The 57,671-nt window shown below is 59.9% G+C and carries 45 protein-coding genes and 1 tRNA gene; 21 read left to right on the forward strand and 25 right to left on the reverse strand.

Translation table 11 applies throughout. The annotated features are described in order from the left end of the window. From PMI35_RS12285 to PMI35_RS12265, 6 genes are all read right to left on the reverse strand, one after another. On the reverse strand, nt 1-442 hold a 442-nt coding region (locus tag PMI35_RS12285), incomplete at its 3' end, for an MBL fold metallo-hydrolase (RefSeq protein ID WP_008061525.1). Nucleotides 443-524: 82 nt separating this feature from the next. Beyond that, the gene (gene pqqA / locus PMI35_RS34080) at nt 525-599 is read right to left on the reverse strand and encodes a pyrroloquinoline quinone precursor peptide PqqA (RefSeq protein WP_003444522.1); all 75 of its coding nucleotides are present in this window, start codon (nt 597-599) and stop codon (nt 525-527) included. Nucleotides 600-757: 158 nt separating this feature from the next. Further along, nucleotides 758-3,187, reverse strand: a complete 2,430-nt coding sequence (gene pqqF / locus PMI35_RS12280) for a pyrroloquinoline quinone biosynthesis protein PqqF (protein ID WP_008061526.1) — start codon at nt 3,185-3,187, stop codon at nt 758-760. A 48-nt stretch (nt 3,188-3,235) separates the two neighbouring features. Then, the gene (locus tag PMI35_RS12275; protein WP_008061527.1) at nt 3,236-4,030 is read right to left on the reverse strand and encodes a carbon-nitrogen hydrolase family protein; all 795 of its coding nucleotides are present in this window, start codon (nt 4,028-4,030) and stop codon (nt 3,236-3,238) included. Nucleotides 4,031-4,042: 12 nt separating this feature from the next. Beyond that, entirely contained in the window at nt 4,043-5,725 is a 1,683-nt protein-coding gene (locus tag PMI35_RS12270) for a flavin monoamine oxidase family protein (protein WP_008061528.1), read from the reverse strand. Nucleotides 5,726-5,893: 168 nt separating this feature from the next. Then, complete coding sequence (locus PMI35_RS12265) at nt 5,894-6,355, reverse strand: Lrp/AsnC family transcriptional regulator (RefSeq protein WP_008061529.1); 462 nt, start codon at nt 6,353-6,355, stop codon at nt 5,894-5,896. 184 nt (nt 6,356-6,539) lie between these two features. Here PMI35_RS12265 and PMI35_RS12260 point away from each other — a divergent pair, with 184 nt between their 5' ends. The 5 genes from PMI35_RS12260 (at nt 6,540) to PMI35_RS34695 (ending at nt 13,834) form a co-directional block, all read left to right on the forward strand. After that, nucleotides 6,540-8,897 carry a glucose/quinate/shikimate family membrane-bound PQQ-dependent dehydrogenase gene (locus PMI35_RS12260; protein WP_032831766.1) on the forward strand — a complete coding sequence of 786 codons (2,358 nt, stop codon included), beginning with the start codon at nt 6,540-6,542 and terminating at the stop codon, nt 8,895-8,897. Nucleotides 8,898-9,094: 197 nt separating this feature from the next. Continuing rightward, complete coding sequence (locus PMI35_RS12255) at nt 9,095-9,748, forward strand: hypothetical protein (protein WP_008061532.1); 654 nt, start codon at nt 9,095-9,097, stop codon at nt 9,746-9,748. 89 nt (nt 9,749-9,837) lie between these two features. Continuing rightward, on the forward strand, nt 9,838-10,491 hold the full coding sequence (locus PMI35_RS12250) for a peptidase M41 (protein WP_008061533.1): 654 nt from the start codon (nt 9,838-9,840) through the stop codon (nt 10,489-10,491). A gap of 324 nt (nt 10,492-10,815) precedes the next feature. Further along, nucleotides 10,816-12,729 carry a sulfate adenylyltransferase subunit CysN gene (cysN, locus tag PMI35_RS12245; RefSeq protein WP_008061534.1) on the forward strand — a complete coding sequence of 638 codons (1,914 nt, stop codon included), beginning with the start codon at nt 10,816-10,818 and terminating at the stop codon, nt 12,727-12,729. Nucleotides 12,730-13,084: 355 nt separating this feature from the next. Beyond that, nucleotides 13,085-13,834, forward strand: coding sequence for a sulfotransferase family 2 domain-containing protein (locus PMI35_RS34695; protein ID WP_008061535.1), 750 nt, complete (start codon nt 13,085-13,087; stop codon nt 13,832-13,834). A gap of 458 nt (nt 13,835-14,292) precedes the next feature. Here PMI35_RS34695 and PMI35_RS12240 read toward each other — a convergent pair. The 5 genes from PMI35_RS12240 to rpsU all read right to left on the reverse strand — a co-directional run bounded on the left by PMI35_RS12240 (nt 14,293) and on the right by rpsU (nt 22,831). Continuing rightward, a tRNA-Ile gene (locus PMI35_RS12240) sits at nt 14,293-14,369 on the reverse strand. A 13-nt stretch (nt 14,370-14,382) separates the two neighbouring features. Then, nucleotides 14,383-18,129 (reverse strand): bifunctional diguanylate cyclase/phosphodiesterase, encoded by a 3,747-nt coding sequence (locus PMI35_RS12235; protein WP_008061536.1) that lies wholly within the window; start codon nt 18,127-18,129, stop codon nt 14,383-14,385. Nucleotides 18,130-18,250: 121 nt separating this feature from the next. Then, nucleotides 18,251-20,098, reverse strand: a complete 1,848-nt coding sequence (gene rpoD, locus PMI35_RS12230; RefSeq protein WP_008061537.1) for an RNA polymerase sigma factor RpoD — start codon at nt 20,096-20,098, stop codon at nt 18,251-18,253. 67 nt (nt 20,099-20,165) lie between these two features. Beyond that, nucleotides 20,166-22,133, reverse strand: a complete 1,968-nt coding sequence (dnaG, locus tag PMI35_RS12225) for a DNA primase (RefSeq protein ID WP_008061538.1) — start codon at nt 22,131-22,133, stop codon at nt 20,166-20,168. Between the two features lie 482 nt (nt 22,134-22,615). Then, complete coding sequence (rpsU, locus tag PMI35_RS34090) at nt 22,616-22,831, reverse strand: 30S ribosomal protein S21 (RefSeq protein ID WP_002551877.1); 216 nt, start codon at nt 22,829-22,831, stop codon at nt 22,616-22,618. A 199-nt stretch (nt 22,832-23,030) separates the two neighbouring features. Here rpsU and tsaD point away from each other — a divergent pair, with 199 nt between their 5' ends. After that, the gene (tsaD, locus tag PMI35_RS12220) at nt 23,031-24,056 is read left to right on the forward strand and encodes a tRNA (adenosine(37)-N6)-threonylcarbamoyltransferase complex transferase subunit TsaD (protein WP_008061540.1); all 1,026 of its coding nucleotides are present in this window, start codon (nt 23,031-23,033) and stop codon (nt 24,054-24,056) included. 23 nt (nt 24,057-24,079) lie between these two features. Here tsaD and plsY read toward each other — a convergent pair whose 3' ends face one another. After that, complete coding sequence (plsY, locus tag PMI35_RS12215; protein ID WP_008061541.1) at nt 24,080-24,649, reverse strand: glycerol-3-phosphate 1-O-acyltransferase PlsY; 570 nt, start codon at nt 24,647-24,649, stop codon at nt 24,080-24,082. Nucleotides 24,650-24,723: 74 nt separating this feature from the next. On the opposite strand from plsY, the gene folB reads away from it, so the two are divergent. Together folB and folK are read left to right on the forward strand one after the other, a co-directional pair. Further along, the gene (folB, locus tag PMI35_RS12210; RefSeq protein ID WP_008061543.1) at nt 24,724-25,080 is read left to right on the forward strand and encodes a dihydroneopterin aldolase; all 357 of its coding nucleotides are present in this window, start codon (nt 24,724-24,726) and stop codon (nt 25,078-25,080) included. Continuing rightward, nucleotides 25,071-25,589, forward strand: a complete 519-nt coding sequence (folK, locus tag PMI35_RS12205) for a 2-amino-4-hydroxy-6-hydroxymethyldihydropteridine diphosphokinase (RefSeq protein ID WP_008061544.1) — start codon at nt 25,071-25,073, stop codon at nt 25,587-25,589. The genes folB and folK overlap by 10 nt, the downstream gene beginning before the upstream one ends. An 82-nt stretch (nt 25,590-25,671) precedes the next feature. Here the strand turns inward: folK and PMI35_RS12200 are convergent, their stop codons facing one another. The 11 genes from PMI35_RS12200 to PMI35_RS12150 form a co-directional block, all read right to left on the reverse strand. Then, nucleotides 25,672-26,901, reverse strand: a complete 1,230-nt coding sequence (locus PMI35_RS12200) for a multifunctional CCA addition/repair protein (RefSeq protein WP_008061549.1) — start codon at nt 26,899-26,901, stop codon at nt 25,672-25,674. 63 nt (nt 26,902-26,964) lie between these two features. After that, a complete protein-coding gene (locus PMI35_RS12195) occupies nt 26,965-28,527 on the reverse strand; it encodes a SpoVR family protein (RefSeq protein ID WP_008061551.1) in 1,563 nt (520 codons plus the stop codon). Beyond that, on the reverse strand, nt 28,524-29,795 hold the full coding sequence (locus PMI35_RS12190) for a YeaH/YhbH family protein (RefSeq protein WP_008061553.1): 1,272 nt from the start codon (nt 29,793-29,795) through the stop codon (nt 28,524-28,526). The genes PMI35_RS12195 and PMI35_RS12190 overlap by 4 nt, the downstream gene beginning before the upstream one ends. 137 nt (nt 29,796-29,932) lie before the next feature. Next, on the reverse strand, nt 29,933-31,855 hold the full coding sequence (locus PMI35_RS12185) for a PrkA family serine protein kinase (RefSeq protein WP_008061555.1): 1,923 nt from the start codon (nt 31,853-31,855) through the stop codon (nt 29,933-29,935). A gap of 296 nt (nt 31,856-32,151) precedes the next feature. Further along, entirely contained in the window at nt 32,152-32,481 is a 330-nt protein-coding gene (glpE, locus tag PMI35_RS12180; RefSeq protein WP_008061556.1) for a thiosulfate sulfurtransferase GlpE, read from the reverse strand. A gap of 33 nt (nt 32,482-32,514) precedes the next feature. Next, nucleotides 32,515-33,399: a symmetrical bis(5'-nucleosyl)-tetraphosphatase gene (locus tag PMI35_RS12175; RefSeq protein WP_008061558.1), complete on the reverse strand. Its 885-nt coding sequence runs from the start codon at nt 33,397-33,399 to the stop codon at nt 32,515-32,517. After that, nucleotides 33,399-33,779, reverse strand: coding sequence for a Co2+/Mg2+ efflux protein ApaG (apaG, locus tag PMI35_RS12170; protein ID WP_008061559.1), 381 nt, complete (start codon nt 33,777-33,779; stop codon nt 33,399-33,401). The genes PMI35_RS12175 and apaG overlap by 1 nt, the downstream gene beginning before the upstream one ends. 121 nt (nt 33,780-33,900) lie before the next feature. Continuing rightward, nucleotides 33,901-34,719: a 16S rRNA (adenine(1518)-N(6)/adenine(1519)-N(6))-dimethyltransferase RsmA gene (gene rsmA, locus PMI35_RS12165; protein WP_008061562.1), complete on the reverse strand. Its 819-nt coding sequence runs from the start codon at nt 34,717-34,719 to the stop codon at nt 33,901-33,903. Further along, nucleotides 34,716-35,705 (reverse strand): 4-hydroxythreonine-4-phosphate dehydrogenase PdxA, encoded by a 990-nt coding sequence (gene pdxA / locus PMI35_RS12160; protein ID WP_008061564.1) that lies wholly within the window; start codon nt 35,703-35,705, stop codon nt 34,716-34,718. The genes rsmA and pdxA overlap by 4 nt, the downstream gene beginning before the upstream one ends. Next, nucleotides 35,702-37,018: a peptidylprolyl isomerase SurA gene (surA, locus tag PMI35_RS12155; RefSeq protein ID WP_032831772.1), complete on the reverse strand. Its 1,317-nt coding sequence runs from the start codon at nt 37,016-37,018 to the stop codon at nt 35,702-35,704. Before surA ends, pdxA begins: the two co-directional genes overlap by 4 nt. Further along, nucleotides 36,999-39,797 carry an LPS-assembly protein LptD gene (locus PMI35_RS12150; RefSeq protein ID WP_008061566.1) on the reverse strand — a complete coding sequence of 933 codons (2,799 nt, stop codon included), beginning with the start codon at nt 39,795-39,797 and terminating at the stop codon, nt 36,999-37,001. Before PMI35_RS12150 ends, surA begins: the two co-directional genes overlap by 20 nt. A gap of 130 nt (nt 39,798-39,927) precedes the next feature. Here PMI35_RS12150 and PMI35_RS12145 point away from each other — a divergent pair, with 130 nt between their 5' ends. The 3 genes from PMI35_RS12145 to PMI35_RS12135 are packed head-to-tail and all read left to right on the forward strand — an operon-like array spanning nt 39,928 to nt 42,384. Next, on the forward strand, nt 39,928-40,947 hold the full coding sequence (locus tag PMI35_RS12145; RefSeq protein ID WP_008061567.1) for an aminoglycoside phosphotransferase family protein: 1,020 nt from the start codon (nt 39,928-39,930) through the stop codon (nt 40,945-40,947). Continuing rightward, nucleotides 40,944-41,615: an N-acetylmuramate alpha-1-phosphate uridylyltransferase MurU gene (murU, locus tag PMI35_RS12140; protein ID WP_008061568.1), complete on the forward strand. Its 672-nt coding sequence runs from the start codon at nt 40,944-40,946 to the stop codon at nt 41,613-41,615. The genes PMI35_RS12145 and murU overlap by 4 nt, the downstream gene beginning before the upstream one ends. A gap of 1 nt (nt 41,616) precedes the next feature. Then, entirely contained in the window at nt 41,617-42,384 is a 768-nt protein-coding gene (locus tag PMI35_RS12135) for a DnaJ domain-containing protein (protein ID WP_008061569.1), read from the forward strand. Nucleotides 42,385-42,428: 44 nt separating this feature from the next. On the opposite strand, the gene PMI35_RS12130 is transcribed toward PMI35_RS12135, so the two are convergent. Continuing rightward, nucleotides 42,429-43,421 (reverse strand): alpha/beta hydrolase family protein, encoded by a 993-nt coding sequence (locus tag PMI35_RS12130; RefSeq protein WP_008061570.1) that lies wholly within the window; start codon nt 43,419-43,421, stop codon nt 42,429-42,431. Nucleotides 43,422-43,494: 73 nt separating this feature from the next. On the opposite strand from PMI35_RS12130, the gene PMI35_RS12125 reads away from it, so the two are divergent. The 10 genes from PMI35_RS12125 to trpE all read left to right on the forward strand — a co-directional run bounded on the left by PMI35_RS12125 (nt 43,495) and on the right by trpE (nt 55,646). Then, nucleotides 43,495-45,894 carry a PAS domain-containing sensor histidine kinase gene (locus tag PMI35_RS12125; protein WP_008061574.1) on the forward strand — a complete coding sequence of 800 codons (2,400 nt, stop codon included), beginning with the start codon at nt 43,495-43,497 and terminating at the stop codon, nt 45,892-45,894. Continuing rightward, nucleotides 45,895-46,524 carry a response regulator gene (locus tag PMI35_RS12120; protein ID WP_008061576.1) on the forward strand — a complete coding sequence of 210 codons (630 nt, stop codon included), beginning with the start codon at nt 45,895-45,897 and terminating at the stop codon, nt 46,522-46,524. A gap of 268 nt (nt 46,525-46,792) precedes the next feature. After that, nucleotides 46,793-47,917, forward strand: coding sequence for an ABC transporter ATP-binding protein (locus PMI35_RS12115; RefSeq protein WP_008061578.1), 1,125 nt, complete (start codon nt 46,793-46,795; stop codon nt 47,915-47,917). Between the two features lie 48 nt (nt 47,918-47,965). Continuing rightward, nucleotides 47,966-49,009: an ABC transporter substrate-binding protein gene (locus PMI35_RS12110; RefSeq protein ID WP_008061579.1), complete on the forward strand. Its 1,044-nt coding sequence runs from the start codon at nt 47,966-47,968 to the stop codon at nt 49,007-49,009. A gap of 139 nt (nt 49,010-49,148) precedes the next feature. Beyond that, the gene (locus PMI35_RS12105) at nt 49,149-50,396 is read left to right on the forward strand and encodes an ABC transporter permease (RefSeq protein ID WP_008061580.1); all 1,248 of its coding nucleotides are present in this window, start codon (nt 49,149-49,151) and stop codon (nt 50,394-50,396) included. 12 nt (nt 50,397-50,408) lie between these two features. Continuing rightward, the gene (locus PMI35_RS12100) at nt 50,409-51,233 is read left to right on the forward strand and encodes an ABC transporter permease (RefSeq protein ID WP_008061581.1); all 825 of its coding nucleotides are present in this window, start codon (nt 50,409-50,411) and stop codon (nt 51,231-51,233) included. A 143-nt stretch (nt 51,234-51,376) separates the two neighbouring features. Further along, on the forward strand, nt 51,377-52,525 hold the full coding sequence (locus PMI35_RS12095) for an iron-containing alcohol dehydrogenase (protein ID WP_008061582.1): 1,149 nt from the start codon (nt 51,377-51,379) through the stop codon (nt 52,523-52,525). An 80-nt stretch (nt 52,526-52,605) separates the two neighbouring features. Then, the gene (gene rpe / locus PMI35_RS12090; protein ID WP_008061583.1) at nt 52,606-53,280 is read left to right on the forward strand and encodes a ribulose-phosphate 3-epimerase; all 675 of its coding nucleotides are present in this window, start codon (nt 52,606-52,608) and stop codon (nt 53,278-53,280) included. Further along, complete coding sequence (locus PMI35_RS12085) at nt 53,277-54,095, forward strand: phosphoglycolate phosphatase (RefSeq protein WP_008061586.1); 819 nt, start codon at nt 53,277-53,279, stop codon at nt 54,093-54,095. Before rpe ends, PMI35_RS12085 begins: the two co-directional genes overlap by 4 nt. A gap of 69 nt (nt 54,096-54,164) precedes the next feature. Further along, entirely contained in the window at nt 54,165-55,646 is a 1,482-nt protein-coding gene (gene trpE / locus PMI35_RS12080; RefSeq protein WP_008061588.1) for an anthranilate synthase component I, read from the forward strand. Nucleotides 55,647-55,709: 63 nt separating this feature from the next. Here the strand turns inward: trpE and estP are convergent, their stop codons facing one another. Continuing rightward, complete coding sequence (estP, locus tag PMI35_RS12075) at nt 55,710-57,617, reverse strand: esterase EstP (protein WP_008061590.1); 1,908 nt, start codon at nt 57,615-57,617, stop codon at nt 55,710-55,712. Between the last annotated feature and the right edge of the window lie 54 nt (nt 57,618-57,671).

The raw sequence follows: 57,671 nt of genomic DNA on the forward strand, positions 1-57,671 counted from the left end.
TGCTGAAGCTCTGGTCGAGTTCGATGCGGTTCCAGTTCAGGCCGCCGTTCCAGTGGGTCAGCATGTTGAACAGCGGGAACCCGGTGCTCAAATCCTCATGGACCATGTCGGTGCACCAGACCTGGTGCGGGCAACCTTCACGCAGCATGAGCAGGCCGGTGGTGTGGTCGATCTGGCTGTCCATCAGGATGATCGCGCCGATCCCGGTGTCGCGCAGTGCGCGTCCCGGTTGCATGGGTGCGAAACTCTGGAGCTGGGCACGGATGTCCGGGGAGGTGTTGCACAACACCCAATTCACGCCGTTATCGGAAATCGCGATGGACGACTGGGTGCGCGCCTTGGCCCGCAGGCTGCCATTGCGAAAACCTGCGCAGTTCTCGCAATTACAGTTCCACTGGGGAAAACCACCGCCGGCGGCGGAACCTAGGATCTGGACAAACATGGACGCTCCATCATTTCAACGCTGAAAATAAAACGCCTCGGATAACCGAGGCGTTGTGCTGCATTCCTGCCCAGGGCAGAAATCAGCGGCTTGCGAAGTACATGGTGACTTCAAAGCCGATACGCAGGTCGGTGTAAGCCGGTTTGGTCCAGGCCATCAGTTGAACTCCTTCAGGTAAGGTTGGACAGCGCTATCTATAGGTATAGTCCACCTCCAGCGGGAGATGTTCCAAATAGTTAGGCTGCTATGTTACTCAAAATTTCACAGGGATTGCCCGTGAAACTTTGAAAAAGCTCCTTACAGTCTGGGTAATGATCATTTTGTCGCTTGCCAGGGCGCGCCGGGTGCAGGGCTGTTCGCCAGGCAGCGCCAGCCCCCTTCGGCCCGGTTCAAGCGCTGAACCGCGGCCAGCAGCGCGGCACGGTCGGTCAGGAGAATGGCCTGGGGCAACTGCGTCAGATAATCCGACGGGCGGCCAACCAACTTGCCCTGCCAGAGCAGTTCCGCGGTTTGGCTGGTGGTCAGGGCGGCGCTGGAAAACTGATCCACCAAGGCTTGGCGTTGGGTGATGAAGGCGTTTTCGTCGAGGGACTGGATCAGCGCCGGCAAGCCGTTCAGGAACTGTTCGATGTGCTGCAGGATTGCCGCTGCGGCAACATTCGGCGATTGCACACCCAACAGCAGCCCGGTCTGCCCGTGAACCTGTCGCAGGGCACTGAACACCACATAGCCCAGTTGCAACTCCACCCTCAGGCGCTGATAGAACGGCGTCTGACAGACATGGGCGAGCAAGCGCCAGGCGGCTTCGTCGGCCAGTTCCTGGGTGGCTGTGGGGCAGAACAACAACAGCGCATGCTCGCTGGAATCGGCCTCTACGGTGCTCCACAGGTGTCGCGAATGGATTGCCGACGGTGGCGCCTGTTGCGTATCCGCAGTACCCGGCACGCGGCTCAACGCCAGCCCCATGGCCGCTTGAGTCTGGGCAGAAAAACCGCTCGCCAGGCCGGTCCAGTGAGCACTCGACCACAGTTGCGCCAGGTTGTCCGATTCGGCCGACGGCTCAAGGCAGTGATCGGGCAGCACCATGAGTAGCTGTCGAATCGGCATCAAGGCCGGGCGGGCCAGTGGTTGTTGTGAGCACGCGGCATCAGGTTGGGTCAGCAGGTTCAGCGCGTGTTCGAGGATGGTGGGCATCGGCGCTTGCAGGCCGGTCATTTTCAACAGCCATTGATTGCCCGATGCACCGAAGGAAAAATCCACACCGGCCTGGCTTGCGTCTTCGCGCAGCGCTTGCAGGTTGTTTTCCAGGCGTGATTGAAGGCCGGCGCCGGGGGCCGCGTCCAAGCGCCAGCGCAGGTACACCGCGCCTTCCGTGCCGTTATCCGGCAACGACGGACAAAATTGCATCGGTGAACGTTCGCGACGGCTGCGTGAGCGGTCCTGGGCAAAGGTGCGCAGGCCCCGGTGGGCGCTGGTTTGTCCGCGAATCAGACCGGCGTTGGGGGCCGCTGCTTCGGTGTTTAGAAACGGATTGGGCGCGGGGAGTTGCCAAGTGCCGCTGAAGTTATCCACAGCGCCAATTTTTTCCAGGACAGCCTTAAGGGCGCTAACGCCGGCTTCGGATAACCCCACTTCGCGCTCTTCGCTGTCCTGCCGGACCTGTTGCAGCGCACTGCTGACCTGTTGCTGGCGCTGGCGCAGTGCCGCGTATTCCTCGCGCAACCCGCGCCAGTCTTGCCGGGAGAAAAAGCCCAGCCAGTCCTGCAATTGTTCGCCAATCCCGTTTGCCACTGCATTGGCAGGCAATGTGAACTCAATGCGCAGCAAGGCTTGACCGGCGAACTGATACAGAGGGCGTGCCTTGAGGTTGTCAGCCCGGCCCTGTTTGCGCAGTTCAGCCAACAGCCCTCCGGTTTTCGCCGTGTTCAGCCAATGGCACAAGAAGTCCAGCGCCTCGGGCGATGAGTCGGGCAGTGCTTCAAGGGCGAACAGCAGGTCCAACCGAAGCTCGCTGGCCTGTTGATAACGGTTGTCCGCTCCGGCCATCAGCGCTGTGGGAGGTTGTTGCGGGACCTTCTCGCCCTTGGTTATGACCTTGCCAAATGCCTCGGCCAACAGCCTCAATTCATCAAGGCTCTGGGGGCCGGCAAGGCTCAAGGTCATTTGTCCGGTCTGGTAATAGCGCTGATGGAAATCCTGCAAGGCCTGCTGGAATTCTGGTTGCGGCACCGACAGGGTGTCGCGGTTGCCCGCATGAAAACCGCGCAACGGATGAGCGTCGCTAAGGCCGCCGAGCAAGGCCACCTGCTGCTGCGCTGCGGCATCCTGCGACCAGGCGATAAATTCTGCGTGCAGCACTTCCCGTTCCCGGTTCTGGTCGTCCAGATTCATGCGTGGGTGGGCGAGCATGTCGGCCAGCCGCTCCAGACCCTTGGCAAACGCCTGGGGTGGCAGCTCGAAAAAGTAATCGGTGGTGCGCTCGCAGGTTTGCGCATTCACCTGACCGCCGTGACGCTGGACGTAGGCCATCAGCCCTTGAGCGGCGGCAAAGCGCTCGGTACCGAGAAACAGCAGGTGTTCCAGAAAGTGCGCCAGACCTGGCCAGGCCAACGGCACGTCATGGCTGCCGGCGGCAACCCGCAACGCCGCCGCGCAGCGCTTCAAGTCCGGGGCATGACGCAGCGTCACCCGCAAGCCGTTGGCCAGGGTTTCAGTGTGGGGGCGAGGGTGATTCAGCGCAGGCATGAGCACTTCCAGAACAGAGAAGTGCCAATGCTAGCGGATAACGGTGGCTCAGCGCTTGTTCAGCGCGCCGTAAAGCTCGGGGCGGCGATCGATCAGGTAGCGATTGGCGGCGCGGGAGTCGACCATCAACTGGCGGTCCAGCTCGCCGACAATCAGCGCTTCATCGAGTCCCGCCTGGGCGATGCGGCTGCCATCCGGTGCGGCGATGCTGCTTTGGCCGCAGTAGTGGATATCGCCTTCGTGCCCGCAATAGTTGGCATACGCCACATAGCACTGATTCTCGTAAGCCCGGGCGCGGACAGTGACGTCCGCGATGAAATCGAACGGGATCATGTTGGCCGTCGGTGCCAGTATCAGCTCGGCACCGGCCAGAGCCAGGCGCCGGGCGTTTTCCGGAAACTCGAGGTCATAGCAGATCAGGAACCCGAGCTTCCAGCCGTTGAGTTCAACGATGGGGAAGTCGTCGGGGCCGGCGCTGAACATCGAGCGGTCGAGGTCACCGAACAGGTGCGTTTTGCGGTAATTGCACAGGCGTTCGCCATTGGCGTCGATCAGTTGCACGGCGTTGTAGATCTGTCCGTCCGCGGTGCGTTCGGGATAGCCATACAAAATGGCGATCCCGGTGGTCTTGGCTATGCGCGCAATCTGTTGCGCCGACTCACCGTTGTACACCTCCGCCAGCACACTGACGGCATCGACGCCGATGTTGTAGCCGGTCAGGAACATCTCCGGCACTACCAGCAAGTCGGCGCCCTTTGCCTCCAGTGCCAGCTGATGCAGGCGCTGAAGGTTGCCGGCGACATCCAGGGGCAACGGTGGACACTGGTAAAGAGCTACGCGCATTTCGGATTCCTCTTACTCGGGCAGGGCGATCGGACCGATCTCGTTGAACACATCTCCTGGACCCGGATTCTCGGCGTGAGTTGCACCGCCGAAGTGTTTCATGATGCCCCACACCGCATTGAGCGAGGTTTGCACCGCGCCTTCGACCCAGGCCGGCGTCCACGAAACGTCGTCGCCAGCGATGAAAATCCCGCGTTGTTCGGCCGGCATGTCGTCCTGCATGAAGTGCGCGTACATGCGCTGGTTGTAGCGGTAGTGGCCAGGCAGGGCACCCTTGAAGGCGCCGAGGAAATGCGGGTCGGCTTCCCAGGACACGGTGATCGGATCGCCGATGATACGCGCGGCGATGTCGACTTTCGGGTAGATCTTCTTCAGCGCATCCAGCGCCAGTTTCACGCGTTTTTCCACCGGGTGCGGGAGCATTTTCAAGGCGTCGCTCATCCACGAGTACGACAGGCAAATCACCCCCGGCTTGTCGTCGCCGTTGTCGAACAGGTAGGTGCCGCGGGTCAGGCGATCGGTGAGGGTCATGCTCATCAGGTCGCGCCCTGTTTCCGGATCTTTGTCCTTCCAGAACGGGCGGTCGACCATCACGAAAGTTTTCGACGACTGCATGTAGCGGGTGCGGTCCAGGGCCATCCACATCTTCTGCGAGAACAGGCTTTCATCGCATTCGATCTGGGTGGTCAACAGCCAGCTCTGGCAGGTGGTCAGCACCGCCGCGTATTCGCGAGTATCGCCGTTGTTGTCGGTGACCGCAAAGCGGCCGTCCAGCGCGTGGGCGATTTTCTTCACGCCGGAACGAGGCGCACCGCTGTGCAACGACTTGAGGCTGGTGCCCTGCGGCCAGTGCACGCAGCGTTCCGGGACATGGCGCCAGATGCCCTGCGGCACTTGTTCCACGCCACCGACCACCAGGTGCTGGTGATCGTCGCAGTTGGTCATCACCACGCGGAAGATTTCCAGCATCGAGTTGGGGAAGTCCGAGTCCCAGCCACCGGTGCCGAAACCGACCTGGCCGAACACTTCGCGGTGATGGAACGACAGTTTGGCGAAGGCTTTGGAGGTGGCAACGAAATCGTAGAAGGTGCGGTCGTCCCACAGCGGCACGAGGGTGTTCCACAGCTCCTTGAGGCGCGGGACGTCACGGTCGCGGATGGCCTGTTGGATATCGGAGAACTGCGAGCCGGCTTCCAGAGCGTCGGCCCAGGCGTCAGCCACTTCCTGGAACAGTGCAGGAAGATCCGCCAGTTTCTGTGCGTAATGGGTCTTGCCTTCGAGGTCGATCACGGTGCTGCCCGAGGCAGGCGTCAGCGGGTTGGGGAAAGGTTTGGTTTCGAGCCCCAGCTTGTCGACGTAGTGATAGAACGCGGTGGACGACACCGGAAAACGCATGCCGCCCAACTCGGCGACGATGCCGTCGGTGCCATTGAACGCCTGGGAGCGCAGGCGACCACCCAGCTTCGAGGCCTCATAGACCACCGGCTTGAGGCCGAGCTTCATCAGTTCGTAAGCGGCTACCAGCCCGGCGATACCGGCACCGACAATCGCCACTTCGGCACCGTGATGGTGCTCGGGAATGCTGCCCAGGCCGGCCGGGTGTTCGATCCAGTCGTCGAAGGCGAAAGGAAAGTCCGGACCGAAAATGGTGACTGGTTTTTTACCGTCTGCAGGATGGCGATTGTTCTTGTTCATGGCTGACCTTGCTGGCGACCCGACGCGGAGTGCGCATCTGAGTATAGGAAAAGATGCCAGCCATTCTAGAGAGCGTAGAACACGTTAATAAGACGCAAAGTGTCGTCGTTTTGCCAGTTAATTTATCAATATGACGAGCTATTGCTGCGTATCGTCAAGTGTGGGGGCTTAGACCGGCTGCCCCCGATCAATCTTGCTGCTCAAGATGATCGACGTTGTCGTCTTCTCCACACCATCGACACTGCCAATCTGATCCAGCAGCTGGTCCAGCTGCTCCGGCGAATCGCTGCGCAACCAGGCCACATAATCAAATTCGCCACTCACCGCACATAGCTGCTGCACCTGGCCCATCGCACTCAGGCGCCGCAACACTTCCTTGCCGGAGCGCGGCTGCACGGTAATCCCCACATACGCCTGCAGTCCGCCATCCACCACGCGCTGGCCGAGCCTTACGCCATAACCGGTAATGACCTTGGCCTTTTCCAGACGCGCCAGACGCGAGGTGACGGTGGTCCGGGCGATGCCCAGTTGCCGGGCGAGCATGGCCACGCTTTCGCGGGCGTTGATCTGCAGGGCCGCAATCAACTGACGGTCGATTTCGTCGAGAACGGGCGGGCGAGTGTCAGGCAAGGGCGGTCTCCAGCGGTATGGATCAATGTCCAGGCATGTTACAGGCACATTCCCCACGGCGCTCGCGACGGTTATCGGGACTAGCCTCAATACCGTTCATGACATTTCTGCCTGCGACAAATTGCCATAAGTAACTAGGTAGTACATTATTCCGCCCTTGTCACAAATGGGGAAAATTTCCGACATGAATACTTCTGGGGCTGCCGCCGGCAGCAAATGGCTGCTGACGGGGCTGGGTGTCCTGATTGCACTGATCGGGCTTGGCCTGGCTGGCGGCGGCGGTTATCTGATCACGCTTGGCGGCAGCTGGTATTTCCTGCTGATGGGCCTAGCGATGCTGGTCTCGGGGTTGATGATCGCCCGGCGTAGGCCGCTGGGGGCGTGGTTGTATGGTCTGGCGCTGATTCTGACGGCCATCTGGGCAGTGTGGGATGCCGGTCTTGAATATTGGCCACTGGTTTCGCGGGTACTGACGTTTGCCGTCATCGGTCTGGTCGTCGCCTTGATTTATCCCACGCTGGTGCGCGCTTCCGGTGCAAACGCAGGGCGAGGCGCCTATGGCCTGGCCGGGCTGCTGGGTGTCGGTGTCGTCACGACGCTGGCTTACATGTTCGTACCCACCCCGGTGGTCAAGGCCACCACTGAGCCGGTCGTAACGCCGGTGGTACCGGGTACCGAACAGAAAGACTGGGCACACTGGGGCAACACCACCGCCGGCAACCGCTTTGCCGCGCTGGACCAGATCAACAAAGGCAACATCGACAAATTGCAGGTGGCCTGGACCTTCCGCACCGGCGATATCCCGCAAAGCACCGGCGCCGGTGCCGAAGACCAGAATACCCCATTGCAGATCGGTGACACGGTCTACACCTGCACCGCGTACGGCAAGGTTTTTGCCCTGGACGCCGACACTGGCGCCCAGCGCTGGAAGTTCGACCCGCAAGGCACCGCGCCCAACTGGCAGCGCTGCCGTGGCCTGGGATACTTCGATTCTAGCGTGGCGCCTGTAGCCGAGCAGCCAGGCGCTTGTACGAAACGTCTGTTCCTGCCGACCGGCGATGCCCGCCTGATCGCCATCAATGCCGAAACCGGCAAGCCGTGCGAAGAATTCGGCAACCAGGGTACCGTCGATCTGACCACCGACATGGGTGAAGTCAAACCCGGTTACTACCAGCAGACCTCGACGCCGCTGGTCGCAGGGGACGTGGTGATCGTCGGTGGCCGTGTCGCCGACAACTACTCCACTGGCGAACCGCCAGGTGTGGTGCGCGCCTACGACGTGCGCAGCGGCGAGCTGGTGTGGGCATGGGATCCGGGTAACCCGAACACCACCAAGCGCCCACCAGCCGGCGAGACCTACACCCGGGGTACGCCGAACGTCTGGTCGGCGATGTCCTACGACGCCAAGCTTGGTCTGGTGTACCTGCCAACCGGCAACGCGACACCGGACTTCTTCGGCGGTCAGCGTACGGCCATGGATGACAAGTGGAACTCGTCCGTCGTTGCCATCGACGTGAAAACCGGCCAGGTACGCTGGCACTTCCAGACCACCCACAACGATCTGTGGGACTTCGACCTGCCCGCACAACCGTTGCTGTATGACGTGCCGGACGACAAGGGCGGCACCCAGCCTGCCTTGGCGCAAGTGACCAAGCAGGGCGAGATTTTCCTGCTCAACCGCGAAACCGGTGTGCCGATAGCTCGGGTCGAAGAGCGTCCAGTGCCGCAGGGCCATGTGCCTGGCGAGCGCTACTCGCCAACCCAGCCGTTCTCGGTGGACATGCCGTCAATCGGCAACAAGACCCTGACCGAGTCCGACATGTGGGGAGCCACGCCGTTTGACCAGTTGATGTGCCGCATCCAGTTCAAGGGCATGCGTCATGAAGGCGTCTACACCCCGCCAGGCATGGACCGCGCCCTGCAATTCCCGGGCTCGCTGGGCGGGATGAACTGGGGCAGTGTCTCGGTCGACCCGAACACCAACTACATGTTCGTCAACGACATGCGCCTGGGCCTGGCCAACTACATGATCCCGCGCGACAAGATCAAAGCAGGGGCCAGTGGCATCGAAATGGGCGTGGTACCCCAGGAAGGCACGCCGTTCGGCGCCATGCGCGAGCGTTTCCTTTCTGCGGTCGGCATTCCGTGCCAAAAACCACCGTTCGGCACCATGTCCGCCATTGACCTCAAAACCCACAAACTGATGTGGCAGGTACCGGTCGGCACCGTACAGGACACCGGCCCGCTGGGCATCCGCATGCACCTGCCGATACCGATCGGCATGCCGACCCTCGGCGCCTCGCTTGCCACTCAGTCGGGCTTGCTGTTCTTCGCCGGCACCCAGGATTTCTACCTGCGTGCCTTCGATACTGGCAACGGCAACGAAATCTGGAAGGCGCGGTTGCCGGTGGGCAGCCAGTCCGGGCCGATGACCTATGTTTCGCCGAAAACAGGCAAGCAGTACATCCTGCTCACCGTTGGCGGCGCACGTCAGTCGACGGACCGTGGCGATTATGTGATTGCCTACGCATTGCCTAAATAAGGGTTGAGTCCCAGGTACGAAAAAGAGATACGAAAAAGCCGCGCAATGTCGCGGCTTTTTCGTGGGCGATGATTAGAGGGAAAAAAAGCAACGCTATTTCAGGACGTGTCTGACATACAGGGCGGGGCCCATTTGTTGATCATTGATTTTTCCGTGGCATGGGGCCGCGGAGAGGTCTGTGAAGTGCCAAGGGGCGGATGGAAAGGCTCTCGTTCGATGTTGATCACGTGTACTGCATATCCCTGAGTGAGCGCCAGGACAGGCGGCAACTATTGCGCAGCACCGTCGCCACGCTCATTTCGAATCCGATCGAGTTTTTCATTACGCAGCGCTGCAGCGACCCGATCCAAGGCTGTTATGAGTCGCATCAGGCACTGGCCAGAAAAGTCCTGGCCGAAGGTTGGCAGCGGGTGTTGATCTTCGAGGACGATGCCAAACCCTACAGGTTGCATCCGGTACAGGTGTACTGGGTGAACCGGTTTATTCGCAGTCAAAGGTTTGAGGCGCTGCATCTGGGGTACAGCATGGGGCGCACATGGCTGACCTGGTTCCCGTTCATTGCCCGTGGCAACGTGGTGGCGCTGCACGCCTACATCATCTCCCGCGAAGGCTGCAGGGTACTGGCTGAAATACCTTTTGCCGGAGAGCCGGTCGATGTCCTGTTCAAACGGCAGATCAAACAACATTGCGTGTTTCCCATGCTGTTTCGCCAGCATGCAGCGGCGGTGGCAGGCAGCGACATCGAGGCGCTCGCCATGAATGAAGATGGATGGTGGGAACGCAACTGGAAGAAACATAAGCGTTCGGTGTGGAAAAACATCTGGCGAACGGTGGTTCGATACAGGTTTTGATGATTGACCCTGGACCTGCATTGGGTCTGTGATGTATGACAATTCGTAAAGGGATGCCCAATTGGGGCCGTGACGCGAGGGGACAGGTCATGACGAAGAAATTACCTCCTGCCGTGCGGGATCACGCCTGGGAGATTGCCCATCACGAAATGGGCCACTACGTCGTGGCTCGTGCCTTGGGTTTTGCCACGGGCAGCGTGAGCCTGACAGTGACCATGGACTTGCGGCATCAAGGCGGGGCGTCCATCAGCCTGGTGCGGGCGATTTCGTCAATAGACGCCATGAAGCAACATCTGGAGGCCCGGATGATGGTCCTCCTGGCTGGCGCGATGGCGCAGTCACTGCCTTCGAAATATTCAGCCGGCCAACGCGTCGACAAGTCGAAAGCGACAGCCATCCTCAAAGGCGAGCAAGGGGCGCAACAGGATTACGCAAAGATCAGGGAGCTGCAGCATCTGCTGCGCAATATCCTCTACCCCGACACCGATCTGGCTTCATCCGAGCGCATCACGGCTGAGCTTAAAACGCTGACGGATCGCGCATGGCAGCGGACTCAAGACATCGTGGAAGAACTGTCGGGGATCATTGCCGAATTGGCAGCGGTCTTGGTTGACGGCATGGTTATCGTGGAGCAGTGGGGGCGGGCGGCGGATACGTATGAGGTTGTGTACACCGGGCCGATGTTAGAGCGGCTGCGGGCAGTGCAGGTCATTCCTTCTATTAGAATTGGAGGCCCCGAATAGTCGGGGCGTATTTTCAGTAGGCGCCTTCGCCAAAGCCCCAGGCACTGCATAACTCACGTCGATCATGTCAAACACCAGTGTATGATCATGCTGGTAGAGACGACCGTTGCCGCTTGTTGTCCGGCGAGGTCGCGCAAGACCTCAAGGTACGCTTTCGCACGCTCGGCGGCTATTCGCTCACCGGCGCTGTGGAGTCGGAGGTTGAAACGCTTAAGATATCATTCTGGGACTCCTCAATGCCCGCGTCTCTGAGCGTCAGGGGCGCAAGATCGACACCGATGCTATCGCCAGCATGGAAAATAAGAATCAGGAGGGCTGCTTCTGATGGCACGCCGGAACTCACGCAAACAAACGACCTTCGTTCACCCACAGCCCGTCGCAGGCCCGACCACCCAACAGGCTTTTCTAGCGCAACAGCAAAATCAGGATCTGCTGCGCTTCATCACCTGCGGCAGCGTGGACGATGGCAAAAGTACCTTGATCGGCCGCCTGCTCTGGGAGTCGCAGCAAATATTTGACGACCCGATGGCCGCGCTTGAAACGGAGTCCAAAAAATACGGTACTCAGGGCGACGAGATCGACTTTGCCTTGCTGGTCGATGGGCAGTCTGCCGAACGAGAACAAGGCATCACTATTGACGTGGCCTATCGTTTCTTTTCTAGCCCCCGGCGCAAGTTCATCGTCGCCGACACCCCGGGACATGAGCAATATTCCTGCAATATGGTGACCGGCGCTTCCACTGCCGAGGTTGCCGTACTGCTCGTTGACGCGAAAAAAGGTCTATTGACTCAGACTCGGCGGCACGCCTATTTGGCGTACCTCATGGGCATCCAGCACGTGGTGCTGGCGGTCAACAAAATGGATCTGCTGGACTTTGATGCTGCCATCTTCAACCGCATCAGGGAGGCGTTCGAGAAATTTGCCAACCCCTTGGGTTTCGTAACGATCAGCGCCATCCCCCTCTCAGCACTGAACGGCGATAACATCACCCACCGATCAGCGCGGACCCCCTGGTATAGCGGCCCGCCGCTGATGGCTTACCTGGAAACCATTGTCGTCTCCCAAGCCAAGAACAGCGCACCAGTCTTTCCCGTTCAATGTGCCAACCGCCCGGATTCGGACTTCAGGGGTTTTAGTGGCACCGTCGCACAGGGGCGCTTGCAAGTCGGTGACGATCTGCGTGTAACGGCCTCTGGGCAATCGGCTCGCGTGATTGAAATCGTTACGCTCGACGGTTCACCATCAGAGGCGCTGGCGGGAACCCCGGTCACCCTCCGGCTGGACAAAGAAATCGATATCTCGCGCGGTGATGTACTTTCGCTGGCCACCAGTCCACTTGAGAGCACCGATCAGTTTGAAGCCACACTGGTGTGGATGTCGGACGAATTTGGCCACACCGGCCGTAGCTACCAGATCAAGCTGGCCACGCAATGGGCAACGGCTTCGATAACCACCCTCAAACACAGAATTGATGTCAATACGCTGGCGCATGAGGCGATCAAGCATCTGCAACTCAATGATATCTGCGTGTGCAACATCGCTACCACTAAACCCTTGGTGTTCGACAACTACAAAAACTCCAAAATCCTGGGCGGGTTTATTCTCGTCGACCGGCACAGCCATGCCACCGTTGCCGCCGGAATGATCCACCACAGCTTGCGACGATCGCAAAACGTACACCGTCAGGCACTCTCAATTACACGAACCGAGCGCGAAACGCTTAACGGTCACCGAGGCAAAGTGATCTGGTTTACCGGGCTCTCGGGTTCGGGAAAATCGACAATCGCCAACGCCCTTGAGTTGCAGCTCCACTCCCAAGGACGGCGTACTTACATCCTGGACGGTGACAACGTACGGCAAGGATTGAACAAAGATCTCGGCTTTACCGATGCCGACCGTATTGAAAACATCCGGCGGATTGCCGAGGTCGCCAAGCTAATGATGGATGCCGGGCTAATTGTCATGACCTCCTTTATTTCGCCGTTCCGGCAGGAGCGCGAAACGGCAAGGCAATTGATCGGCACAGAGAATTTTGTCGAGGTCTATGTCAATACGCCGCTGGACGTTTGCGAACAGCGCGACCCCAAAGGGCTTTATAAAAAGGCACGCAACGGGCAAATTCCCAACATGACTGGGATCAACAGCCCGTATGAAGCGCCCGAAAATCCCGATTTCGTTTTCAGAGAGCACGTCTCAGTTCAAGAAATGGTCAATGAATTGTTACTATTGATCAGGTGAAGTTAAGTTTTAGGTATCAAGCTGCATATTTGATGCTTGGATCCTGGAAGTTTTTTTTGGTGCGTTGAGGCGATTACTCGAGGTTTTCCATGTGAGCGGTAGTCGTAGCCTTCAACTTTGCTTTTGTGCGTGCCAAGCCTTCTGGCCGGCAAACTCAATGGGCTCTGGATACAAATGATTTTAGCTGTATTTTTGGTAATATTTGGGATGTGAGTGCCGGGCTAGGGCATAACCGCCGAACCCAGCCTACTTTGACAGCCTGCACCAAGCGGTGGCGGCGTGACTTCCGCAGCGGCACGTATGAAATGACAACCGGCTCCTAAAACTGTTAAAACGAATCAAGGTAGATCTACCTATGGTACCGATACTCTTCTTACACAATCCAAAGGCCGGCGGTACTTCGGTGGCCGCCGCTCTACGGCAAAAGTTCGACCCTGGCGACGTATCGCCTTATTTCGACAATTCGCCTGCAGAACGACGCCCTGAAGATTGGTCATCATATAGTCGATACCGCTTTGTTGCTGGGCACTTCGGGTACGAAGTTAAGCAGTATTTCCCACATCATGTTCTTGTCACCAACTTCCGCCACCCCGTGAGGCGCATAGTCTCGATGTACAACTATTGGCGCTCATATCCGCTTGAATTGCTGCCAGAGGCGATTCGCCAAGCCGATAACGGACCAACGCTTGCTCATCAAATGAGTCTGTCTGAGTTTGTACGAAGCCGAAATCCTTACCTCAGTCTGTACCTTGACAACTTCCACGTCCGTCAACTAACCGGATCAGGGTGGATTGGTCGTCGCCGATTTGGTGATATGCTCTTGGCCAAACTTCGCATCCGGAAAATGCCATGGTTCTATGTGTGCGAGAGGCCGGATTTATCCGTAACCTGGCTCCGCTCAGTTTTCCCTGAAATGAGGGACACTCCCATCCCGCACGAAAACGTTACCACATCCGAGACTGAAACGGCGCTGACGTCCTCCGACATTCGTGTGATAGAAGAACGTAACAAAGCCGACCTGGCTCTGTACGGCTTCGCCTTGAAACAGCTGGAACGTCGAGCATTAACGAGTTCCGCCTGTCTGATCCGGCGTCAGGAGCCGTGATCACCAACATCGGCTGAAGGACCAGTGGTAGCCCTCAGGCACTCAGTCCAAGGCCGATAACGGCCATCGGTATTTGCTCCTGCGTAAATCTCTGTGCAGTTTAATCACGGGTTCACTGCCGCAGGAACACTGCAAGACGTAGTGCCGCTGTGGTGGATCAAAGCGCAAAAGGTAGCCGATCACGGTGAATTGTCCCATGGCTTCGCCAGCGGCCAGCTCTTGGTCCTTGTGTCTTCGGACGTTGACACATTCGCAGCAGCCCCTTGAGTGCTTAAGGGGTGCAAGAAGCTGCTTATAGGAGCTCCAGTGGTTTCAATCGAGGTCTTGCCGGTCTGCCCCTTCGCTGAATTTATGGGCGCGGCGGTGATGGGGAGTACCACGGTGGTTAATGTGGCAGTACAAAGGCATCAGTACAAAAAAGGTCAACCGCAATGGTTGACCTAAGTTGTTGATTCATATGGTGGGCCCACACGGACTTGAACCGTGGACCAAAGGATTATGAGTCCTCTGCTCTAACCAACTGAGCTATAGGCCCCATTGGTCGGGGATTATAGCGACGGTTTCGCGGCAGTGCTATCCGAAAAATCCATTACTGCTGTACGAAGAAACGTCGCGGCGAATTCGTCGGGGGGCAGGGGCAGGCTGACGATGTAGCCCTGGATCTGTTCACAGCCTTCGGCGGCCAGGAATTGCTGCTGCGCCTGCGTTTCGACGCCCTCGGCGATAACCGTGAATTGCATGCTGCGGCCGAGCGCGATGATGGCGCGCACGATGGCGGCGTCGTGGGGGTCGTCCGGCAGGCCGCGGACGAAGGATTGGTCGATCTTGAGGATGTCCAGCGGCAGGCGCTTGAGGTAACTGAGCGAGGAGTACCCGGTCCCGAAGTCGTCGATCGCCAGTTGCACGCCCAGATGCTTGAGTTGGTGCAGGACGGCAAGCGCTTCTTCGGCCTGGCTCATGATGAAGTTTTCGGTGATTTCCAGTTGCAGGTAACCGGGTTGGAGGCGGTTGTCCTTGAGCAGTTGCTCGATTCGCCCCAAGAGGTTCGGTTGGCGCAGTTGGGCACCGGCGAGGTTGACCGACAGTGGGCCGAGGCCTTCGTACATCTGGTTCCATTCAAACATCTGCCGGCAGGCGGTCTCGAGCACCCAGTCGCCGATCTGCAGGATCATGCCGTTTTCTTCGGCAAGGGAGATGAAGTGTTCGGGCGGTACGTCGCCAAAGGTCGGATGACGCCAGCGAATCAACGCTTCGGCACCCACCAGGCGATAGTCGTCGAGGCTGATCTTCGGTTGGTAGCACAGGTGCAGTTCATTGCGTTCGATGGCGCGTCGCAGTTCGTGCTCCAGCGCCACGCGCTCGCTGGCTTGGGCGGTGAGGTCGCAGGTGTAGCTTTCGACGCGGTTGCGGCCTTTGGCTTTGGAACGGTACATCGCTGCATCAGCGTTTTTGATCAGCGTGGCTACATCGCAGCCGTCCTTGGGGTAGAGGCTGGTACCGATGCTGGAACTGATGAAAAACTCATGCTCGCCGGCCTGGAATGGCGCGGTAAAACAATTGAGCAGCTTGGTGGCGATGTTGTCGGCGTCGCTGGCTTGTTGCAGGCCGGGGAGCAGGATGATGAATTCGTCGCCGCCCAGGCGCGCGACGGTGTCGATGTCTCGCAGTTGGTCCTTGAGGCGCACGGCAATGCCCTTGAGCAATAGATCGCCGACCGGGTGACCGAGGCTGTCGTTGATGTGCTTGAAACGGTCCAGATCGAGGAAGAGCACTGCACCCTGGCCGCCGTTTTCTTTCTGGTGATTGAGCGCGTTGAGCAGGCGGCTTTCGAACAGCGTGCGGTTTGGCAGGCCGGTCAGCGGGTCGTGGTGAGCCTGGTAGTCGAGTTTGGCCTGGGCGTGTTTGAGGCTGGAGATGTCGGCGAATACGGCCACGAAGTGGGTGATGAAGTTGTCACGATTGCGCACGGCGCTGATGGTCAGCCAGCTCGGATAGAGTTCGCCATTCTTGCGTCGGTTGGAAATCTCGCCTTGCCAATGACCTTCGTCGGTCAGTTGATGCCACATGGCGGCGTAGAACGCACTGTCATGCAGGCCCGAGGCGAGCAGGCGCGGGGTGTGTCCCAGTGCTTCGCTTTCGCTGTAGCCGGTGATTTCGGTGAAGGCGCGGTTGACCGCGCTGATGTGTTGCTGGGTATCGGTGATCAACACGCCTTCTGCGGTGCTCTCGAATACCGTCGCCGCCTGTTGCAGTTTTTCCTGCATCAGGTGGCGTTCGGTGATATCCCGGGCGATGGTCAGCATGCAGTCGTCGTCACCGATCGGCAGCGGACGGCTGGAGACCTCGCAGAGGCGGATCTGCCCGTCGCTGCGGCGGATATGGCAACTGAAATCGCGGACGAACCCGTCCCGGTGCAACAGGTCGAGCATTTGTTTGCGCTCGTTGAGGTTGACCCAGATCCCCAGGTCCAGGGCCGAGCGATCCACCGACATCGCGCTGTTGAAACCGGTAATGCGGCTGAACCCGTCGTTGACCTCCAGCAGCAGGCCATCGCTCTGGCGCGACAGCAGCAAGCCGTCGGGGGAGGCGTGGAAGGCCTTGGCGAACTTTTCTTCGGAGGTTTGCAGTTGTTGCTGGGTTTCCTTGAGCTGGGTGATATCCCGTACCACGACCACCAGCGCCGGGGTTGTATCGAGGTCAAAGGGCTCGGCAGAGATCAGGCCGGTGAACACCTGGCCATTGCTGCGGCGAAAGGGCATCTCCAGGTTGCGGATGCTGCCGGCCTGCAAGCGCTGTAGCAGCCCTGGCCCGACGCCCGGGATGCCCCAGATGTTCAGTTCGGTGGCGGTCTGGCCGATGACGTCCTCAGCCCTTAAGCCGATCTGCTCTTCGAACGCCTCGTTGACCTCCAGCAGGCAGCCGTCGCTCAAGCGTGCGATCACCAGGATGTCCGGGCACTGCTGGAACACCGAGGCAAACTTCTGTTCTGACAGGCGCAGTGCTTCTTCGGTGCGTTTGGTTTCGCTGATATCGATCATCAAGCCGCGCATCACCGGCTCATGACCGTGTTCGATCAGGCTGACGATATCGCGGACCCACAGGCAACGCCCGTCAGCGGTGATGACCCGGTAATCGAGACTATGGTCTCGCCCGGCCAACACTTCGTGGTCGCAAAAGCTCTGCGCGCGGGTGAGGTCGGCGGGGTGGATGATGTTTCGCCAGAAGCCCGGGATCAGCCAATGGGACAGGGGGTAGCCGAGCAGGTCTTCGGCGTGGGGCGACACATAGCTGTAGGTGAAGTCGCTCATGCGCGCTTCCCAGGCGATGGCCGACAGGCTCTCTACCAGCCCGCGGTAATGGTACTCGCTACTGCGCAGTTCCTGCTCCAGGTCGACCCTGCGGGCAATTTCCGAGCTCAAGCGGCGGTTGACGCGGATCACGGCCGCCAGCACGGCGATCAGCAGCAGTAGCCCGGGCAAGCCGTAGATCAGCAGATCGGACCAGAACGTTCGATGATCGAGGACGTTGCCGACCCAGTGTTCCTGGATCGAACTGATTTCAGCGGGGGTCATGTCGGCCAGGACTTTATCCAGGATGCCGACCAGAATTTTGTTGTCCTTTGGTACCCCCATGGCCAGCTGATAGCGGTAGGGGGTTTCGCCGCTGACATACAGCCCGTCGAGCTTGAGCTGGCGCAAACTCCAGACACTGGAGGCAAGATCGCCTACCACGGCGTCTACTTCGTCGGTGGCCAGCGCCTGCAGGGCGGAGCTGACGTTGGGCATCGCCACCAGGTTCAAATCGGGATTGTGGGTGCGCAGCAGCTCGTGAGGTGCGTAGTTTTCCACTACCGCGATTTTCAGCCCGTACAGGTCTTTGAGTTTGCGCGGCTGGGCGCCTCCGACGTGCGCCAGGATGACGATCGGGAAGTCCAGGTAGGGACGGGTGAATGACAGGTAGGCCTGGCGTTCCGGGGTCGACATGATGCCCGGCAAAAGGTCCAGCTTGCCTTGTTTGGCCTGGTCCAGGACGACCGTCCAGCTCACGGGCTCGATAGGCGTGAGCTTGATGGCCAGTCGCTGGCGAATACGGTCGATATAGTCTGCCGCAAGGCCCTGGTAACGCCCCTGGTCGTCGCGAAACTCAAAAGGCGGCCAGGATGCATCTACACCCAGGCGCAGGTCCGGGTGGGCCGCAAGCCAGCTACGTTCTTCGTCGGTTAGAGTCAGCGCGCCAGCCGTTGCGGTCCAGGTCATTAGCGACAGCAAAAAAAACACGGTCGGCAGTCTGGGCATAACGGTCTCGTTATGGCTCGGGGAATGCTTCGAGTGTAGACGGGCAAATCGGCGGGTGGGGTGGTGCAGGGGATTTTATCTGCAAAAACAAAACCCCCGGCCTGGGCCGGGGGTTCTGGTATCACTCGTCGAGGAAGGAGCGCAGGTGCTCGCTTCTCGTCGGGTGGCGCAGCTTGCGCAGCGCCTTGGCTTCGATCTGACGAATCCGTTCACGGGTCACGTCGAACTGCTTACCAACCTCTTCCAGAGTGTGGTCGGTATTCATGTCGATCCCGAAGCGCATGCGCAGTACCTTGGCTTCACGGGCAGTGAGGCCGGACAGCACTTCGCGCGTCGCTTCCTTAAGGCTCTCAACGGTCGCGACATCGATTGGCGACTGCATGGTCGAGTCTTCGATGAAGTCGCCCAGATGGGAGTCTTCGTCATCACCGATCGGGGTTTCCATGGAGATCGGCTCTTTAGCGATCTTCAATACCTTGCGGATCTTGTCCTCAGGCATTTCCATGCGTTCGCCCAGCTCTTCCGGGGTCGGTTCGCGACCCATTTCCTGCAACATCTGGCGGGAAATGCGGTTGAGCTTGTTGATCGTCTCGATCATGTGCACCGGAATACGGATGGTGCGAGCCTGGTCGGCGATCGAGCGAGTGATCGCCTGACGGATCCACCAGGTGGCATAAGTCGAGAATTTGTAGCCGCGGCGGTATTCGAACTTGTCTACCGCTTTCATCAGGCCGATGTTGCCTTCCTGGATCAGGTCGAGGAACTGCAAGCCACGGTTGGTGTACTTCTTGGCGATGGAGATCACCAGACGCAAGTTCGCTTCGACCATCTCTTTCTTCGCGCGGCGGGCCTTGGCCTCACCGATCGACATGCGACGGTTGATGTCCTTGATCTCGGCGATCGTCAAACCGGTTTCGGTTTCCAGCGCGGTCAGCTTCTGCTGGCAACGAATGATGTCCGGCTGCACGCGACCGATGGCTTCAGCGTATTTGCTTTTGCCCTTGGCCAGTGCATCGCTCCAGCTTTCGTCGACTTCGTTGCCCGGGAACTGGCGCAGGAAGTCGGCACGCGGCATGCGCGCATCACGAACGCAGAGCTGCATGATCGCACGCTCTTGCTGACGCAAACGATCCAGGGCACTGCGTACACGCTCGACCAGGCCTTCGAATTGCTTCGGAACCAGTTTGATCGGCATGAACAGGTCGGCCAGGGCCAACAGCTCGGCAATCGCCAGCTTGTTGTGGCGACCGTGCTTTTTCAGCGCCTTGCGGGTGATTTCCATCTGATCGGCGACAGCACCAAAGCGCTGGGCGGCGATGATCGGATCCGGACCGCTTTCGGCTTCTTCTTCGTCATCGGAAGCTTCGGCGTCATCGTCGTCGGAATCGTCATCCGCTTTTGCGGTCTTGGTGTCGATCGGCGGTGGCACCTCCGCTGCAGGCGGCGCAATACCGTCGTCCGGGTCGATATAACCGCTCAGGACGTCGGACAGGCGGCCACCTTCGGTGGTGACGCGAGTGTATTCGGAGAGAATATGATCAACCGTGCCAGGGAAGTGCGCGATTGCGCTCATCACTTCACGGATGCCCTCTTCAATACGCTTGGCGATTTCGATTTCGCCTTCACGCGTGAGGAGCTCGACCGTACCCATTTCACGCATGTACATGCGCACCGGGTCGGTTGTGCGACCAATGTCGGTCTCGACCGCTGCCAACGCAGCAGCTGCCTCTTCGGCCGCGGCTTCGTCGGTATCGGCGTCGGCCAGCATAAGGGAATCCTTATCTGGCGCAACCTCGAATACGTTGATCCCCATGTCGTTGATCATGCGGATGATGTCTTCCACCTGTTCCGGATCTGAAATATCCTCCGGCAGGTGGTCGTTGACCTCCGCGTAAGTCAGGTAGCCCTGCTCACGACCCAGTTTGATCAACTCAATAATACGAGACTGCTGTTGCGCTTTTCCGGACATAACACCCTATCCACTGAAGGTCTTGGCGGGCAAAAAACAAGCCGAGGATTATACCTGAGCTATGACCTCACGCGCCAGTTGAGGTCGGGTTTGATGCGGAAACATTGCGACTTAATAGGTCGCGCAGTTGATTTTTCTCTTCTGTGCTCAGCTCGCTTTGACGGGCTTTCCTGAGCAGTTGTTCCAGGTTTCGCTCGCGTTGGCGGGCTGACAAGCTAGTAATGGTGTCGAAAAACTGTTGTTCAAGGTTATCTCCGTCAATCAGCCATTCCTTTTCCGCCAGCGCCTTGAGCAAGCGTCCTTGCTCCGTGCCGTGCCAGCGCGCAATCAACTGAAATGAGTTTAGCTTGGGATTCTTCTGTACGGCTTCGAGCAGCGCCACCAGCAGTTGCGTGTTGGTGTGGTCCTCGGCGGCAAAGTGCCCGGCATCCTCGACTTTCTCAGCCAGTTGCGGGTGGTGGAGCAGCGTGCGCAACGCGGCGAGCGTCGGAGGCTCAACGGCCGCCGGCACCCTGGGCGCACGGGGTTGGTCGCGATCACCGCCACGTTTGCCGTTCTTGTCCCAAGGCTTCTTGTCCCACTTCTTGCCGCCCGCGCCGGGCTTCTTCGGCGTCCATTCCTGCTGCGGTACGTACATTTCCTGCGATTGCGGCTGATGATAGTCGCTGTAATCGGGCATCGCGTCGTAATCGAAGCCGGGATCGTAGGCCGGCGGCGCTTCTTGCGGGGCGCTCTGCACCAACTGGCTGACGGCTTCCCCGCTCAGGCCGGTGATTTCGCTTAGGCGCTGGCGCATCAGGATGCGCAGGTTGGCTCCCGGAACTTTGTCGATCAACGGTGCTGCCAAGGTGGCCATGTGGGCCTTGCCTTCGAGTGAGCGCGGGTCGGCTTCTTCCGTCAGTTGCTGGAAAAAATAATCGGCTAATGGTTGCGCATGCTGGTTGATGCGCGCGCGGAAGGCGTCGGTGCCTTCGGAGCGGACCAGGGTGTCCGGGTCTTCGCCTTCGGGCAGGAACAGGAAGCGGGCGCGCCGGCCATCCTGCAGGCTCGACAGCGTGGCCTCCAGGGCTCGCCAGGCGGCGTTGCGACCGGCCTGGTCGCCGTCGAAGCAGAACAGCACGCTGGGCACGACGCGAAACAGCCGTTTCATGTGCTCTTCGCTGGTGGCGGTGCCCAAGGTCGCGACGGCATTACGCAAGCCTTGCTGGGCGAGGGCGATGACGTCCATGTAGCCCTCGACGACGATGATTTCGTCGAGGTTGCGATTGTTCTTGCGTGCTTCGAACAGGCCGTAGAGTTCCTGGCCTTTATGAAAGACCGGGGTTTCCGGTGAGTTGAGGTACTTGGGCTTGTCGTCGCCCAGTACCCGGCCACCAAAGGCGATGATGCGCCCGCGACTGTCGCGGATCGGGAACATCACGCGATCGCGAAAACGGTCGTAGCGTTTGCCGGTTTCGGCGTTCTCGATCAGCAGGCCGGCATCGATCATGGCTTTTTGTTGCAGGGTATCGCTGCTCAAGTGCTTGAACAGGTTGTCCCAGCCAGGTGGCGCAAAGCCGAGGCCGAAGTCCCGGGCGATTTCACCAGTCAGCCCGCGACCTTTCAGGTAGTCCACCGCGGCCTTGCGCGCCGGGTGGCTTTTCAAGGCCTGGCGGTAGAAATCGGCGGCGGCCGTGAGCAGCGGGTACAGCGGCGAGTCGGTTGGCTGGCGCGGCTTGTGCGAGCGCCCGCTTTCTTCGCGGGGGATTTCCATGCCGGCGGCTTTGGCCAGTTCCTCGACAGCCTGGGGGAAGTCCAGGTTGTCGTGGTCCATGATGAAACCCAGGGCATTACCGCCAGCGCCGCAGCCGAAGCAGTAATAGAACTGCTTGTCGGGGCTCACGCTGAAAGAGGGGGTTTTCTCTTTGTGGAACGGGCAGCAGGCAGTGTGGTTCTTGCCGGCCTTTTTCAGTTGCAGGCGCGAGCTGACCACGTCGACGATGTCGGTGCGGTTCAGAAGGTCGTCAATGAAGCTCTGGGGAATTAGCCCGGCCATGGCGTTCTCGTCATCTGCGCTGAAAAGGAACCGAAGCGAAGGGTAGCTGGGCGCGGGTCATTGCTTGAGGCGCGCAAAATATACGGCTCGACCGGTATCGCCTGCATTATCGCTTTCGGGAAGTGTATCTGCCGAAAATCCACTGACGTTACTGCTCATCAGTATTCGACTATTTGAAAATGTTGCGCTGAATCCGGCTGCGACCAGTCAATGGTCTCGGATAGCTCATTATCTTGCACGCAAGCAGGTGCCTTGGGCTGATCGTCGTGAGAGGAATCAGTGGGTGTGCTCGTCAGTAGCCTTGAAAGGCTCGTCAGAAAAGACGTGCACCGCTGGCAAAAGAGCCAGGTCTGACGCGGTGAAGCAGATTTGTCTCGGTCGCATCTGCGGCTTCGACGGTGAAGCATCAAGCGTTTTACGCAAATGCCATAAGCCCGGCTCAGAGCCGGGCTTGGCAGAAGCTTGCTACGATCGTCTGTGTATTAGTACAGACGAACGGCGCGGCGCTGTTCGCGCTGAACTTTCTTGGCGTGACGCTTAACAGCGGCTGCTGCTTTGCGCTTACGCTCAGAAGTTGGCTTCTCGTAAAATTCGCGGCTACGAACTTCAGCCAGTACACCGGCTTTTTCGCAGGAGCGCTTGAAACGACGCAGAGCTACGTCGAAGGGTTCGTTCTCTTTTACTTTGACGGCTGGCATCCAGAGCTACCTTCATTCATTACCGGGGTCAACATCCTCGCGGCAAAAGAGCACTTGAAGACGTCGGTTTTTAAGGGTTGCGGATGTTAACCCCTCATCGCACGGAATGCAAAGCCTCTGATCGAAAACCGCTGGTCGGGGCATCACGCGACGACTATTATGCGCGCCTTCGAATTCAGCCTAAACAAGGCGCAAACCCATGCTAGTACTGGGATTAGAAACCTCTTGCGACGAAACCGGTGTCGCACTTTACGACAGTGAGCGCGGCCTGCTGGCCGACGCGCTGTTCAGCCAGATCGACCTGCACCGTGCGTATGGTGGCGTAGTGCCGGAGCTGGCCTCGCGTGATCACGTCAAGCGCATGCTGCCCTTGATTCGTCAGGTGTTGGCCGAAGCCGACTGCGTGCCAACCGAGATCGACGCCATCGCTTATACCGCGGGTCCTGGCCTGGTCGGTGCGTTGCTGGTCGGTGCGTCCTGTGCTCAGGCACTGGCCTTTGCCTGGGGCATTCCGGCGCTGGGCGTGCACCACATGGAAGGTCACCTGCTGGCGCCGATGCTGGAGTCGCAACCACCAGAATTTCCGTTCGTCGCTTTGTTGGTCTCGGGCGGCCATACGCAGTTGGTTCAGGTCGACGGAATCGGCCAGTACACGCTTTTAGGCGAGACCCTGGACGATGCCGCGGGCGAAGCCTTCGACAAGACCGCGAAGATGATGGGGCTCAATTATCCAGGCGGACCGGAAATCGCCCGCCTGGCAGAGCAGGGTGTTGCAGGACGTTTCGCCTTCCCGCGTCCGATGTGCGACCGCCCTGGCCTGGACTTCAGCTTCAGCGGCTTGAAAACCTTCGCCCTGAACACCTGGCAGCAGTGTGTGAGTGCCGGGGACGACGGTGAGCAAGCCCGTTGCGACATCTCGCTGGCGTTCCAGCAGGCCGTGGTGGAGACTTTGACCATCAAGTGCAAGCGCGCCCTGAAAGCGGCTGGCATGAAGCGCCTGGTGATCGCTGGAGGCGTCAGTGCCAACAAGGCGTTGCGCACTTCCCTGGAAAAAATGCTCGGCGACATGAAGGGCGATGTTTTTTATGCCCGTCCGCAGTTCTGCACCGATAATGGCGCCATGATTGCGTTTGCCGGCTGCCAGCGGCTGCAGGCCGGCCAGCAGGAAAGCCTGGCGATCAGTGTGCAGGCGCGGTGGCCGATGGAGCAATTGTCGCCCCTGTGATGAAAGGCGCTTATGCCTGGCCGCTAAAAATGCCGTTCGCGCCCGGCAAACAGGTCGCGTAGATTGCCTCGGTGGCGCCAGACGATCATGCCGGTCAGGGCGCACATGGGCAGCAGTGCTGCCGGTTCTTGCCAGGCCAGCAGTGGCAGGGTCAAGGGTGTGGCGATCAAGGCGGCCAGCGAGCTGGTGCGGGTCAGGTAGAACGTCAGCAGCCAGGCGCAGACCGCCATCAAGGCCGCAGGCGGGTATAGGCCCAGCAACATGCCGGCAGCGGTGGCGACACCCTTGCCGCCGCGAAAGCGGAAGTACAGCGGGAACAGGTGGCCGATGACGGCGCAAACGCCGATCCAGGCCTGGTCTTGAAGTGACAAGCCTGCGCTGCCGGCGACCAGCACGGGCAGCAGGCCTTTGCAGAGGTCGCCGAGCAAGGTCAGGATGGCGAGTTTCTTGCCGGCCAGGCGCAACATGTTGGTGGCGCCAGCATTGCCCGAGCCACTCATTCGCGGATCGGGGCTACCGGTCAGGCGGCTGAGCAAGATGGCGAAGGACAGAGAGCCGAGCAGGTAGGCGAGGATCGCCAGTAACCAAAACATGCTAACCATTCCGGGCGAGGACGCCCTGATTCTAACGGCGCATTGCGCCCTTGTCGTGTAGCGGAGAAAAGTGCTTGGACAGAGTGTTTATCGAGGGCCTGGAAGTCGACACCGTAATCGGTGCCTATGACTGGGAGCGAGGCATCCGACAGTGCTTGCGGCTTGACCTGAGTTTCGCTTGGGACAACCGTCCGGCCGCCGCTGGCGATGACCTGACCCTGGCGCTTGATTATGCGAGCGTTTCATCGCGCGTCCAGGCTTTTGCCGAGCAGGCGCAGTTCCAGCTGGTCGAGACCTTTGCCGAGCGCCTGGTCGAAGTGCTGATGAGCGAATTCAAGATCACCTGGATGCGCCTCAAGCTGACCAAGCCAGGTGCGGTTCCTGCCGCTACAGGTGGCGTGGGCGTGGAGATCGAGCGCGGATGTCGCTGACTCAGGTGTATCTCGGGCTCGGTAGCAACATCGAGCGCGAAACCCATTTGCAGGCCGGCCTGGACGCCCTGGCGGGTTTTCTGGTGGATATACGTTGCTCGGCGGTCTTCGAAAGCCAGCCGGTGGGAATCAAGAGCGGGCCGTTCTTCAATTTCGTGATGTCGGCCTATACCGACTTGTCGCTGATGGAGCTGGATCGCCGGTTGAAGTTCATCGAGGCTGACAACGGGCGTTACGCACCTGATCGCCGAGGTTTGCCTCTGGATATCGACGTGTTGCTATTCGGTGACCTTGTGGGCAACTTCGATGGCCTGGTGCTGCCGAGGGCGGAAATTCTTAAAAATGCGTTCGTTTTGTGGCCGCTGTCTCTGATTGCGCCGGATCGGGTGCATCCTGGCGTAGGCAAGAGCTTTGCGACGTTGTGGGGTGAAGCGCAGATTGATCAGGTGTTGGCGCCGGTGGCGTTTGAATGGCGTGGGGAGCAGCTGACGCCTTCGAATTTGTTGTGACAGCGATTACGCCTTCGCGGGCAAGCCCGCTCCCACAGGTACGATGCAATTTCTGTAGGAGCGAGCATGCTCGCGATGCTTTTCAGGTAGACGCCGCTTCTTTGTAAGCTTTCAACGCTTTCAGCCGTTCACGCTTGATGGCCTCGCCCAACTCAGGCCCTTTGTATCCCTGCTCCAGCAATGGTTGAACGGCAACGCTGCGCGCCGCCGTCGCCGCCCCGCGCAAGTAATCCGCCTGTGGATAACTTGTCTGCTCCAGTCCCTTGCGCCCACGAGCATCCATCTCGCACGCCGCAATGAACTCCTCGAACCGTTGAGGTCGGCGGTAAACGTCGAAGCTTTGCAGTAATTCCAGCAGTGTCGATGGCTTCAGTTCCAGAGCACGATGGCCATGGGTGTGATATTCGCCCACCAGCAACGCCAGCTCCTGGCAATCCTTTGGTGCCTTGAAGCGTTCGTTGACCGCCTTGATCAATTTCAGCCCCTTGGACTCGTGGCCTATGTGGCGCGGCCATTGCTCCTCTGGCGTCAGTCCTTTACCCAGGTCATGCAGCAGGCAAGCCCAGCGCACGGTCAGTGGTTGTTGGTGTCGTGCCGCTTGCTGCAGCACGCTCAGGGTGTGGACGCCAGTGTCGATTTCCGGGTGGTGGGTGGCGGGCTGCGGGACACCGAACAGCGCGTCGACTTCCGGCATCAGCACTTTGAGCGCACCGCAGTCGCGCAATACCTCGATGAACACCTGTGGCTGATTTTCCATGAGGGCGCGCGAGATTTCTTTCCAGCTGCGTTCCGCCGTCAGCGCCTGGAGTTCGCCTGACTCACTGAGCTGGCGCATCAGTTCGAGGGTTTCGGGGGCGACAGAAAAGCCGAGATCGGCATAGCGAGCCGCAAAACGGGCAACGCGCAAAACTCTGAGGGGATCTTCGGCAAACGCGGGGGAAACGTGACGAAGCACGCGGGCCTCGAGATCGCGTTGACCGTGATAGGGGTCGGTCAGGTTCTGCCGATCGTCCTCGGCCATCGCGTTGATCGTCAGGTCGCGGCGAATCAGGTCTTCTTCGAGGGTCACATCGGGACTGGCGTGGAACGTGAATCCGCCGTAGCCGCGTCCACTTTTGCGTTCGGTCCGGGCGAGGGCGTATTCCTCGCCGGTTTTCGGATGAAGAAACACCGGAAAGTCAGCACCTACCGGCCGGAAACCCTTGGCGAGCATTTCTTCAGTGGTCGCGCCGACCACGACTCGGTCGATGTCGGTGACAGCTATGCCGAGCAGGCGATCGCGTACGGCACCGCCAACTTTATAAATCTGCATGAAAAACCTCCGTTAGCTCGACAGGATAACCGTTACGTCGAGCGTTCGGAGGCCCAAACAGGATCACAAATGGATGACGGCCAGGTCCAGCCGGCCGTAATCGCCTTCGCTGTGTTCTCCTCTGGGTGGCACATGGTGGGTTTTCATGACTTGGTCACCCTGCAGGGTTTCCAGGTGAATATCGAAGCCCCAGAGGCGATGCAGATGCTTGAGCACTTCCTCGGTGGACTCTCCCAGGGGTTTGCGGTCGTGCTGTTGGTGGCGCAGGGTCAGGGAGCGGTCGCCGCGTCTGTCGATGCTGTAGATCTGCACGTTAGGTTCGCGATTGCCCAGGTTGTACTGTGCCGCCAGGGTTTCGCGAATGATGCGATAACCGCCTTCGTCGTGAATGGCTGGTACCAGCAGATCGTCCTTCTGGTCGTCATCGAGAATGCTGAACAGTTTCAGGTCTCGGATCACTTTGGGTGAAAGGTACTGCAGGATGAAACTCTCATCCTTGAAGCTGCTCATGGCGAACTTGATGGCTGCAAGCCAGTCGGTGCCGGCAATGTCCGGGAACCAACGATAGTCCTCCTCAGTAGGTTCTTCACACATGCGACGGATGTCGCGGTACATGGCAAAGCCCAGGGCGTAGGGGTTGATGCCGCTGTAGTAGGGGCTGTCGAAACCAGGCTGGAAGACCACGCTGGTGTGGGATGTGAGGAACTCCATCATGAAACCGTCGGTCACCAGTCCTTCGTCGTACAGGTCGTTCATCAGGGTGTAGTGCCAGAAGGTCGCCCAGCCTTCGTTCATGACCTGGGTCTGGCGCTGTGGATAAAAGTACTGGGCGATCTTGCGTACGATCCGCACGATTTCCCTCTGCCAGGGCTCCAGCAGCGGCGCATGTTTTTCGATGAAGTACAGGATGTTTTCCTGCGGTTCGGCGGGGAAGCGCGCGTTGTCCTTGTCGCTGTACTTGTCCGCGCCTTTGGGTATGGTGCGCCAAAGATCGTTGATCTGCTTCTGCAGGTGTTCTTCCCGGTCCTTTTGCCGGCGCCGTTCTTCCTCTGCGGAAATAGGGTAGGGACGCTTGTAGCGGTCGACCCCGTAGTTCATCAGGGCGTGGCAGGAGTCGAGCAAGTCTTCGACTGCATCGATGCCATGGCGCTCTTCGCATTGCATGATGTACTGCTTGGCGAACACCAGGTAATCGATGATCGAGCTGGCATCGGTCCAGGTGCGGAACAAATAGTTGCCCTTGAAGAAGCTGTTGTGTCCGTAGCACGCGTGCGCCACCACCAGCGCCTGCATGCAGATCGTGTTTTCCTCCATGAGGTAGGCGATGCACGGGTCGGAGTTGATCACAATTTCATAGGCCAGCCCCATCTGGCCGCGCGTGTAGGATTTTTCGGTACTGAGGAAGTGTTTGCCATAGGACCAGTGGTGATAACCCAGCGGCATGCCGACGGACGCGTAGGCGTCCATCATCTGTTCAGCGGTGATCACTTCGATCTGGTTAGGGTACGTATCGAGCGCGTAGCGAGCTGCAATACGACTGATTTCACGGTCGTACGCCTGGATCAGCTCGAACGTCCACTCTGATCCTGTGGATATGGGTTGGCGCTTCAGCTCTTTGGCGGTCATGTCACTAACCTGCGCTGGAAGAGTTCACGGAAGACCGGATAGATATCCCCGGCCGAGACCAGTTGTTGCTGGGCAAAAGTGTCGGAAAAGGCTTCGGCGATACGCTCGTACTCAAACCACAGGGCCTGGTGTTCCCGTGGGGTGATCTCAACGTAAGTGTAGTACTGCACGAATGGCATGATCTGGTTGATCAGGATGTCGCGGCAAATCGGCGAGTCGTCGTTCCAGTTGTCGCCGTCGGAGGCTTGGGCGGCGTAGATGTTCCATTCGTTGGCCGGATAGCGCTCGGCCATGATCTCTTGCATAAGTTTCAAGGCGCTGGACACGATGGTTCCGCCGGTTTCCCGGGAATAGAAGAACTCTTCCTCGTCCACCTCGCGGGCACTGGTGTGGTGACGGATGAACACCACGTCGATCTTGTCGTAGTTACGCTTGAGAAACAGGTACAGCAGGATGAAGAAGCGCTTGGCGATGTCCTTGGTCGCCTGGGTCATGGAGCCGGAAACGTCCATGAGGCAAAACATCACCGCCTTCGAGCTGGGGTTGGGCTGCTTGATCAGCAAGTTGTACTTGAGGTCGAAGGTGTCGAGAAACGGTACGCGATGAATGCGTGCGCTGAGTTTTTCGATTTCTGCCTCAAGTTCCTGGATATCGCCGAAGTTGTCTGGTTCTTCCTGCTTGAGTCGCAGGAGTTCTTCCTTGGCTTCGCGCAGTTTCGCCCGGCTGCTGCCCGAGAGGGCGATTCGCCGTGCATGGGCCGAGCGCAAGGTGCGGATGATGTTGATCCGCGACGGGTTGCCCTCGTTGCTGATCCCCGCGCGCACAGTCTTGAAGGTGTCGGTGCCGGTCAGGTTGCGCTTGACCAGGTTCGGCAGCTCGAGGTCTTCGAACATGAATTCGAGGAATTCTTCCTGAGTGATCTGGAAGACGAATTCGTCCATCCCTTCGCCCGAGTTACCGGCCTTGCCAGGCCCTCTGCCGCCGCCACCCCCCGGTGGGCGGGCAATGTGTTCGCCGCTGGTGAATTCCTTGTTGCCCGGGTGCACGACGGTCTGTTTGCCACCGCGACCGTGGTGAAGCACCGGTTCGTCGATGTCGCGCCCCGGGATGCTGATTTGCTCGCCGTGTTCCATATCGGTAATGGAACGCCGGCTGACCGCCTCTTCGACAGCCTTTTTGATGTGATCACGGTAACGCCGCAGAAAGCGTTGGCGGTTTACCGTGCTCTTGTTCTTGCCATTGAGACGTCGGTCAATCACATAGCTCATAGGGAGCCCTCCGGGCAGCTACAAGTTACAAGCTTCAAGCTACAAGCTCGAAGCTTTCAAAGCAAACAGGAGCCACCAGCAGCCTCAAGCGCCCACACGGTGTGCTTGAGGCTTGTAGCTTGCCGCTTGCAGCTGCCTTACTGCGATTTTCTGACCCGCAGGTACCACTCGGACAGCAGCCGTACCTGTTTGTCGGTGTAACCCCGCTCGACCATCCGTGTGACGAAGTCGTTGTGTTTCTGCTGGTCCTCTTTGCTGGCCTTGGCGTTGAAGCTGATGACTGGCAGCAGGTCTTCGGTGTTGGAGAACATTTTCTTCTCGATGACCACCCGCAGTTTTTCGTAGCTGAGCCAGGTCGGGTTCTTGCCGTTGTTGTTGGCACGGGCGCGCAGCACGAAGTTGACGATTTCGTTGCGGAAATCCTTCGGATTGCTGATGCCTGCCGGTTTTTCGATTTTCTCCAGTTCTTCGTTCAGCGCTACGCGGTTGAGGATCTCGCCGGTTTCCGGGTCGCGATACTCCTGATCCTGAATCCAGAAATCGGCGTACAGCACGTAACGATCGAAGATGTTCTGGCCGTATTCGCTGTAGGACTCGAGGTAGGCGGTCTGGATCTCCTTGCCGATGAATTCGATGTACCGTGGTGCCAGGTACTCCTTGAGGAAACGCAGGTAGCGTTCGCGGGTTTCGGCCTGGAACTGTTCCTGCTCGATCTGTTGTTCCAGCACGTAGAGCAGGTGTACCGGGTTGGCGGCGATTTCGTGGGGATCGAAGTTGAAGACCTTGGACAGGATCTTGAACGCAAAGCGGGTCGACAGACCGTTCATGCCTTCGTCGACACCGGCGTTGTCGCGATACTCCTGGATCGACTTGGCCTTCGGATCGGTGTCCTTGAGGTTTTCGCCGTCATACACGCGCATCTTGGAGTAGATGTTGGAGTTTTCCGGCTCCTTGAGGCGTGACAGCACGGTGAACTGGGCGAGCATCTTCAAGGTGTCGGGCGCGCAATGGGCTTTGGCCAGCGAGCTGTTGAACAGCAACTTGTCGTAGATCTTCACTTCGTCGCTGACCCGCAGGCAGTACGGCACCTTGACGATGTAGATCCGGTCGATGAACGCTTCGTTGTTCTTGTTGTTACGGAAGGTATGCCACTCCGATTCGTTGGAGTGGGCCAGCAGGATCCCGGTAAACGGAATCGCGCCCAAGCCTTCGGTACTGTTGTAGTTACCTTCCTGGGTGGCCGTCAGCAGTGGGTGCAGCACCTTGATCGGCGCCTTGAACATTTCGACGAATTCCATCAGGCCCTGGTTGGCCCGGCACAGTGCGCCCGAATAGCTGTAGGCATCGGCGTCGTTCTGTGGGAACTCTTCCAGTTTGCGGATATCGACCTTGCCCACCAGTGCCGAGATGTCCTGGTTGTTTTCATCTCCCGGCTCGGTCTTGGCCACGGCGATCTGGTTGAGGATCGACGGATAGAGTTTGACCACGCGGAACTGGCTGATGTCGCCGCCGAATTCGGCCAGGCGCTTGGTGGCCCATGGCGACATGATGGTGTTGAGGTAGCGCCGTGGGATGCCGAAGTCTTCCTCGAGGATCGCGCCATCTTCAGTGGCGTTGAACAGACCCAGGGGCGATTCGAATACCGGCGAGCCCTTGATTGCGTAGAAGGGCACTCGCTCCATCAGTTGTTTGAGTTTTTCGGCCAGGGACGACTTACCGCCGCCGACGGGACCGAGCAGATAAAGGATCTGTTTCTTCTCTTCCAGGCCTTGGGCGGCATGGCGGAAATACGACACGATCTGGTCGATGCATTCTTCCATCCCATGGAAGTCTTCAAAGGCCGGGTAGCGACGGATTACCTTGTTGGAGAAGATTCGCGACAGCCTCGAGTTGGTCGAGGTGTCGAGCAGTTCCGGTTCACCGATGGCCAGCAACAGACGCTCGGCGGCGGAAACGTAGGCGCTACGGTCCTTTTTGCACAACTCCAGATACTCTTGCAGAGAGAGTTCTTCCTGGCGTGTGGACTCGAAACGTTGTTGGAAGTGGCTAAAGATACTCATGACGTCACCTCGCTCGATACGTGGAGCCGACGCCGGATCACTCAGTCGATGCTGGCAGCAACCGAACAGGCGGTCGCTGTTTACCCCCCAGAACTCTTTCGGAGCTGACTACCCCGAAAGCTACTCCCGATGACCCGTGCGCCGGTGTACCGGCTCTCCCCTGTTTTGGATGGCCTGCGCTTAAGGATAGTTGGGAATTCGGGAGGTAAAGGCGAGATACGTAATTAGTTGTGGCTGACCGTTCGTCTGCCACCGCGCAAGCCCGCGGTGGCCGGGGCTTGCGCATGACAAAAAAATTATTCGCTGGTGCCTTGCGCCGTTTCCGCAGGGTAAGTCGTACGCCACAGCTCAAAACCGCCATCCATGCTGTAGACGTCGGAGAAGCCCTGGCTGATCAGGTAGGCAGCGGCACCCTGGCTGGAGTTGCCGTGATAGCAGACCACCACGGTTGGCGCGTCCAGATCGGCGCCCTGGATGAAGGCGTGCAGGGAGTGGTTGTCCAGATGCTTCGAGCCGCTGATGTGCAGGGCGGCAAAGGTCGCAGGATCCCGGACGTCGACCACCACTGCGCCTTGCTCGCGCAGGGCTTGGGCCTGTTCCGGGGGAATACGTTTGAATTCGCTCATGGCGGGCTCCTGTGGCTCGGCAGAAAGTGCAGTCTAGCGCGGGGCGCTGACTGGCGATGGTTCGGAAATCCGTGGGGCGACTGGCGGTTCGGCGGCATGGCCATGCTCGTCGCATTTGCAGGCCAGGCGTTCACCGGTGTCGACATTCATCAGGGTCAGGGCACCGCCCCAGACGCAACCGGTGTCGAGGGCCGAGATGCCCGGTTCCTGGATCTTGCCTTCCAGCGCCGCCCAGTGGCCGAAGATGATCTTTACGTCCCTGGTCTTGCGTTCCTTGTGCTGGAACCAGGGCTTGTAGCCTGCAGGGGCCGTTCCCAGGCCTTCCTTGCTCTTGAGGTCGAGCTTCCCCTCGGCCGTACAGAAGCGCATGCGCGTGAAATAGTTGGTAATCACCCGCAGACGCGTCACGCCCTTGAGGTCACTGTCCCATTTCGCCGGATCGTTACCGTACATGCCATCGAGGTAGGGCGGCAGCAGGTTGTCATCACGCAGGGCCGTCTCGACTTCGGCTGCGTATTTCAATGCTTTGCGCAGTGACCACTGCGGCGGAATGCCAGCATGCACCATCGCCACGTTGCGCTGTTCATCGTAGTGCATGAGTTTTTGCTGGCGCAGCCATTCCAGTAGCTCGGCGCTATCGGGGGCTTCGATAATCTCGCGCAGGGTGTCGGCTTTCTTCAGGCGCTCGATGTTCTTCCCGGCCGCCAGCAAGTGCAGGTCGTGGTTGCCGAGCACGCACACCAGCGAGTGACGGATGCTATAGAGGAAGCGCAGGGTTTCCAGCGACTGCGGGCCGCGGTTGACCAGGTCGCCTACCAGCCATAGACGATCTTTTCCCGGATCGAAGGCGACCTTCTTGAGCAGGCATTGCAATGCCTCGAGGCAGCCTTGCAGGTCGCCGACGGCATAGGTTGCCATCAGTGCAAGGCTCCGGGCACCGCCAGGCGGAATGGGGCGATGATGGCATCGAAATGTTTGCCGTCGTCGGCGAGCATTTGATAGGTGCCTTGCATGGTGCCGACTTTGGTGGTCATGACCGTGCCGCTACTGTAGGTATGGCTTTTGCCCGCATCGATCAGCGGTTGCTGGCCGACCACGCCTGCGCCGCGGACCTCTTCGACATGCCCATCGCCATCGGTGATGACCCAATGCCGTGACAACAGTTTGGCCGGTAGCAGGCCGTTATTTTTCACGGTGATGGTGTACGCGAAGGCAAAACGCTCTTGCTCGGGTTGCGATTGTTCTGCCAGATAGCGGGTGACGACGCTGACGTCGACCTGATAACGAGGATCGGACATGCAAAGGGCCTTAAAAACGAAGCGGAACGCGGGACGTAGCTGATAAGTCAGTCTAGGCCAGGTATCGGATAGTAAACCAGACATGGGCGCTGGTGTCCTACCCGATAACGCTTCAGTTCTGTCAGGCGTCCGCGGCTTTCTGTAGGACTTGTTCGCTAAGCTTGTCGGCAAGGCGTACGAATGCCGCCAGATCAAGCTGCTCGGGACGCAAGCTGCCATCGACGCCGGCGGCTTCGATTTCGGCGTTGCTCAGCAACAGCTTGAGGGTGTTGCGCAGGGTTTTGCGGCGCTGATTGAAAGCCTCGCGCACGACGCGCTCCAGCAAACGGTGGTCCTTGGCCGGGTGCGGCAGTACCGCGTGGGGCACCAGGCGCACGATGGCCGAGTCGACCTTCGGCGGTGGATTGAACGCGCCGGGACCTACGTTGAACAGATGTTCGACCCGGCAGTGATACTGGACCATGATCGACAGCCGGCCCCAGTCACCACCGCCAGGCCCTGCCGCCAGACGCTCGACCACTTCCTTCTGCAACATGAAGTGCATGTCGCGGATCAGGTGGGCGTTGTGCAGCAGGTGGAAAATCAGCGGTGTAGAGATGTTGTACGGCAGGTTGCCGACTACACGCAGGCTACCAGGTGCGGCATTCAGGCTGGTGAAATCGAACTTCAACGCATCACCCTGATGCAGGTTGAAGTTGCTCTTGCCGGCGAACTGTTGGTTGAGGATCGGGATCAGGTCCTTGTCCAGTTCCACTACGTCGAGCTGCGCACCACTGCTGAGCAGGCCTTGGGTCAGCGCGCCCTGGCCAGGGCCGATTTCCAGGAGGCGGTCTTCGGCCTTGGCATGGATGGAGCGCAGGATGCGGTCGATAACGCCAGCATCGTGCAGGAAATTCTGGCCAAAACGCTTGCGCGCCTTGTGTTGGTATTGCTCGGTCATAAACGGGTCTCGGCCATCTGGTAGGCGGTTTCCAGGGCGACTTGCAGGCTGCCGGTGTCGATCTTGCCACTGCCGGCCAGGTCCAGGGCGGTGCCGTGGTCGACCGATGTGCGGATGATCGGCAAGCCGAGGGTCACATTGACTGCTGCGCCGAAGCCTTTGTATTTCAGCACAGGCAGGCCCTGGTCGTGGTACATCGCCAGCACTGCATCGCAGTGCTCCAGATATTTGGGGGTAAACAGAGTGTCGGCGGGCAACGGGCCACGTAGGTCCATGCCTTCGCCGCGCAGGCGCTCTAGCGTGGGTTCGATGATATCGATTTCTTCATGGCCCAGGTGCCCGCCTTCACCGGCATGGGGGTTGAGTCCGCACACCAGGATACGTGGCTGGGCGATGCCGAACTTTTCTTTCAGGTCGCTGTGCAGGATTCGCGTGACCCGCTCCAGACGCTCCGGCGTGATCGCATCGGCAATCTCGCGCAGGGGCAGGTGAGTGGTGACCAGCGCCACGCGCAGGCCGCGGGTGGCGAGCATCATGACCACTTGCGAGGTGTGGGTCAGGTCGGCGAGAAATTCCGTGTGCCCGGAAAACGCGATACCGGATTCATTGATCACGCCTTTGTGCACCGGGGCGGTGATCATGCCGGCAAAATGCCCGTCCAGGCAGCCCTGGCCAGCGCGGGTCAGGGTCTCCAGGACGAAAGCGGCGTTAGCCTTGTCCAGCTGCCCAGCGACCACCTTGGCGTTGAGCGGTGTATCCCACACATACAGGCTATTGGCGGGAGCGGGAGCATCCGGCCAGTTGTCCGGCGTGACGGGCAGCACATCGACGACCACGCCCAGTTGCGCGGCCCGCTCAAGGAGCAGGTCGCGGCTGGTGATGGCAATCAGGGGGTGTGGCTGGGCGTGCGCGGCGAGCAGCAGGCACAGGTCGGGACCTATGCCGGCCGGTTCGCCGGGTGTCAGCGCGAAACGCTTGGGTTTCACTGTGCTGCCTGGTCGGCGCCAGGGAGTTTGATTTCAACGTACGCTTCGTCACGGATCTGACGTAGCCAGGTTTGCAGCTCTTCGTCGTACTTGCGGTTACGCAGTACGGTCATCGCTTGCTGCTCGCGAGCCTGGGTCGTGCTGTCGGTGGCGCGACGACCGAGGACTTCCAGGACGTGCCAGCCGTATTGAGTCTGGAATGGCTTGGACAGCTGACCTTGTGGGGTCTTGGCCATCACTTCGCGGAACTCCGGAACCAATACATTCGGGTCGATCCAGTTCAGGTCGCCACCATTGAGGGCGGAACCCGGGTCTTCCGAGAAGCTTTTTGCCAGTTCGCCGAAATCTTCGCCGGCTTCGATGCGGGTGTAGAGCGATTCGGCCAGGGCCTTGGTTTTGACTTCGTCACGGATCGGGCTTGGTTTGACCAGGATGTGACGTACGTGCACTTCGTCACGCACCTGCGCCTCACCGCCACGCTTGTCGGTGATCTTCAGGATGATGAAGCCCCCCGGCGTACGCATGGGTTGGGTAATGTCGCCAACAGCCATGGTGCTCAACAAGCGATCGAAGGGGGGTGGCAATTGAGCGGCTTTACGCCAGCCCATGTCACCACCTTCCAGTGCGGTTTCGCTGGCGGACTTGGCGATTGCCAGCTGACCGAAGTCAGCGCCTTGCTTGAGCTGCTGGTAGACCGCGTCGGCCTGCTTGGCGGCATTCTGGATGGCGTCGGAGTTGGCGCTTTCCGGCGTAGGAATCAGGATGTTGGCCAGGCGAAACTCTTCGGACAGCTGCATTTTGCCAAGATCCGAGGCCAGGAAGTTCTTCACTTCCTGCTCGGAGACCTGGATGCGCTCGGCGACGCGGCGCTGGCGCACGCGACTGATGACCATTTCGCGACGAATCTGGTCACGTGCGTCGTCGTAGGACAGTCCGTCACGCGTCAGGGCGGCGCGGAATTGCTCGACCGACATGTTGTTGCGCTGGGCAATGGTGCCAACAGCCTGGTTCAGTTCTTCATCGGTGATACGGATGCCGGAACGTTCGCCGATCTGCAGTTGCAGGTTTTCGACGATCAGGCGCTCAAGCACCTGTTGCTCCAGTACGCTGGCCGGTGGCACGGCGGAGCCGCGCTTGGCGATGGTTTGCTGGACTTCATGGACCCGCTGGTCCAGTTGGCTCTGCATGACCACGTCGTTGTCGACGATGGCCACCACTTTATCGATGGACTGTACCGCGGCGTTGGCCGCGGTACCCAGGAACAGCGCGCCCAGCAACAGCGGGCGCAGACAATCAGAAAGCTTGGTCTTCACGTTCACGATAACCTTGGATGCCTTTGTCGAGGAAACTCTCTACTTTGGAGCCAGTGAGGCCGCCGAGTCCCTTCAGAACAATTTGGAGGAAGACGCCATGGTCGCCTTTTTCGTTTTCCGGGGCGTCTTGACTGGTTTCGTCATAATCGACCCAGTAACGGTTGATCAGGCGCAGTTTCCAGCAGCAGTTGTCGTACTCGAAACCACCGAAGGCTTCTAGGGTACGGTTGCGGTTGTAGTCGTACTGCCAGCGGCTGATGACGTTCCATTGCGGCACGACCGGCCAGATCACCGAGAAGTCGTGCTGTTCGATCTTGTAGTAGTCCTTCACGTAGCCAGGTTGGCCCGGGGTGCCGTAATCGCCACCGCCGACCTGCCATTTACCGGAGTTCTGGTCGTAACGAATCTGGTCATTGCGATAGCGATAGCCGGCGTTGATGACCTTGTTCGGGTTGTCTTCAGGCTGGTAGTGGAACATCGCGCTGCCCGAGCGAGGGCTGCGGCTGTCCGGGTCCCAGTTGTAATCGGCAGTGGTGCGCCAGTCGCGATTCCAGCGATATTCGTACTCCAGTGCATATGGAGAGACGTCAGAGTGCGCGTCTTCGCGGGTTTTTGCATCGATGCCCGGCAATTGGACTTCGCGATCCTTGAAGTAGAAAGCCTGGCCGACGCTGATGCGTTGGCGCTCGAAGCCGTTTTCTTCGATCCAGCGGCTGGTCACGCCCAGGGACAGTTTGTTCTCGTCGCCGACACGGTCGGAGCCAGAGAAACGGTTGTCGCGGAACAGCGATGCATAGTTGAAGGTGTATTCGCTGGTATCGAATACCGGAATGTCTTCCTGGTCCTTCTCGGGTACGTAGAGGTAGAACAGGCGTGGCTCAAGGGTCTGGTTATAGTTCTTGCCAAACCAGTTGGTCTTGCGGTCGAAATACAGGCCGCTGTCGATGCTTGCAATCGGCACGCCGCGGTTCTGGTTGCTGTCGAACGTGCCGTTGAGCCGGTCCTGTTCTGCAGTTTGCGCTGCAACCTGGCTTTTCCCGATGCTGTCCAGGTCCAGTTGGTACTGCGTGTACTGGTACTTGAGTTTTGGCGTCAGGAAGCCATAGCTCGCCTCCATCGGAAAGCTGACCGCTGGCGCAAGGTTGAGGCGATCGCCATTGGCGCGTGCCAGACCCTGGACGTTGGTGTCGAGGCGTGGCGATACATTGCCGTCTTCATCGGTGAAGCTGCCGTTCTTCAAGTCCCGGTCAAACCGCACGAGCTCAGTGTCATAGGTGAAACTCAGGCCGCCTGGACGCTCCGGCAGCGCACCGTTGAAGGTGATCTGTGGCAAGCGGTCGTACGGCGTGATGTTCGACACGGTCGCCAGTTGATAAGCCTGGGCATTCACGCGGGCAGTGTAGCTGTCGCCGCGGTAGGTCACGGCACCCTGCTGGTTGACGTAGTCGGCGCTTTTCACACCGATCTGGTCGGTTTGCAGATCCTGGAAGTAATAGGGGTCGCTGATCTTGGTGTAATCGACTTCCGAGAGTACACGCGAGTCGAGACCACCCTTGTGCTGCCAGTTGTACATGTAGCGGGTTTTTTCGTAATCGGTCTGCTGCTTGCGATCGTCATTCTCGTCGTTGAGGTACGCGGCGCCGAACTGACCTTCGCTGGACTTGGTCAGGTAGCGGAATTCGCCTTCCATCAACAGGCCGCGATCGCTCATGTAGCGCGGGTACAACGTGGCATCGTAGTTTGGTGCCAGGTTGAAGTAGTACGGAGTGACCAGCAGGAAGCCGGTATCGCTGCCGCTGCCAATGGTCGGCGGCAGGAAGCCGGATTGACGACGGTCGTCGATCGGGAAGTAGATGTACGGTGTATACAGGATCGGAATGTCCTTGACCCGCAGTGTGACGTTGGTCGCCGTACCGAAGCCGGTAGCCGGGTTCAAGGTGATGTTGTTGCCCTTGAGCTGCCAGGCGTTGCTGTTCGGCTCGCACGTGGTGTACGTACCATCCTTGAGTCGAATGATGGCGTTCTCGGCACGCTTGGCGTACAGCGCGTTACCGCGGATGCGCGATTTGTGCATCACGTATTCGGCGTTGTCGACCTTGGCTTCACCGGTATCGAGCTGCACGTCGGCGTGGTCACCCACGATCAGTGCACCGTTGTCGCGAATGCGCACGTTGCCGCTCAGCTCACCACGGCTCTCGGCCTGGTACAGGTTGGCTTCGTCGGCTTCGACCTGCATGCTGCCCTGGCGCATGACCACGTCACCGGCCAGGGTGGCGACTTGCTCATCCTGCTTGTAGCGGGAAGCTTTGGCGCCGATAAAGGTTGGGGCGTCACTTTTATTCGTCTTGTCATTCATGCCAGGACGAATCGGTTCGATATAGGAACCAGAGCAATAAGGACCGGTTTCGGCCAATTGTGCTGCAGTGAGCTGCTCGCGCGGAACCCAGTCGAGGTGGCTGTAGTCTGCGCTACGCGACTTGAGGCCACGGCCTTTGGATTCGGTGACCAGTGCTGGTTTGGCCCCCGTGTCTTCGCTGGCGCCCGTTTCGGCGGGTGCCTGGCCGGTGGTGCTGGCTGCGCTGCCCTCATGGACTGGGCGCGGAGGCAATGCAGCCGCCTGCGATTTTGGCGCACAATTCCAGGCACCCGAAGCAGAGACCGAGCAGTCATACTGTTCCGCGGCGACCACGAAAGGGCTGGCCAAGGGTTGCAGAGCCAGCAAACTGCCGGTCATCAACAACGGAAATTTTTTACGAAACGCGGGGGATTTCAATGCCATCTTAATAGTCCGGGCTTCCTGCGTGCCATCTGCCCGCGGTGTGGGCCGCACGCCTCTCGATGGTCTGAAAAAGATGCTGGATAATAAAGCATGACCCGCTTGACGGCTAGCGCCGTCGGAGACCCTTGCAATGCCTGACCAAGATCTACGTTTGCAACACCTGAAAGTTTGGCTCGATGAACAATTGCCAATCCTTTTCGCGCAACAGGGATGGGGTGCCGTACCCCCGGCTACGTTGACTGCGGCCAGCAGCGACGCGAGTTTTCGGCGCTATTTCCGTTGGGAAGGCGCCGGTAGGAGCTTGATCGTGATGGACGCCCCTCCGCCCCAGGAAAACTGCAAACCCTTCGTGGATATCGCTTTTCTGCTGGCGAAATCCGGAATAAATGTGCCGAAGATCTATGCCGAAGACCTTGAGCGCGGATTTCTTTTGCTTAATGACCTGGGCAACAAGACGTACCTGGACGTGATCGACAGCGCAAACGCCGACGATTTGTTCAAGGATGCCCTGCAAGCGCTGCTGGCATTCCAGCAGTTGCCGATGGTTGCGCCACTGCCGAGTTACGACGTGGCGTTGTTGCGTCGTGAGCTGGAGTTGTTCCCCGAGTGGTACGTCAAGCATGAGCTGGGCATCGAGTTCGATGCGGCGCAGCAAGTCCTCTGGCAGCAGGTCAGCGATCTGCTGATCGACAGTGCTCTGGCTCAGCCGAAGGTCCTGGTGCACCGCGACTACATGCCGCGCAATCTGATGCTCAGCGAACCCAATCCCGGTGTGCTGGACTTCCAGGACGCCGTCTATGGTCCTGTTACCTACGACGTGACCTGCCTGTTCAAGGATGCCTTCCTCAGTTGGCCCGAGGAGCGCGTGCGCGGCTGGCTGGAAAATTACTGGCAGCAAGCAGCTGCGCTGGACATTCCGGTGCAGCCAGACTTCGAAGACTTCCTGCGCGCCAGCGACCTGATGGGCGTGCAGCGTCACCTCAAGGTGATCGGGATCTTCGCTCGTATTTGCCACCGTGACGGCAAGCCGCGTTACTTGGGCGATGTGCCACGCTTCTTTGCGTATATAGATGCAGTGATTGCGCGTCGTCCTGAGCTGGCTGAACTGGATGTATTGCTGGCCAGCCTGCGTGCTGGAGTGCCGGCATGAAGGCGATGATTCTGGCGGCAGGCAAGGGCGAACGCATGCGTCCCTTGACCCTGACCACGCCCAAGCCGCTGGTTCGTGCCGGTGGCGTGCCGCTGATCGAGTATCACCTGCAAGCCCTGGCGGCGGCGGGCTTTACCGAGATCGTGATCAATCATGCCTGGCTGGGTGAGCAGATCGAAGACTATCTGGGCGATGGCTCGCGCTACGGTGTGAGTATTCGCTACTCGGCCGAAGGTGAACCGCTGGAGACCGGCGGCGGAATCTTCCGCGCCTTGCCGTTGTTGGGTGACGAAGCTTTCCTGGTCGTCAACGGTGATATCTGGACCGACTACGACTTCAGCGTGCTGCATCAACCCATCACCGGGCTGGCGCATCTGGTGCTGGCCGACAACCCGCCCCATCATCTCGCTGGAGACTTCAGCCTGGACGACGGCCAGGTCCGGGACGGTCAGCCGGACACCGCAACCCTTACCTACAGCGGTATCGCCGTGCTGCATCCACAGTTGTTCGATGGGTGCTCGGCAGGGGCGTTCAAGCTCGCGCCGTTGTTGCGCAAGGCCATGGCTGACGGGCAAGTGAGCGGCGAACGCCTGAAGGGGCTTTGGGTGGATGTCGGCACCCACGAGCGTCTGGCCGAAGCTGAAACCCTGATCGAAGCGAGCCGCTGACATGCTGTGGCCAGGGACTCTGATCGGAGCTGGAGCGGGCTTTGCCATCGCCAGCATTCCCGGGGCCATGCTCGGGGCCTTGCTGGGGCAGGTGCTGGATCGGCACCTGCATCTGCAAAGCTGGGCGCATTTGCGTGAAAAGCTCGGGGGGCGACCTGTCCTGCGCAACGACGAGTTGTTGTTTGTGTTGCTGGGGCGCCTGGCCAAGTGTGATGGACGGGTTGTGGAGGGGCATATCCAGCAGGCTCGCGCGGAGATGCGTGCCTTGGAAATGTCCGAATCGGCACAGCGCCGGGCGATTGCCGCGTTCAATCGTGGCAAGTCAGGCAGTGACCGGTTGGGTGGCCATTTGCGCCGGCTGAGGGCTCAGCCCTTTGCCGCCGAAGGGGTGTTGCGCGCTTGTTGGCGGATGGTTTGGGCTGATGGTCATGCAGGCATCCGCGAGCGTGAACTGCTGCTCCAGTGGGGCGGCTGGCTGGGTTGGAGCGAGCGGCAGGTCAGGGCGTTGGCGGCCGATTACGAGCCACAGCAGCGTCCGTTGGCCAACAGTGTTATTTCCTATCAGGACGCCTTGCGGCTGTTGGGGGTGTCTGCCACCAGTGAGCCCGCCCAGATCAAGCGCGCCTATCGACGCCTGCTCAGTCGTCATCACCCGGACAAGATTGCCGGCAGTGGTGCAACGGCGTCGCAGGTTCGCGAGGCGACCGACAAGACACGCGAGTTGCACAACGCCTATACGTTGATTCGACAGCGGCGGGATTTTCGCTAGCAGCGAAGCGTTGCGTCGCCCCGAGAATGGGGCGACCCAGTCCATCAGTCCGGCGAATTCTGCGGATTCAACCAGCCCCGCACCCGGCGCACCAATTGTTCCTGTTGTGCCTTGTTATTGCCTGGCAAAGCCTTGAGCGAAACCTGGCTGAAGGCCGAAGTCTTCAAGCGTTTGCTGGCTTGCAAGCGGGCCAGTGCCGCGTTGCGGTCCAGCGGCTTGTCCATATAGAAGAGGTCGGCGGTGGGCAGCTTGAGGGTTGGTGCGAGTTCGTCCAGTTCAGGTGTCACTTTGGCCGGCGTCTGCGCGGCGACCATGACGAAGCGCTCGACTTGCGCCGTCTGCTTATCGCTCAGATACCGCGCGGCCCAATAGGCGCCGGTACCATGCCCCAGCACCACGATGCTGCGAGCGCTTTGCTGTTCGGCAAAAGCGATGGCCGCGTCGATGCGGGCGAAGATTCGCTCGGCGTCAGCCTTGGTCTGCTCGTCGGCGGTTTCGGCGACGGCCTTGTCCGCCACCTCGGCTTCGCCGCCCGCCGCCTGTTCGATGGGGGCCGCGGTGGTTGAGTCTTTGCTGCCGACGTCTGGCGCCTTGGCTGCTGGAGCGGCTTCCACAACGCGCGGTGCCATGGCATCACTTTGCAAATCAGGCAGGGTGATACTCAGGCTGCTCCATTGGGCATCCGGCAATTGGCGGCGCAACGGGCCGATTGCTTGCGGCCAGTCAACGGTTTCGCCAGCGCCGGGGATGATAATGACAGCGCCTTTTGGATCAGCGGTGTTGGCCTGCTTCCACAGGGCAAGGAAGGTATCGCTGCCCGCTTGCAGTTGTTGCTGTTCCTGGAACGCAATTGTGCGCGCCAGTGCATTGGCTTCTTCCTGACTACGCTCAGGCAACGGCTGGCGTTCGAGTGGTTTTTCTTCGGCGGGTTTTTCTGCTGCGGCAGGCGTCGGGTCAGCCGCCTCAACGGAAAAAGCCCATGGCAGGATCAGCGACAGGCACAATGCTGGCAGTGCCAGGCGGTAGACAGGGAGCATCGGATATTCCAGGCCAGAAGTAATTCCGGCAGCCTAATGGGTTGGTCAGATTTTGTCAGTGTGTGAGAGTTCGATGATGCGTTTTCGCTGCCTGTGGGTTATCGGCTGTTTATGGTTGCCCTTGATGGGCTGGGCGGCGGTCGCGCCACCGGCGCATGTCGCGCCCTTGTCGGCAGGCCAGCAACAGTGGTTGGCGCAGCAGGGCGATCTGCGGGTGGGGTTGGTGTTACAAGCGCCCTACGCCCAGTACGACCGCCGCTTGCAGCGCTTGTCCGGGGTCAATGTCGAGCTGATGAAGTGGCTGGCCAGTTCGCTCAAGGTCGAACTGAGCTGGCGCAACTTTCCCGATCTCGAACAATTGGAAGCGGCCGCGCGCGCCGGCGAAATCGATCTCGCCCCAGGGTTGACCCAGACTCCTGGCGGCCTGCGCCTCTGGCAGTTTTCCGATCCGTACATGCGGGTGCCGCAACTGGTGGTCAGCGACCAGAAAAGCACCGGTGCGGTGGAGCTGGAAAAACTCGATAGCCAAACCCGCGTCGCCGTGCGCATGCCCAGTGCTACCGCAGACTACTTGCGCGGCAACTATCCGCATTTGAACCTGCAGGGTGTACCGGTCGAGCGTCAGGCGTTGCAACTGCTGCTGAGCCAGCAAGCCGCCTTTGCTGTGGTCGACGAGGCGCAATTGGGGCGCTTGTCCGTCGAACCTGAGTTCTCCGGGCTGGTGGTGGTCGGTGATATCGGCTTGCCACAGCTGCTGCGGGTGGCTACACGGCGCGACCTGCCGGAGTTGGCCGGTATTGTCGAAAGCGCGCTACGGGCGATCCCGGCCAAGGACCTGGAGGCGCTGCACAACCAGTGGCTGCAACCCAAGTACCCACGGCTCAGCGAATCCCCGGGGTTCTGGCAAAACCTCTGTCTGCTGTTGTTGGTGCTGGCGCTCAGCGCTATGGCCATCGTGTTCTGGCAACGGCGTCAGCAGCACAGCCTGGAGCAACGACTGGCGGCGGCGCAGGCAGACATTGCCTTGCGCGCCGCCAGCGAAGAGGCCCTGAGACTCACGCAGTTTTCCATCGACCAGAGCACTGTCGGCATTCTCTGGGTGAATTGGGACAGCCACGTGCGCTACGCCAACCGCGCCGCCGAAACCATGCTGGGCTATCCGCCCGGTGGGATTATCGACCGGCCGTTGATCGAGTTCGAGCCCGACCTGCACATGGATCGCTGGTTGAACCTGTGGAAGCGCGCCAGGGCCAGCGACGACGCTCCGCAAAGTTTCGAAACCAATTGCCGGCGGGCCGATGGCAGCATCCTGCCGACTGATGTCTCCTTGAGCTTCCTGCGCTTTCGCGAGGGCGAGTACCTGGTGGTCTACCTGACCGATGTCACTGAGCGTCGCCGCGCCTTGGCGGCGTTGCAGGAAAGTGAAGCACGCTTGCAAGGGATCGCGGCGAATGTGCCGGGCCTGGTCTTTCGCCTGGAGCGGGCGCCGGTGACAGGCCAGATCGACTTTGCCTACATCAGTGAAGGCAGCGAGAGTCTGGTGGGTTACTCGCCAGCCACCCTGGCCCATCGTGACAAAGGCCTGCGCAGCCTGGTGCATCCGGACGACAAGGCCAGCTATCACCAGACCCAGGACCATGCACTGGACACTGACAGCGACTGGTCCTGGCAAGGGAGGATTCTCACGCGTCAGGGCGAACAACGCTGGGCGGAAATCAAGGCGATCACCCGTCGACTCGACGGCGGTGCCTACGTCTGGGATGGCATTGTCTGGGACATCAGCGAGAGCAAGCGCATCGAACTGGAACTGGCCAGCTCGCGCGAGCAGTTACGCGAATTGTCCGCGCACCTGGAGAGCGTGCGCGAAGAGGAAAAGGCGCGCATTGCCCGGGAAGTTCACGACGAACTGGGCCAGATGTTGACGGTGCTCAAGCTGGAAACGTCCATGTGCGAGCTGGCGTATGCGCAACTCGATCCCGGATTGAACGAGCGCCTGAACAGCATGAAGCGTTTGATCGCCCAGCTGTTTCAACTGGTACGCGATGTGGCGACGGCGTTGCGACCACCGATTCTCGATGCCGGGATAGCTTCGGCCATCGAATGGCAGGCTCGCCGCTTCGAGGCGCGCTCGCAGATTCCGTGTCTGGTACAGGTGCCGGAAAATTTACCGGTGCTCAGTGATGCCAAGGCCATTGGCCTGTTTCGTATCCTTCAGGAAGCGTTGACCAATGTCATGCGGCACGCCCAGGCGCATACTGTCGAACTGACACTGGCCCTTGAAGGCGACGACCTGTGTCTGACTGTCAGCGATGATGGCGTAGGATTTGTCGCCGCGAGCGGCAGGCCAACATCCTTTGGGGTGGTTGGCATGCGTGAGCGGGTGTTGATCATGGGCGGGCAACTGTCCCTTGAGAGCGAACCGGGTGAGGGCACGACCCTGACTGTGCGAGTACCCCTGGATAAGGAGACGTAAGTGATCCGTGTATTGGTTGCCGAAGACCACACCATCGTTCGCGAAGGCATCAAGCAATTGATCGGCCTGGCCAAGGACTTGCTGGTGGTGGGGGAGGCGAGCAATGGCGAGCAACTGCTCGAGACCTTGCGTCATGTGCCCTGCGAAGTGGTGTTGCTGGATATCTCCATGCCGGGTGTCAACGGCCTTGAGGCGATCCCGCGGATTCGTGCCTTGAACAACCCACCGGTGATCCTGGTGTTGTCGATGCACGACGAGGCGCAGATGGCGGCACGGGCCTTGAAGGTCGGCGCGGCGGGCTATGCCACCAAGGACAGTGATCCGGCGCTGTTGCTGACAGCCATCCGCCGGGTGGCAGCGGGAGGGCGTTACATTGACCCGGACCTGGCCGACCGCATGGTCTTCGAAGTCGGCCTGACCGATTCGCGGCCGTTGCACTCATTGCTCTCGGAGCGTGAGTTTTCCGTGTTCGAGCGCCTGGCCCAGGGCGCCAACGTCAACGAGATCGCCCAGCAACTGGCGTTGAGCAGCAAAACCATCAGCACCCACAAGGCGCGGTTGATGCAGAAACTCAACATCACCTCGCTGGCCGAGCTGGTGAAATACGCGATGGAACATAAGCTCCTCTGAAGAACACCGCCGCACCGCTGGCTCCTACAGGGGGTAAGCGTCGCCATGCCTAATTGCGACATGCCTGAACAACCGTTTTTGCTCGTTCTTGCGCCTTGCAGCTCTGCGCTCACCCCTGCGGTTGCCAAAACGCGCCATCCTTGTAGGGCAATCCCTACCCCCAGCCTTCCATCTGGCTGAGGCGAATCTCTCTTGCCCCCCGATTTGCGCAGGTCCCAGCGTCCACTAGGCTTAGTCCACAGCAGTCATCAACAACAAAGGTGTGGGTATGAGCCAGGTCGATTCAAGCGCAGGGGCCAATGATGTTCTGGTCAGCTTTCGTGGAGTGCAGAAGAGCTACGATGGCGAGAACCTGATCGTCAAGGACCTCAACCTGGACATTCGCAAAGGCGAATTCCTCACCTTGCTCGGGCCGTCCGGCTCCGGCAAGACCACCAGTCTGATGATGCTCGCCGGTTTCGAAACACCGACAGCGGGCGAAATCCTGCTGGCCGGACGCGCCATCAACAATGTGCCGCCGCACAAGCGTGACATCGGCATGGTGTTCCAGAACTACGCGTTGTTCCCGCACATGACAGTCGCCGAGAACCTGGCGTTCCCGCTGACCGTGCGCGGCTTGAACAAGAGCGACGTCAGCGACAAAGTCAAAAAAGTCCTGAGCATGGTGCAGCTCGATGCGTTCGCTCAGCGTTATCCGGCACAACTGTCCGGTGGCCAGCAGCAGCGTGTGGCGCTGGCCCGCGCGTTGGTGTTCGAGCCGCAACTGGTGCTGATGGACGAACCCCTCGGCGCACTGGATAAACAGCTGCGCGAACACATGCAGATGGAAATCAAGCACCTGCACCAGCGTCTGGGCGTGACCGTGGTCTACGTGACCCACGACCAGGGTGAAGCCCTGACGATGTCCGACCGTGTGGCCGTTTTCCATCAAGGCGAAATCCAGCAGATCGCACCGCCGCGCACCCTTTATGAAGAGCCGAAAAATACCTTCGTCGCCAACTTCATTGGCGAAAACAACCGCCTTAATGGTCGTCTGCACAGCCAGACCGGCGATCGTTGCGTGGTCGAACTGGGCCGTGGTGAAAAAGTTGAAGCCCTGGCGGTGAATGTCGGCAAGACCGGCGAACCCGTCACATTGTCGATTCGTCCGGAACGCGTGAGCCTCAATGGCTCCAGCGAGTCCTGCATCAACCGCTTCTCGGGACGGGTAGCGGAATTCATCTATCTGGGCGACCACGTCCGGGTGCGCCTGGAAGTCTGTGGCAAGACCGACTTCTTCGTGAAACAACCGATTGCCGAGCTCGATCCTGCGCTGGCTGTCGGCGACGTGGTTCCGCTTGGCTGGCAGGTCGAACACGTTCGCGCGCTCGATCCAATTCTAGAGGCGAACTGATCGCCCCGGCTTCAACAACACAAACCCTGCACGTGGAGAGAACAATAAATGTTGAGATCCCTGAAATTCACCGCTCTGGCACTGGGCATGATGGGGGCAGCAAGCGCAATGGCGGCTGGCCCGGACCTGACCGTGGTGTCCTTTGGCGGGGCGAACAAGGCGGCGCAGGTCAAAGCCTTCTACGCACCGTGGGAAGCGGCAGGCAACGGCAAGATCGTGGCGGGCGAATACAACGGCGAGATGGCCAAGGTCAAGGCCATGGTCGACACCAAGAGCGTGTCCTGGGATCTGGTAGAAGTCGAATCGCCAGAGCTGTCCCGTGGTTGTGACGAAGACATGTTCGAGCAACTCGACCCGGCCCTGTTCGGCAAGACCGAGGACTACGTCAAAGGTGCCATCCAGCCATGCGGCGTGGGTTTCTTCGTGTGGTCGACCGTGTTGGCCTACAACGCCGATAAGCTGAAAACTGCACCGACCAGCTGGGCGGACTTCTGGGACACCAAGCAATTCCCGGGCAAGCGCGGCCTGCGTAAAGGCGCGAAGTACACCCTGGAGTTCGCACTGATGGCTGACGGCGTTGCGCCCAAAGACGTCTACAAAGTGCTGGCCGGCAAAGACGGTCAGGACCGCGCGTTCAAGAAACTCGACGAACTCAAGCCGAACATCCAGTGGTGGGAAGCGGGCGCACAACCGCCGCAGTACCTTGCCTCCGGTGACGTGGTCATGAGTTCGGCCTACAACGGCCGCATCGCCGCGGTGCAGAAAGAAAGCAACCTGAAAGTGGTGTGGAACGGCGGCATCTACGACTTCGACGCATGGGCGATTCCAAAAGGCCTGGATAAAGCACGCGCTGACGCGGCGAAGAAATTCATCGCTTTCTCGGTGCAGCCGCAGCAGCAGAAGACCTACTCGGAAAACATCGCCTACGGCCCGGCCAACACCCAGGCCGTACCGTTGCTGGCCAAGGATGTCCTGAAAGACATGCCGACCACCCCGGAAAACATCGCCAACCAGGTGCAGATCGACGTCAGCTTCTGGGCTGACAACGGCGAGCAACTGGAACAGCGCTTCAATTCCTGGGCTGCGAAGTAACCACCACCCTTGTGGGAGCGGGCTTGCCCGCGATGGCGTCATCACCTTCAACATCCATGTTGACTGATACACCGTCATCGCTGGCAAGCCAGCTCCCACAGGTTGTTCGTATTAGAAAGATCGATTTCCGGAGTACGCCATGGCTATCGCCGTTCCCGTGAACGCGGGCACTGACCCCACCTTGAAGCAGCGGCTCAAGCATGCCGAGCGGGTCAACCGCTGGAAGGCCCAGGCGTTGATCGCGCCGCTGGTGCTGTTCCTGTTGCTGGTGTTCCTGGTGCCAATCGTGGCGCTGCTCTACAAAAGCGTGGGTAACCCGGAAGTGGTCGGCGGCATGCCGCGCACCGTGGCGGCCATTGCCAGCTGGGATGGCCGAGGCCTGCCTGCGGAACCGGTCTACAAAGCGGCCAGCGAAGACCTCGCCGAAGCACGCAAGAATCAGACCCTGGGCGATTTGTCCAAACGCCTGAACATGGAGTTGGCCGGCTATCGCAGCCTGCTGACCAAAACCGCCCGCGCCTTGCCGTTCGCCACTGAACCGGCTTCTTATAAAGAAGCGCTGGAGGGCCTCGACGAGCGCTGGGGCGATCCGGCCTACTGGCAAGCCGTACGCCGCAACACCAGCAGCATTACGCCATACTATCTGCTGGCAGCGGTCGATCACCGCATCGATGATCTCGGCGAAATCGCCCCGGCCACCCCGGATCAGGCGATCTACCTCGACATCTTTGCCCGCACCTTCTGGATGGGCCTGATCATCACCGTGATCTGTCTGGTACTGGCGTATCCCCTGGCTTACCTGCTGGCGAACCTGCCGTCGCGCCAGAGCAACCTGCTGATGATTCTGGTGTTGCTGCCGTTCTGGACCTCGATCCTGGTACGTGTCGCCGCGTGGATCGTCTTGCTGCAATCGGGTGGCTTGATCAACAGCGGCCTGATGGCCTTGGGCATCATCGATAAACCGGTGGAGCTGGTGTTCAACCGCATCGGTGTCTACATATCCATGGTGCACATCCTGCTGCCGTTCATGATCCTGCCGATCTACAGCGTGATGAAAGGCATCTCGCCGACCTACATGCGTGCGGCGATTTCCCTGGGTTGCCACCCATTCGCCAGCTTCTGGCGGGTGTACTTCCCGCAAACCTATGCCGGTGTCGGCGCCGGTTGCCTGTTGGTGTTCATCCTCGCCATCGGCTACTACATCACCCCGGCGTTGCTGGGCAGCCCGAACGATCAGATGGTCAGCTACTTCGTCGCCTTCTACACCAACACCAGTATCAACTGGGGCATGGCGACCGCACTCGGCGGCCTGTTGCTTCTGGCGACCGTGGTGCTTTATCTGATTTACAGCTGGCTGGTGGGCGCGAGCCGCCTGCGCCTGAGCTAAGGGGAGAATGAAATGCTGAGTCCTTATATGTCGCCCATCGAGCGGGTGTGGTTCTACAGCTTGCGGATTCTCTGCGGCTTGATTCTGTTGTTTCTGATCCTGCCGGTGCTGGTGATCATTCCGTTGTCGTTCAACTCCGGCAGTTTCCTGGTGTACCCGCTGCAAGGTTTCTCGCTGCAGTGGTACCACGACTTTTTCGCCTCGGCGGAATGGATGCGCGCCCTGAAGAACAGCATCATCGTCGCCCCGGCCGCTACGGTGCTGGCCATGGTGTTCGGCACGCTGGCGGCCATCGGCCTGACCCGTGGCGACTTCCCCGGCAAACCCCTGGTGATGGCGCTGGTCATTTCGCCGATGGTGGTGCCGGTGGTGATCATCGGTGTGGCCAGCTATCTGTTCTTTGCGCCGTTGGGCCTGGGCAATAGCTTCTTCTCGTTGATCGTGGTGCATGCGGTGCTGGGCGTTCCGTTCGTGATCATCACCGTGTCGGCGACATTGCAGGGGTTCAACCAGAACCTGGTGCGCGCCGCGGCCAGCCTCGGTGCTTCGCCGCTGACGGCGTTCCGTCGGGTGACCTTGCCGTTGATCGCACCCGGGGTGATTTCCGGTGCACTGTTCGCCTTCGCCACGTCGTTTGATGAGGTGGTGGTGACGCTGTTCCTCGCCGGCCCCGAGCAAGCGACCTTGCCACGGCAGATGTTCAGCGGCATCCGCGAAAACCTCAGCCCGACCATCGCCGCCGCCGCGACGCTGCTGATCGCCTTCTCGGTGATCCTGTTGCTGACCCTGGAATGGCTGCGTGGGCGTAGCGAGAAACTGCGTACCGCCCAGGTCTGATCTACGGTTAACGATCGTTCCCACGCTCTGCGTGGGAACGATCGGCGCAGAGCACGCGGGTCATTCACCACCTGAATGCCAGCCAACCCCCAATCCCCAGCTACTCTAGTGCCCAGCTCCCACATCTATAAGAGGCTGCGCACATGAGTCTTTCCTCCTTCAAAATCGCTCACAAATTGATCACCGGTGCAGGGGCCATCGAGCAGCTATCGGCGGAATTGACGCGCCTGGACATCGACAATCCGCTGATCGTCACCGACGCCGTGCTGGTCAAGTCCGGCACGGTAGAGCTGGCGCTGGCCCAGCTTGGCGGGCGCACGTACGAGATCTTCGACCGGGTGCTGCCGGACCCGGAAATCGCCATCGTCGAAGACTGCATGCGGGTTTATCGCGACGGTGGGCATGACGGTTTGATCGGCCTGGGTGGCGGCAGTGCCATCGACATCGCCAAAAGCGTGGCGGCCTACGCCGGATACCACGGCGCACTCGAAGATTTGTTCGGGGTCGACCAGGTGCCGCGCAAGGGCCCGCCGCTGATCGCCATCCCGACCACGGCCGGCACCGGCTCGGAAGTCACCAACGTGGCGATCCTTTCCGACAAGGTCGCGCAATTGAAGAAAGGCATCGTCAGCGACTACTTGTTGCCGGACGTCGCATTGGTAAGCCCGCAGATGACTCTGACCTGTCCGCGCGGTGTCACGGCGGCCAGCGGCGTCGATGCACTGGTGCACGCCATCGAATCCTACCTGTCGGTCAATGCCTCACCGATTACCGATGCCCTGGCCATCGGCGCAATTAAACTGATAGCAAAGGCGCTGCCCAAGGCTTACGCCAACCCGTCCAACCTGCAGGCCCGTGAAGACATGGCCACCGCCAGCCTGATGGCCGGCATGGCGTTCGGCAATGCAGGGGTGGGTGCGGTGCATGCGCTGGCGTATCCGCTGGGTGGGCGCTTCAACATTGCCCATGGCGTGAGCAATGCCTTGCTGCTGCCCCATGTCATGACCTGGAACAAGATGGCCTGCGTTGAACGCATGCAGGATATCGCCGAAGCCATGGGGGTGAAGACCGCTCATCTGAGCGCCAATGAAGCGGCCGACAAAGCCGTGGAGGCCATGACCGCGTTGTGCGCGGCGGTGGAAATCCCCCAAGGACTGCGCAGTTTCGAGGTGCCCGAGGATGCCCTTGCGGCGATGGCCGTGGAGGCGGCGGGGATCGAGCGCCTGATGCGCAACAATCCGCGCCGGCTGAGTGCTGTCGATATCGAGAAAATCTACCGGGCGGCCTACTGATCATCGCGCTTTCGGTGCGCCGGCCAAAGGAGGCGGTATACAATGCGCGCCATCGTGATTCTGCTCAGAAAAGGTGCGTCATGCAGCCCTTCGTAATTGCTCCGTCGATTCTTTCCGCCGACTTCGCCCGCTTGGGCGAAGAAGTGGACAACGTCCTGGCTGCCGGTGCCGACTTCGTGCACTTCGATGTCATGGACAACCACTACGTGCCGAACCTGACCATCGGTCCGATGGTCTGCTCGGCGCTACGCAAGTACGGCGTGACCGCGCCGATCGACGCGCACCTGATGGTCAGCCCGGTGGACCGCATCGTCGGTGACTTCATCGAAGCCGGCGCGACCTACATCACCTTCCACCCGGAAGCTACCCAGCACGTCGACCGTTCCTTGCAACTGATCCGCGAGGGCGGCTGCAAGTCGGGCCTGGTGTTCAACCCGGCAACGCCGCTGGACGTGCTCAAGTACGTGATGGACAAGGTCGATATGATCCTGCTGATGAGCGTCAACCCGGGTTTCGGTGGGCAGAAGTTCATCCCTGGCACCCTCGACAAGCTGCGTGAGGCGCGGGCGCTGATCGACGCGTCGGGTCGTGACATTCGCCTGGAAATCGACGGCGGCGTCAACGTGAACAACATTCGTGAAATCGCTGCGGCGGGTGCCGACACCTTCGTTGCCGGTTCGGCGATCTTCAATGCACCGAACTACCAGGAAGTGATTGAAAAAATGCGTTCCGAACTGGCGCTGGCTCGCCCATGAGTGGCTTTGAGCAGCTGTTCCCGGGGCGCCTGCCACGGCTGGTGATGTTCGATCTGGATGGCACCTTGGTCGACTCGGTCCCGGACCTGGCGGTGGCTGTGGACAAGATGCTGCTCAAGCTCGGTCGCGCACCGGCAGGTATCGAAGCGGTGCGTGAATGGGTGGGTAATGGCGCGCCGGTGCTGGTGCGCCGTGCGCTGGCCGGCGGTATCGACCATTCAACGGTCGATGACGCCGAGGCCGACGGTGCGCTGGAGATTTTCATGCAGGCCTATGCCGATAGCCATGGCTTGACCGTGGTTTACCCCGGCGTGCGCGATACCCTGAAATGGCTGCAAAAGCAGGGCGTCGAGATGGCGCTGATCACTAACAAGCCGGAGCGCTTCGTCGCGCCGCTGCTGGATCAGATGAAGATAGGCCGATATTTCAAGTGGATCATCGGCGGCGACACCCTGCCACAGAAAAAGCCTGACCCGGCTGCGCTGTTTTTCGTGATGAAAATGGCCAATATCCCGGCCTCGCAATCCTTGTTCGTCGGCGACTCGTGCAGCGATGTGCAGGCGGCGAAAGCGGCGGGGGTCAAGTGCGTGGCCTTGAGCTACGGCTATAACCACGGGCGTCCGATCGCCGAAGAATTGCCGGCCCTGGTGATCGACGACCTGCGTAAGCTAATTCCCGGTTGCCTGGATCCGGCCGCTGAGATAACGTTGGCCGACGCTGTTCAACCCCCTTCTGGAAACGCCATCGTGGTGGTCACTCGCAAACTCTGGATGAAAGTCATCAAGGCCCTGGCCCGCTGGCGTTGGCGCGCCTGACTGATCCTGGCCGGTTGTCCGGCGCGTTTGCATACCTGACTGTTTGACCCTCAAGCCACGAGGCACCTCATGATCCGCGAAGAATTCCTGCGTTTGGCCGCTGCCGGCTATAACCGCATCCCGCTTGCCTGCGAAACCCTGGCCGACTTCGACACGCCGCTGTCGATCTACCTGAAACTGGCCAACGAGCCCAACTCCTATTTGCTGGAGTCGGTGCAGGGCGGCGAGAAGTGGGGCCGTTACTCGATCATCGGCCTGCCGTGCCGCACCGTACTGCGTGTGCATGACCATCACGTCAGCGTGACCATCGACGGTGTCGAGACTGAAAGCCACGATGTAGAAGACCCACTGGCCTTCGTCGAAGCCTTCAAGGCCCGTTACAACGTGCCGACCATCGCCGGTCTGCCGCGCTTCAACGGCGGCCTGGTGGGCTATTTCGGTTATGACTGCGTGCGTTATGTGGAAAAGCGTTTGGGCAAGTGCCCGAACCCGGACCCGCTGGGCGTACCGGACATCCTGCTGATGGTGTCCGACGCCGTGGTGGTATTCGACAACCTGGCCGGCAAGATGCACGCCATCGTCCTGGCCGACCCGGCGCAGGAAGACGCCTTCGAGCAAGGTCGCGCGCGCCTGGAAGAGCTGCTGGAAAAACTCCGTCAGCCAATCACCCCACGCCGTGGCCTGGATTTCAGCAAGCAGCAAGCGGCTGACCCGGTGTTCCGCTCCAGTTTCACCCAGAGCGATTACGAAAAAGCCGTCGACACCATCAAGGAATACATCCTGGCCGGTGACTGCATGCAGGTCGTGCCGTCCCAGCGCATGTCGATTGACTTCAAGGCAGCACCCATCGATCTGTACCGGGCGTTGCGTTGCTTCAACCCGACGCCTTACATGTACTTCTTCAACTTCGGCGACTTCCACGTCGTCGGCAGTTCGCCGGAAGTGCTGGTGCGGGTCGAAGACAACCTGATCACCGTGCGCCCGATCGCCGGCACCCGTCCACGCGGGGCTAACGAAGAGGCCGACCTGGAGCTGGAAAAAGACCTGCTGTCGGACGACAAGGAAATCGCCGAGCACCTGATGCTGATCGACCTCGGTCGCAACGACACCGGTCGCGTATCGGAGATCGGTTCGGTGAAGCTCACCGAGAAAATGGTCATTGAGCGTTATTCCAACGTGATGCACATCGTGTCCAACGTCACCGGTCAATTGAAGGCCGGTCTGACGGCGATGGACGCACTGCGGGCGATCCTGCCAGCGGGCACCTTGTCCGGCGCACCGAAGATCCGCGCGATGGAAATCATCGACGAACTGGAACCGGTCAAGCGCGGTGTCTACGGCGGCGCCGTCGGCTACTTTGCCTGGAACGGCAACATGGACACCGCCATTGCGATCCGTACGGCGGTGATCAAGAACGGCGAACTGCATGTGCAGGCCGGTGGCGGCATCGTCGCCGACTCGGTGCCGGCGCTGGAGTGGGAAGAAACCCTGAACAAGCGCCGCGCGATGTTCCGTGCGGTGGCCCTGGCTGAACAAACCCCGAACGCCTGATCCAAAATAAACGCGGTGCCTGAGAAGGCACCGCGTTTTTTTGTACCTGCGGTTTACCGAGGATCAGAAGTCCAGCGCGACCCCAACGCTAATCCACTGCTGGGTAAAGTCATCGTCCTTGCGCAAGGTGTACCCGCCACGCAATGCAAGATCGGCCGTCAAGTTGTGGCTGACTCCCAGGCTCACGCGATTCAAATGGCTCTGTGGTGTATAGCCATCCAGCGTGAAGCCGAGGGTCGGCAAGCTATTGAGGGCGATGTTCACCTTCTGCACGTCATCTTCATACTCTCGCTCGTAGGCGTATTCGCCAAACACCTGGGTCTGCGAAGTGATCTGGTACTTACCCTGAAGCCCGGCGCCGAGACGTTTCGAATCGCGTTTTTGGTCGTCAAAGGTCAGCGCCGTGGAGCGACTGGTATTTTCCGAGTAACCGTCGACTTCCACTTTGGCGTAATCGGCGCTGATGAACGGCGACAGGTGCCACTCACTGCCCGGCTGCGCAATGTCGTAGCCCAGGCGCGTGCTGAAGGCCCAGAGATAGCCGTCGGTGTCGCCTTTCTCCGCACCTTCACCCGCGCCTAGATCGAATTTGCGTTTGAGATCGTCGTAATCCAGCTTGCCGCCGGTCAAGGCGGCATCGGCCCACCAACGGTTCTGCTGGAACTGGGCGAATGCCGTGGCCAGGTAGCTGTTGAGCTTGTAGTCAGAATCGTTGTTGCCCGCCTCCAGATCCTGACGATAGAAGCCTGCCGCCACACCCACGCGCCAGGCTTCATTGAGGCGATAGCTGCCGCCGATGTTCAAGCTGTAGCCGTTGCCATCGGCATCGGCACCACTGCTTTGGTGGTCCACATCGAGATGCTGGCCACCCCCGGCCACAATGGCCCGCCATTGGCCGACCGCCTGCCAGCTCTCCCAGTCGGATTGCCATTGGCTGCGCAGCTCATCCTGATGCGCGCGTAGCGTGGCGTGGGCCATTTCCGGCAGCAGCGTCAGTTCCCAGGGCGCAGCAAGCAAGGAATAGGCGTAGTCGGACACCAGCTTTTGCCCGGCTTCGGTCGGATGAACCCCATCGTTATAGACCAGCTGGCTGGGGGCCGGGGTGGCGCTGTTGATGCCAAAGGTGGCGTTTTCGGTGCATCCGTCACCGCTGAAGCAAGTCGCCGTCAGGTTCTGGCCGGTAGCAAAACCGAATCTTGCTGGGTCGGCGAAGGTTTCCTGCAACAACAGCGGAATGTTCAACGGAATGATTTGGGCATCGATGCCCGCCAACCGAGTGACCAGTTGCCGATTGAAGACCGCGCTCAACTGCGAGGTAGGTCCCTGTAGAGGAGTGCCATTGATGGCAGGTGTCAGGCCCAGGTCAGGCAACAGCCAGACCATGATGTAGCGGGCGCCGGCCGATTGCAGAACCTGAACGCTGTTGGCGAGTCGGTCCGCCGCGGCATTCGCCTGGGCGCCACTTTGCACACGTCCCTGAAGAAAGTCGTTACCGCCGCCAGAGAGGTAATACAGCGCGTTCGGATCGGCGCGGAAATTGTTGGCCGGCAAGTAGCCCGCTCGTGCACGTTCGCCCGTGGCGGATACCGTGGTGATTGAATCGAGGATCTGATCGGTGCGGTAACCGCCGACGGCCCAGTTGTTACCATCGGGCAGACCCTGGGCGGCGCGTGCGGCTGAAGTCGAAGCGGCGGTCTGGTCATCCGAGAAACCAAGCCTGCCCCCAAGCAGCTGGGTTGAGTTGGCGGAATAGACTTCGCCACTGCCGTCCTGATAAGTCGGCCCGGTCCGATTGGTGAAGCGCAGGGTCGAGCCGGGAGGGCCTCCCGTGTCGGTAAACTGCCCCGCATCGTTGAGGCTGTCACCGAAGACGATGAAGCTCGAATAAGGATTGGGCGCCGCGATCGCCTGTGCGCAGGCCATGGCGAGCAAGCAACCGGCAAGCGGTGCAAACAGCGTCTGTCTGATCATGAGCAAGTCCGTTTGTTTATTGTTTTAGTGGGTGAAACGACAGTGCCAAAAAAC

It is taken from the genome of Pseudomonas sp. GM78 (assembly GCF_000282475.1).
Lineage (GTDB): Bacteria > Pseudomonadota > Gammaproteobacteria > Pseudomonadales > Pseudomonadaceae > Aquipseudomonas.

Bases quoted from the DNA above. Each gene is read 5' to 3' on its own strand.
- pqqF (WP_008061526.1), bottom strand. From the start codon at position 3,187: ATGCCTGCGCTGAATCACCCTCGCCCCCACACTGAAACCCTGGCCAAC.
- PMI35_RS12275 (WP_008061527.1), bottom strand. From the start codon at position 4,030: ATGCGCGTAGCTCTTTACCAGTGTCCACCGTTGCCCCTGGATGTCGCC.
- PMI35_RS12270 (WP_008061528.1), bottom strand. From the start codon at position 5,725: ATGAACAAGAACAATCGCCATCCTGCAGACGGTAAAAAACCAGTCACC.
- PMI35_RS12260 (WP_032831766.1), top strand. From the start codon at position 6,540: ATGAATACTTCTGGGGCTGCCGCCGGCAGCAAATGGCTGCTGACGGGG.
- PMI35_RS12255 (WP_008061532.1), top strand. From the start codon at position 9,095: ATGGAAAGGCTCTCGTTCGATGTTGATCACGTGTACTGCATATCCCTG.
- PMI35_RS12250 (WP_008061533.1), top strand. From the start codon at position 9,838: ATGACGAAGAAATTACCTCCTGCCGTGCGGGATCACGCCTGGGAGATT.
- cysN (WP_008061534.1), top strand. From the start codon at position 10,816: ATGGCACGCCGGAACTCACGCAAACAAACGACCTTCGTTCACCCACAG.
- PMI35_RS34695 (WP_008061535.1), top strand. From the start codon at position 13,085: ATGGTACCGATACTCTTCTTACACAATCCAAAGGCCGGCGGTACTTCG.
- PMI35_RS12235 (WP_008061536.1), bottom strand. From the start codon at position 18,129: ATGCCCAGACTGCCGACCGTGTTTTTTTTGCTGTCGCTAATGACCTGG.
- rpoD (WP_008061537.1), bottom strand. From the start codon at position 20,098: ATGTCCGGAAAAGCGCAACAGCAGTCTCGTATTATTGAGTTGATCAAA.
- dnaG (WP_008061538.1), bottom strand. From the start codon at position 22,133: ATGGCCGGGCTAATTCCCCAGAGCTTCATTGACGACCTTCTGAACCGC.
- rpsU (WP_002551877.1), bottom strand. From the start codon at position 22,831: ATGCCAGCCGTCAAAGTAAAAGAGAACGAACCCTTCGACGTAGCTCTG.
- tsaD (WP_008061540.1), top strand. From the start codon at position 23,031: ATGCTAGTACTGGGATTAGAAACCTCTTGCGACGAAACCGGTGTCGCA.
- plsY (WP_008061541.1), bottom strand. From the start codon at position 24,649: ATGTTTTGGTTACTGGCGATCCTCGCCTACCTGCTCGGCTCTCTGTCC.
- folK (WP_008061544.1), top strand. From the start codon at position 25,071: ATGTCGCTGACTCAGGTGTATCTCGGGCTCGGTAGCAACATCGAGCGC.
- PMI35_RS12200 (WP_008061549.1), bottom strand. From the start codon at position 26,901: ATGCAGATTTATAAAGTTGGCGGTGCCGTACGCGATCGCCTGCTCGGC.
- PMI35_RS12195 (WP_008061551.1), bottom strand. From the start codon at position 28,527: ATGACCGCCAAAGAGCTGAAGCGCCAACCCATATCCACAGGATCAGAG.
- PMI35_RS12190 (WP_008061553.1), bottom strand. From the start codon at position 29,795: ATGAGCTATGTGATTGACCGACGTCTCAATGGCAAGAACAAGAGCACG.
- PMI35_RS12185 (WP_008061555.1), bottom strand. From the start codon at position 31,855: ATGAGTATCTTTAGCCACTTCCAACAACGTTTCGAGTCCACACGCCAG.
- glpE (WP_008061556.1), bottom strand. From the start codon at position 32,481: ATGAGCGAATTCAAACGTATTCCCCCGGAACAGGCCCAAGCCCTGCGC.
- PMI35_RS12175 (WP_008061558.1), bottom strand. From the start codon at position 33,399: ATGGCAACCTATGCCGTCGGCGACCTGCAAGGCTGCCTCGAGGCATTG.
- apaG (WP_008061559.1), bottom strand. From the start codon at position 33,779: ATGTCCGATCCTCGTTATCAGGTCGACGTCAGCGTCGTCACCCGCTAT.
- rsmA (WP_008061562.1), bottom strand. From the start codon at position 34,719: ATGACCGAGCAATACCAACACAAGGCGCGCAAGCGTTTTGGCCAGAAT.
- PMI35_RS12150 (WP_008061566.1), bottom strand. From the start codon at position 39,797: ATGGCATTGAAATCCCCCGCGTTTCGTAAAAAATTTCCGTTGTTGATG.
- PMI35_RS12145 (WP_008061567.1), top strand. From the start codon at position 39,928: ATGCCTGACCAAGATCTACGTTTGCAACACCTGAAAGTTTGGCTCGAT.
- murU (WP_008061568.1), top strand. From the start codon at position 40,944: ATGAAGGCGATGATTCTGGCGGCAGGCAAGGGCGAACGCATGCGTCCC.
- PMI35_RS12135 (WP_008061569.1), top strand. From the start codon at position 41,617: ATGCTGTGGCCAGGGACTCTGATCGGAGCTGGAGCGGGCTTTGCCATC.
- PMI35_RS12130 (WP_008061570.1), bottom strand. From the start codon at position 43,421: ATGCTCCCTGTCTACCGCCTGGCACTGCCAGCATTGTGCCTGTCGCTG.
- PMI35_RS12125 (WP_008061574.1), top strand. From the start codon at position 43,495: ATGATGCGTTTTCGCTGCCTGTGGGTTATCGGCTGTTTATGGTTGCCC.
- PMI35_RS12115 (WP_008061578.1), top strand. From the start codon at position 46,793: ATGAGCCAGGTCGATTCAAGCGCAGGGGCCAATGATGTTCTGGTCAGC.
- PMI35_RS12110 (WP_008061579.1), top strand. From the start codon at position 47,966: ATGTTGAGATCCCTGAAATTCACCGCTCTGGCACTGGGCATGATGGGG.
- PMI35_RS12105 (WP_008061580.1), top strand. From the start codon at position 49,149: ATGGCTATCGCCGTTCCCGTGAACGCGGGCACTGACCCCACCTTGAAG.
- PMI35_RS12100 (WP_008061581.1), top strand. From the start codon at position 50,409: ATGCTGAGTCCTTATATGTCGCCCATCGAGCGGGTGTGGTTCTACAGC.
- PMI35_RS12095 (WP_008061582.1), top strand. From the start codon at position 51,377: ATGAGTCTTTCCTCCTTCAAAATCGCTCACAAATTGATCACCGGTGCA.
- rpe (WP_008061583.1), top strand. From the start codon at position 52,606: ATGCAGCCCTTCGTAATTGCTCCGTCGATTCTTTCCGCCGACTTCGCC.
- PMI35_RS12085 (WP_008061586.1), top strand. From the start codon at position 53,277: ATGAGTGGCTTTGAGCAGCTGTTCCCGGGGCGCCTGCCACGGCTGGTG.
- trpE (WP_008061588.1), top strand. From the start codon at position 54,165: ATGATCCGCGAAGAATTCCTGCGTTTGGCCGCTGCCGGCTATAACCGC.
- estP (WP_008061590.1), bottom strand. From the start codon at position 57,617: ATGATCAGACAGACGCTGTTTGCACCGCTTGCCGGTTGCTTGCTCGCC.